The organism is Pseudomonas sp. OG7 (genome assembly GCF_014192825.1).
GTDB classification, from domain to species: domain Bacteria; phylum Pseudomonadota; class Gammaproteobacteria; order Pseudomonadales; family Pseudomonadaceae; genus Aquipseudomonas; species Aquipseudomonas monteilii.
In genome coordinates, this window is sequence record NZ_JACHYK010000009.1 from 171,902 (window position 1) to 229,215 (window position 57,314).

48 protein-coding genes and 2 pseudogenes (2 of these 50 running past the window's edge) are annotated in these 57,314 nt (G+C 62.2%); 33 read left to right on the plus strand and 17 right to left on the minus strand.

Going from position 1 to position 57,314, the window contains the following annotated elements; genetic code table 11:
* Together FHW75_RS21765 and FHW75_RS21770 are read left to right on the plus strand one after the other, a co-directional pair.
* Positions 1–40, plus strand: partial view of a hypothetical protein gene (locus FHW75_RS21765; protein WP_183674548.1) — the end only. It extends 947 nt beyond the left edge of the window; only the last 40 of its 987 coding nucleotides appear in the window; its start codon lies off the left edge, out of view; the stop codon is at positions 38–40.
* Positions 41–57: 17 nt separating this feature from the next.
* Complete coding sequence (locus tag FHW75_RS21770; protein WP_183674550.1) at positions 58–621, plus strand: hypothetical protein; 564 nt, start codon at positions 58–60, stop codon at positions 619–621.
* Between the two features lie 71 nt (positions 622–692).
* Here FHW75_RS21770 and FHW75_RS21775 read toward each other — a convergent pair whose 3' ends face one another.
* The 4 genes from FHW75_RS21775 to choX all read right to left on the minus strand — a co-directional run bounded on the left by FHW75_RS21775 (position 693) and on the right by choX (position 4,108).
* Positions 693–1,163: a thioesterase family protein gene (locus FHW75_RS21775; protein ID WP_019096858.1), complete on the minus strand. Its 471-nt coding sequence runs from the start codon at positions 1,161–1,163 to the stop codon at positions 693–695.
* Positions 1,164–1,173: 10 nt separating this feature from the next.
* The gene (locus FHW75_RS21780; RefSeq protein WP_019096857.1) at positions 1,174–2,139 is read right to left on the minus strand and encodes an L-carnitine dehydrogenase; all 966 of its coding nucleotides are present in this window, start codon (positions 2,137–2,139) and stop codon (positions 1,174–1,176) included.
* Positions 2,140–2,157: 18 nt separating this feature from the next.
* Positions 2,158–3,042, minus strand: a complete 885-nt coding sequence (locus FHW75_RS21785; RefSeq protein ID WP_019096856.1) for a 3-keto-5-aminohexanoate cleavage protein — start codon at positions 3,040–3,042, stop codon at positions 2,158–2,160.
* Positions 3,043–3,163: 121 nt separating this feature from the next.
* Complete coding sequence (choX, locus tag FHW75_RS21790; protein WP_019096855.1) at positions 3,164–4,108, minus strand: choline ABC transporter substrate-binding protein; 945 nt, start codon at positions 4,106–4,108, stop codon at positions 3,164–3,166.
* Positions 4,109–4,255: 147 nt separating this feature from the next.
* On the opposite strand from choX, the gene FHW75_RS21795 reads away from it, so the two are divergent.
* On the plus strand, positions 4,256–5,200 hold the full coding sequence (locus FHW75_RS21795) for a GlxA family transcriptional regulator (RefSeq protein ID WP_019096854.1): 945 nt from the start codon (positions 4,256–4,258) through the stop codon (positions 5,198–5,200).
* Between the two features lie 55 nt (positions 5,201–5,255).
* Here FHW75_RS21795 and FHW75_RS21800 read toward each other — a convergent pair whose 3' ends face one another.
* Entirely contained in the window at positions 5,256–5,657 is a 402-nt protein-coding gene (locus FHW75_RS21800) for a lysozyme inhibitor LprI family protein (protein ID WP_019096853.1), read from the minus strand.
* Positions 5,658–5,942: 285 nt separating this feature from the next.
* Between FHW75_RS21800 and FHW75_RS21805 the strand changes: the two genes are divergently transcribed.
* The 6 genes from FHW75_RS21805 (at position 5,943) to FHW75_RS21830 (ending at position 13,748) form a co-directional block, all read left to right on the plus strand.
* On the plus strand, positions 5,943–6,920 hold the full coding sequence (locus tag FHW75_RS21805; RefSeq protein WP_003257506.1) for a dipeptidase: 978 nt from the start codon (positions 5,943–5,945) through the stop codon (positions 6,918–6,920).
* 75 nt (positions 6,921–6,995) lie between these two features.
* Positions 6,996–7,526 (plus strand): DUF5943 domain-containing protein, encoded by a 531-nt coding sequence (locus tag FHW75_RS21810; RefSeq protein WP_003255698.1) that lies wholly within the window; start codon positions 6,996–6,998, stop codon positions 7,524–7,526.
* A gap of 15 nt (positions 7,527–7,541) precedes the next feature.
* Positions 7,542–9,602 carry a dimethylglycine demethylation protein DgcA gene (dgcA, locus tag FHW75_RS21815; RefSeq protein ID WP_019096852.1) on the plus strand — a complete coding sequence of 687 codons (2,061 nt, stop codon included), beginning with the start codon at positions 7,542–7,544 and terminating at the stop codon, positions 9,600–9,602.
* Between the two features lie 180 nt (positions 9,603–9,782).
* Positions 9,783–11,735 (plus strand): dimethylglycine demethylation protein DgcB, encoded by a 1,953-nt coding sequence (gene dgcB, locus FHW75_RS21820; RefSeq protein ID WP_183674553.1) that lies wholly within the window; start codon positions 9,783–9,785, stop codon positions 11,733–11,735.
* Positions 11,735–12,967: an electron transfer flavoprotein subunit alpha/FixB family protein gene (locus FHW75_RS21825; protein ID WP_019096850.1), complete on the plus strand. Its 1,233-nt coding sequence runs from the start codon at positions 11,735–11,737 to the stop codon at positions 12,965–12,967. The genes dgcB and FHW75_RS21825 overlap by 1 nt, the downstream gene beginning before the upstream one ends.
* Before the next feature lie 10 nt (positions 12,968–12,977).
* The gene (locus FHW75_RS21830) at positions 12,978–13,748 is read left to right on the plus strand and encodes an electron transfer flavoprotein subunit beta (RefSeq protein WP_019096849.1); all 771 of its coding nucleotides are present in this window, start codon (positions 12,978–12,980) and stop codon (positions 13,746–13,748) included.
* 111 nt (positions 13,749–13,859) lie between these two features.
* On the opposite strand, the gene FHW75_RS21835 is transcribed toward FHW75_RS21830, so the two are convergent.
* On the minus strand, positions 13,860–14,069 hold the full coding sequence (locus tag FHW75_RS21835; protein WP_019096467.1) for a cold shock domain-containing protein: 210 nt from the start codon (positions 14,067–14,069) through the stop codon (positions 13,860–13,862).
* A 611-nt stretch (positions 14,070–14,680) separates the two neighbouring features.
* Here FHW75_RS21835 and FHW75_RS21840 point away from each other — a divergent pair.
* The gene (locus FHW75_RS21840) at positions 14,681–15,553 is read left to right on the plus strand and encodes an RHS repeat-associated core domain-containing protein (RefSeq protein ID WP_159265810.1); all 873 of its coding nucleotides are present in this window, start codon (positions 14,681–14,683) and stop codon (positions 15,551–15,553) included.
* Between the two features lie 20 nt (positions 15,554–15,573).
* Here FHW75_RS21840 and gbcA read toward each other — a convergent pair whose 3' ends face one another.
* Positions 15,574–16,866, minus strand: coding sequence for a glycine-betaine demethylase subunit GbcA (gene gbcA / locus FHW75_RS21845; RefSeq protein ID WP_019096468.1), 1,293 nt, complete (start codon positions 16,864–16,866; stop codon positions 15,574–15,576).
* 295 nt (positions 16,867–17,161) lie between these two features.
* Between gbcA and gbcB the strand changes: the two genes are divergently transcribed.
* Together gbcB and FHW75_RS27260 are read left to right on the plus strand one after the other, a co-directional pair.
* A complete protein-coding gene (gene gbcB / locus FHW75_RS21850) occupies positions 17,162–18,262 on the plus strand; it encodes a glycine-betaine demethylase subunit GbcB (RefSeq protein WP_019096469.1) in 1,101 nt (366 codons plus the stop codon).
* Positions 18,263–18,383: 121 nt separating this feature from the next.
* Positions 18,384–19,022 (plus strand): RHS repeat-associated core domain-containing protein, encoded by a 639-nt coding sequence (locus FHW75_RS27260; RefSeq protein WP_019096470.1) that lies wholly within the window; start codon positions 18,384–18,386, stop codon positions 19,020–19,022.
* Between the two features lie 19 nt (positions 19,023–19,041).
* On the opposite strand, the gene FHW75_RS27265 is transcribed toward FHW75_RS27260, so the two are convergent.
* Both FHW75_RS27265 and FHW75_RS27270 read right to left on the minus strand, forming a co-directional pair.
* The gene (locus FHW75_RS27265; RefSeq protein ID WP_409347974.1) at positions 19,042–19,914 is read right to left on the minus strand and encodes a methyl-accepting chemotaxis protein; all 873 of its coding nucleotides are present in this window, start codon (positions 19,912–19,914) and stop codon (positions 19,042–19,044) included.
* Positions 19,897–20,721: pseudogene (locus tag FHW75_RS27270) on the minus strand (MCP four helix bundle domain-containing protein); the annotation flags it as partial. The gene FHW75_RS27265 and the pseudogene FHW75_RS27270, both read right to left, overlap by 18 nt.
* A gap of 223 nt (positions 20,722–20,944) precedes the next feature.
* On the opposite strand from FHW75_RS27270, the gene FHW75_RS21865 reads away from it, so the two are divergent.
* From FHW75_RS21865 to FHW75_RS27280, 4 genes and pseudogenes are all read left to right on the plus strand, one after another.
* Positions 20,945–21,172: a hypothetical protein gene (locus FHW75_RS21865; RefSeq protein ID WP_016714521.1), complete on the plus strand. Its 228-nt coding sequence runs from the start codon at positions 20,945–20,947 to the stop codon at positions 21,170–21,172.
* A complete protein-coding gene (locus FHW75_RS21870) occupies positions 21,169–21,471 on the plus strand; it encodes a cell division protein ZapA (protein ID WP_016714522.1) in 303 nt (100 codons plus the stop codon). Before FHW75_RS21865 ends, FHW75_RS21870 begins: the two co-directional genes overlap by 4 nt.
* Positions 21,472–21,655: 184 nt before the next feature.
* Positions 21,656–22,684: pseudogene (gene mcpH / locus FHW75_RS27275) on the plus strand (methyl-accepting chemotaxis protein McpH); the annotation flags it as partial.
* Positions 22,685–22,819: 135 nt separating this feature from the next.
* The gene (locus FHW75_RS27280; protein ID WP_371257978.1) at positions 22,820–23,548 is read left to right on the plus strand and encodes a methyl-accepting chemotaxis protein; all 729 of its coding nucleotides are present in this window, start codon (positions 22,820–22,822) and stop codon (positions 23,546–23,548) included.
* Positions 23,549–23,655: 107 nt separating this feature from the next.
* On the opposite strand, the gene FHW75_RS21880 is transcribed toward FHW75_RS27280, so the two are convergent.
* Positions 23,656–24,696, minus strand: coding sequence for a low specificity L-threonine aldolase (locus tag FHW75_RS21880; protein WP_016714524.1), 1,041 nt, complete (start codon positions 24,694–24,696; stop codon positions 23,656–23,658).
* 330 nt (positions 24,697–25,026) lie between these two features.
* Between FHW75_RS21880 and FHW75_RS21885 the strand changes: the two genes are divergently transcribed.
* The 7 genes from FHW75_RS21885 to fdhA all read left to right on the plus strand — a co-directional run bounded on the left by FHW75_RS21885 (position 25,027) and on the right by fdhA (position 33,932).
* Positions 25,027–26,280, plus strand: a complete 1,254-nt coding sequence (locus FHW75_RS21885; RefSeq protein ID WP_003255681.1) for a serine hydroxymethyltransferase — start codon at positions 25,027–25,029, stop codon at positions 26,278–26,280.
* A 15-nt stretch (positions 26,281–26,295) separates the two neighbouring features.
* Positions 26,296–27,546 carry a sarcosine oxidase subunit beta family protein gene (locus tag FHW75_RS21890; RefSeq protein ID WP_003255680.1) on the plus strand — a complete coding sequence of 417 codons (1,251 nt, stop codon included), beginning with the start codon at positions 26,296–26,298 and terminating at the stop codon, positions 27,544–27,546.
* Between the two features lie 14 nt (positions 27,547–27,560).
* A complete protein-coding gene (locus tag FHW75_RS21895) occupies positions 27,561–27,896 on the plus strand; it encodes a sarcosine oxidase subunit delta (protein ID WP_012270119.1) in 336 nt (111 codons plus the stop codon).
* On the plus strand, positions 27,893–30,907 hold the full coding sequence (locus FHW75_RS21900) for a sarcosine oxidase subunit alpha (RefSeq protein WP_019096473.1): 3,015 nt from the start codon (positions 27,893–27,895) through the stop codon (positions 30,905–30,907). Before FHW75_RS21895 ends, FHW75_RS21900 begins: the two co-directional genes overlap by 4 nt.
* A 77-nt stretch (positions 30,908–30,984) precedes the next feature.
* Positions 30,985–31,617: a sarcosine oxidase subunit gamma gene (locus tag FHW75_RS21905; protein WP_016484539.1), complete on the plus strand. Its 633-nt coding sequence runs from the start codon at positions 30,985–30,987 to the stop codon at positions 31,615–31,617.
* Between the two features lie 12 nt (positions 31,618–31,629).
* Positions 31,630–32,487, plus strand: a complete 858-nt coding sequence (purU, locus tag FHW75_RS21910; RefSeq protein WP_019096474.1) for a formyltetrahydrofolate deformylase — start codon at positions 31,630–31,632, stop codon at positions 32,485–32,487.
* Positions 32,488–32,732: 245 nt separating this feature from the next.
* Positions 32,733–33,932 carry a formaldehyde dehydrogenase, glutathione-independent gene (gene fdhA / locus FHW75_RS21915; RefSeq protein WP_012270123.1) on the plus strand — a complete coding sequence of 400 codons (1,200 nt, stop codon included), beginning with the start codon at positions 32,733–32,735 and terminating at the stop codon, positions 33,930–33,932.
* 62 nt (positions 33,933–33,994) lie between these two features.
* Here fdhA and FHW75_RS27285 read toward each other — a convergent pair whose 3' ends face one another.
* Positions 33,995–34,894 carry an RHS repeat-associated core domain-containing protein gene (locus FHW75_RS27285; RefSeq protein ID WP_183674556.1) on the minus strand — a complete coding sequence of 300 codons (900 nt, stop codon included), beginning with the start codon at positions 34,892–34,894 and terminating at the stop codon, positions 33,995–33,997.
* A 198-nt stretch (positions 34,895–35,092) separates the two neighbouring features.
* On the opposite strand from FHW75_RS27285, the gene FHW75_RS21925 reads away from it, so the two are divergent.
* On the plus strand, positions 35,093–35,668 hold the full coding sequence (locus FHW75_RS21925; protein WP_027610131.1) for a DUF2780 domain-containing protein: 576 nt from the start codon (positions 35,093–35,095) through the stop codon (positions 35,666–35,668).
* Positions 35,669–35,732: 64 nt separating this feature from the next.
* Here the strand turns inward: FHW75_RS21925 and FHW75_RS21930 are convergent, their stop codons facing one another.
* Complete coding sequence (locus FHW75_RS21930; RefSeq protein WP_183674559.1) at positions 35,733–36,620, minus strand: acyltransferase; 888 nt, start codon at positions 36,618–36,620, stop codon at positions 35,733–35,735.
* A 182-nt stretch (positions 36,621–36,802) separates the two neighbouring features.
* Here FHW75_RS21930 and FHW75_RS21935 point away from each other — a divergent pair, with 182 nt between their 5' ends.
* From FHW75_RS21935 to creD, 4 genes are all read left to right on the plus strand, one after another.
* On the plus strand, positions 36,803–37,303 hold the full coding sequence (locus FHW75_RS21935) for an ATP-dependent zinc protease (RefSeq protein WP_019096441.1): 501 nt from the start codon (positions 36,803–36,805) through the stop codon (positions 37,301–37,303).
* A gap of 154 nt (positions 37,304–37,457) precedes the next feature.
* Entirely contained in the window at positions 37,458–38,138 is a 681-nt protein-coding gene (creB, locus tag FHW75_RS21940) for a two-component system response regulator CreB (protein ID WP_019096440.1), read from the plus strand.
* A complete protein-coding gene (creC, locus tag FHW75_RS21945) occupies positions 38,138–39,571 on the plus strand; it encodes a two-component system sensor histidine kinase CreC (protein WP_019096439.1) in 1,434 nt (477 codons plus the stop codon). Before creB ends, creC begins: the two co-directional genes overlap by 1 nt.
* Positions 39,572–39,769: 198 nt before the next feature.
* On the plus strand, positions 39,770–41,098 hold the full coding sequence (gene creD / locus FHW75_RS21950) for a cell envelope integrity protein CreD (RefSeq protein WP_025754057.1): 1,329 nt from the start codon (positions 39,770–39,772) through the stop codon (positions 41,096–41,098).
* A gap of 167 nt (positions 41,099–41,265) precedes the next feature.
* Here creD and FHW75_RS21955 read toward each other — a convergent pair whose 3' ends face one another.
* The 5 genes from FHW75_RS21955 to aceE form a co-directional block, all read right to left on the minus strand.
* Entirely contained in the window at positions 41,266–41,889 is a 624-nt protein-coding gene (locus FHW75_RS21955) for a glutathione S-transferase (protein WP_027610129.1), read from the minus strand.
* A 3-nt stretch (positions 41,890–41,892) separates the two neighbouring features.
* Entirely contained in the window at positions 41,893–42,561 is a 669-nt protein-coding gene (msrA, locus tag FHW75_RS21960) for a peptide-methionine (S)-S-oxide reductase MsrA (protein WP_016714536.1), read from the minus strand.
* Between the two features lie 106 nt (positions 42,562–42,667).
* Positions 42,668–45,358 (minus strand): bifunctional diguanylate cyclase/phosphodiesterase, encoded by a 2,691-nt coding sequence (locus FHW75_RS21965; RefSeq protein ID WP_025754055.1) that lies wholly within the window; start codon positions 45,356–45,358, stop codon positions 42,668–42,670.
* 316 nt (positions 45,359–45,674) lie between these two features.
* A complete protein-coding gene (gene aceF, locus FHW75_RS21970; RefSeq protein WP_027610127.1) occupies positions 45,675–47,315 on the minus strand; it encodes a dihydrolipoyllysine-residue acetyltransferase in 1,641 nt (546 codons plus the stop codon).
* A gap of 13 nt (positions 47,316–47,328) precedes the next feature.
* On the minus strand, positions 47,329–49,974 hold the full coding sequence (gene aceE / locus FHW75_RS21975; protein ID WP_019096920.1) for a pyruvate dehydrogenase (acetyl-transferring), homodimeric type: 2,646 nt from the start codon (positions 49,972–49,974) through the stop codon (positions 47,329–47,331).
* Positions 49,975–50,358: 384 nt separating this feature from the next.
* Between aceE and glnE the strand changes: the two genes are divergently transcribed.
* The 5 genes from glnE to rfaP all read left to right on the plus strand — a co-directional run.
* Positions 50,359–53,292, plus strand: coding sequence for a bifunctional [glutamate--ammonia ligase]-adenylyl-L-tyrosine phosphorylase/[glutamate--ammonia-ligase] adenylyltransferase (gene glnE, locus FHW75_RS21980; protein ID WP_025754053.1), 2,934 nt, complete (start codon positions 50,359–50,361; stop codon positions 53,290–53,292).
* Positions 53,293–53,433: 141 nt separating this feature from the next.
* Positions 53,434–54,483, plus strand: coding sequence for a lipopolysaccharide heptosyltransferase II (waaF, locus tag FHW75_RS21985; RefSeq protein WP_016714541.1), 1,050 nt, complete (start codon positions 53,434–53,436; stop codon positions 54,481–54,483).
* Positions 54,484–55,542: a lipopolysaccharide heptosyltransferase I gene (gene waaC / locus FHW75_RS21990; protein ID WP_016714542.1), complete on the plus strand. Its 1,059-nt coding sequence runs from the start codon at positions 54,484–54,486 to the stop codon at positions 55,540–55,542.
* The gene (locus FHW75_RS21995) at positions 55,542–56,666 is read left to right on the plus strand and encodes a glycosyltransferase family 4 protein (RefSeq protein WP_183674563.1); all 1,125 of its coding nucleotides are present in this window, start codon (positions 55,542–55,544) and stop codon (positions 56,664–56,666) included. Before waaC ends, FHW75_RS21995 begins: the two co-directional genes overlap by 1 nt.
* A protein-coding gene (gene rfaP, locus FHW75_RS22000) for a lipopolysaccharide core heptose(I) kinase RfaP (protein WP_016714544.1) crosses the window boundary here: on the plus strand, positions 56,663–57,314 show its 5' portion. Its footprint extends 155 nt past the window's final position; 652 of the gene's 807 nt are visible here — the first part of the coding sequence; it begins with the start codon at positions 56,663–56,665; its stop codon lies beyond the right edge, outside the window. Before FHW75_RS21995 ends, rfaP begins: the two co-directional genes overlap by 4 nt.

Genomic DNA, 57,314 nt, shown 5'->3' on the forward strand with positions numbered 1-57,314 from the left:
TTCAATTATCAGTTGCCCCAACGCTTTGGGCATGAGTTAGGACACAATTTAGGGGCTATGCACCATCATAGCGAACCAGCAAATGTCCCTGATTACGCGTACGGTTACAAAGATGAAGTGGGTAAATTTCATACCCAAATGACAACTCCCTTTGGTGCTGTGCACTACTTCTCCAATCCTCGACTTAGCTACCAGGGGCGCCCTCTAGGGGACGTCGATTTCAGTGATGTCGCTCGTCGCTTCAACGAACGCAGAGAAACAGTAGCGGCGTTCTATCCTGACCCACAACCAAAACTGATTTTGACACTTCGCGGTCAGAATCGCAGTTGTACCATTGACTTGTCTCTTGGAGCCAATGTGCAATTGTCTTGGTATCTACAATGTAAAGATCCCCAGCCTTTCAACCCGGAATCCGCAGTCGTCTCAGGTTTATACGGCGCAAACACTCAGCGCAAGCTGTGTTTCGCGAATACGCTGTACACGACTAACAGTTGTTATTCCGGATTTCACAACGGAAGTGAATTTACTATCAAGAATATCCATCAGGGCACCGGTCGCCCTAATACTCTGGAGTTCAGCCGTCGTCTAATGGGGGCGGTGACGAGGATCACTTACGATTGAATAGAGGCATGATCTTGTCGACGAGCCAAGTGGTACGGCCTGATAGTGATTCACCACTTGGCCCGGGCTGATCAGCCGGGTAGCCCAATGACCCGTCCTGTATGCTCGGGTTTCTTCCAATCCTGACTCTGTGCAAGCAGTGCTTGCAGTGCTTGCACAGTAGGTTCCCCGAGCGGAGCAGACTTCGGCCCCGTCAGGTCCACATGCAGGAGCATCTGCTCGCTCGCCGCCAACGCGTCATCGAACCCCGCCCTATGCAGGCTGTGATACAGGTGCACGCGCTTGCCATCAAAGCCGATGATCTGCGTCTGCACCCACACCTCAGTGCCGAGCTTCACCTCGTGCAGGTAGTTGATGTGCGCTTCGAGGGTGAACAGTGAATGCCCGCTCTGCCCACGGCTGTCGGCATCCAGGCCGATGCGCTCCATTAGCGCATCCGTGGCATAACTGAAAATCAGCAGGTAATAGGCATCGCGCAGATGCCCGTTGTAGTCCACCCAGTCCTCCTGGACTGGGGTGCGGTAGGTGATCAGTGCGGGCATTGCAGTCTCCTCAATCGCCAAAGGCCATGCCGTGGTTGGCTTTGCTGGTCTTCACCGCTTCCAGTACGGCCAGCAGGGTGTCATCACGATAGCGCTCCAGCGCGGCGATGCTGCGTTCGCCCAGTTGCGCCGAGGTGCCGTTCACCACATCGTCGATCAGTTTGTCGGTCAGCTCCGGTGCCGGCAGGTAGGTCCAGGGCAGTTTCAGGGCTGGGCCGAATTGCGACATGAAGTGGCGCATGCCGGCGTCGCCACCGGCCAGGGTGTAGGTGAGGAAGGTGCCCATGAACGACCAGCGCAGGCCGGCGCCAAAGCGGATGGCATCGTCGATCTCGCCGGTGGTCGCCACACCGTCGTTGACCAGGTGCAGGGCCTCGCGCCACAGCGCTTCGAGCAGGCGGTCGGCGATGAAGCCGGGGACTTCCTTGCGCACATGTAGCGGGCGCATGCCGAGTGCTGTGTAGATGGTTTTTGCGGCTTCGACCGCTTCAGGCGAAGTCCGGTTGCCACCGACGATCTCGACCAGCGGCAACAGGTACACCGGGTTGAACGGGTGGCCTACCACGCAGCGTTCGGGGTGGGTGGCAGACTCGTAGAACTCGCTGGGCAGCAGGCCTGAAGTACTGGAGCCAATGATGGCCTCAGGTTTTGCAGCAGCGCTGATCTTCGCGTGCAGGTCGAGCTTGAGGTCCAGCCGCTCTGGCGCGCTTTCCTGGATGAAATCGGCGTCGCGTACGCATTCTTCGATAGTGGCGACGAACTTCAGGCGGTCTTGCGACGCCCCTGCCGCCAGGCCCTGCTTCTCAAGCGCTGGCCAGGCATTTGCAATACGCTTGCGCAGTGCCTGCTCGGCGCCAGGCGCCGGGTCCCAGGCGACCACGTCCAGGCCGTGGGCGAGGGCGCGGGCGACCCAGCCGCTGCCGATCACGCCGCTACCCAGGGCGGCGAATGTCTTGATCTCGGTAATGAAGGTCATGTTGGTCTCCTGAAAGGATCAGCGGCGCTTGAGGTTCATTTTTTCCCGGCCCTCGGCCGGGGTCAGTACGCGGGCGCCGAGGCGCGAGATGATCTCCACCGCGCGCTCGACCAGTTGGCCATTGCTGGCCAGCACACCACGGTCCAGGTACAGGTTGTCTTCCAGGCCCACGCGTACGTTGCCGCCGAGCAGCACGGCTTGCGCCGCCATTGGCATCTGCATGCGGCCGATGCCGAAACCGGCCCAGGTAACGTTGGCGGGCAGGTTGTCGACCATGGCTTTCATGGTGGTAGTGTCGGCCGGCGCGCCCCACGGGATGCCGAGGCACAGCTGGAACAGGGGGTCTTCAAGCAGGCCTTCTTTCATCATCTGCTTGGCGAACCACAGGTGGCCGGTGTCGAAGATTTCCAGTTCGGCTTTCACGCCCAGTTCGGTGATGCGTTTTGCGCCAGCGCGCAGTTGCGCCGGGGTGGAAACGTAGATCGAGTTGCCGTCGCCGAAGTTGAGCGTGCCGCAGTCGAGGGTGCAGATTTCCGGCAGCAGGGCTTCGACGTGGGCCAGGCGTTCCAGTGGGCCGATCAGGTCGGTGCCTTGGCCGAACTCCAGCGGCGTTTCACCGGGGCCGATTTCCAGGTCGCCACCCATGCCGGCGGTAAGGTTGACGATGATGTCTACGTCGGCTTCGCGGATGCGTTCCATGACTTCGCGGTACAGCGCCACGTCGCGGCTGAAACGGCCGGTTTGCGGGTCGCGGACGTGGCAGTGGACGACGGTGGCACCGGCTTTGGCAGCCTCTACGGCGGCTTCGGCGATCTGTTTGGGGGTGACCGGGACCAGGTGGCTTTTCGAGGCGGTGTCGCCGGCGCCGGTGAGGGCGCAGGTGATGATGACGTCGTGGTTCATGGTGTGTTCCTTGTGTGGGCTTCAGGGCCTGATCGCGAGCAAGCTCGCTCCTACAGGGGGCCTGTTGGCCCCTGGCGTGTGCGAAACCTGTAGGAGCGAGCGTGCTCGCGATAGGGCCGGATCAGTTGGCGGTAAGCTTGAGGTTGTCTGCAGCCGGCTTGCCATCGAAGGTGGTCACACCTTCCAGCCAGCGAGCCTTGTCCTCGGGGTGGTCTTTCAGCCACTGGCGGGCCGACTCCAGCGCGTCCTTGTGGTCGAGCAGCGGCTGCATCATGCGGCTCTCGTCCTCGGCGCTGAAGTTCAGGTTGGCCAGCAAGCGGTGGGCGTTGGGGCAGCGTTCGGCGTAGTCCGGCGCGGTCACCGTCCATACCGTCGCGCGGCCTTCGTCCGGGCCGAGCGCACCCTGGCTATCACCCAGGTAGGCCATGTCGATGTTCACGTTCATCGGGTGCGGCGCCCAGCCGAAGAACACCACCGCCTCCTTGCGCCGCACGGCGCGGTCGACAGCGGCGAGCATGCCGGCCTCGCTGGACTCGACCAGCTGGAACTTGCCCAGGTCGAACTGGTTCTTGGTGATCATTGCCTTGATCTGGGTGTTGGCGCCGGAGCCCGGTTCGATGCCATAGATCTTGCCGCCCAGCTCTTTCTCGAACTTATGGATGTCGGCGAAGGTCTTCAAACCCTTGTCGTAGAGGTATTTCGGCACGGCCAGGGTGGCGCGGGCGTCTTCCAGGCTTGGCTTGTCCAGTACCTTGACCTGGTTGGCGTCGATGAACGGGGTGATGGTCTGGGTCATGATTGGGTTCCAGTAACCCAGGAACATGTCCAGGCGTTTGTCGCGGATGCCGGCGAAGATGATCTGCTGCGAGGCGCTGGTCTGTTTGGTCTGGTAACCCAGGCCGTCGAGCAGCACCTGGGCCATGGCGCTGGTGGCAATGACGTCGGTCCAGTTGACCACGCCCAGGCGGACGTTCTTGCAGGCCGCAGGTTCGGCGGCGTAAAGGGGGGAGGTGGCGATGCTGCTCAGGGCAAGGGTCAACAGGCTGCGGCGGATCAAGCTGTGCATGGTGGCTCTCCATCGGCAGTGCATATTGTTATGGGGTTTCGACCTCTCTGGGCCGTGTGAACACGCTACGCTGCTGAAGGGGTGAAAAATCGCACCCTGGCGACCAACATTTGCACGGAGGCGACCACCTTTGCCGTGGAGCATGCAATGCTGCAAAACTTTCATTTCCTGCTGTTACCCGGCTTTTCGGCCATGGGATTCATCAGTGCTCTGGAACCCCTGCGGGTGGCCAACCGCTTCAAGGGGCCGTTGTATCGCTGGCAGGTGTTGAGCCTGGATGGCGGCGCGGTTCAGGCGAGCAATGGCATGTCGGTGAATGCCGATGCAGCGTTGGCAGCGGGCGAGCCTGCCGGCATCATGCTGATCGTGGCAGGCTTCGACCCCCTGACTTGCTATGGGCCGACACTACAGCAGGCGCTACGCCGCCTGGACCATGACGGGGTAACCCTGGGCGGTATTGATACCGGCGCCGTGGTGCTGGCTGAAGCCGGGCTGCTCGACGGTCACCGCGCCACCGTGCACTGGGAGGCGTTGGAGGCTTTCAAGGAAAACTATCCAAGCTTGCAGGCGACCCAGGAGTTGTTCGAGATCGACCGTCGGCGCATTACGTGTGCTGGCGGTACGGCCTCGATCGACCTGATGCTCGATCTGATTGCCCAGGCCCACGGCAGTGAGCTGGCAGTGCAGGTGTCGGAGCAGTTCGTGCTCGGGCGTATCCGTCAGCGACAGGACCACCAGCGCATGCAGATCGCCAGCCGCTATGGCATCAGCAACAAGAAGCTGGTGAAAGTGATTGGTGAAATGGAGCGCAACACCGAACAGCCGCTCAATACCCAGGTGCTGGCTGAGGCGGTGCAGGTGACCCGGCGGCAGCTGGAGCGGTTGTTTCGCGTGCACCTGGACGACACGCCAAGCGGGTTCTATCTGCGACTGCGGCTGGACAAGGCGCGGCAGTTGTTGCGCCAGACCGACATGAGTGTGCTGGAGGTGGGGGTGGCGTGCGGGTTCGAGTCTGCTTCGTACTTTACGCGCTGCTATCGGGCGCGGTACCAGCGTTGCCCGCGGGAGGACAGGTTGGCCAGGGCGGTGTGAATTTTGCCTGCACCGGCCTCTTCTCGGGTAAACCCGCGAAGAGGCCGGTGCAGGCTTACTGCTGACCAATGCTCTGCAAATACTCCGACCGGTCATCACTGCGCTGCGCCACGCAGGTGTCCCAAGCCGCCTGAAACGCCTTGCTCCCGGGCTTCTCGGCATAGGTCTCAACCTTGCAATCCGCATCGCGCAGCTGTGTCCACAGCTTCTCGGCCGCATCCATACGCCCGACCAGCGCGGTAGCCTGGTCGCCCTCATCGGCATATTGGTCGCGAATACGCTGGATCAAGTCATCGTAAGCGGACTTCAGCTCACGCTCGGCAGTCTGCTTGTTGAACGCAGCGCACGCGTAGGTCTGCTGGTCGGTCTCGACGTTGTCGCACGGGGTGCTTTCTTCCTCGCCGGCCTGGGCGCCCGATACGACAGCCAGCAGTACCAGCCATGCCAATGATTTCATCCGTTTTCTCCTCAACAGGCTGACGAATCGCAGGGATTCTCGCTCAGCCGAAGGCAAGGCGGTAGCTCTCTGACGAAATGTTCATAAAACGGCCAGAAACGTCGTTATCGAGACTGTCTCTCATCGCCACGCCGCATGCCAGAGGGCGTGTTGTCGCGCATTGACGCTTTCGGCAAACCCCCTGTCGTTTTTGCATCGGGGCGTCATTGGGCACAGGCATATGCTGGCCCCAAAGCGCCGGCAGAAGGTTTGGCGCAGCCCAACTCAATAAAAGGGGACAGCCTGATGAGCCCAGCCGAACTTCACGCCGACAGCATCGTCATCGACGGCCTGATCATTGCCAAGTGGAACCGCGAGCTGTTCGAAGACATGCGCAAAGGCGGGCTGACTGCGGCCAACTGCACGGTGTCGGTCTGGGAAGGCTTCAAGGCAACCGTCGACAACATCGCTGCCAGCCAGAAGCTGATCCGCGACAACAGCGACCTGGTGATGCCGGTGCGCACCACCGCCGACATCCGCAAGGCCAAGGAACTGGGCAAGACCGGCATCCTCTTCGGCTTCCAGAACGCCCATGCCTTCGAAGACCAGATCGCCTACGTGGATGTGTTCAAGCAGCTGGGCGTGGGCATCGTGCAGATGTGCTACAACACCCAGAACCTGGTGGGCACCGGTTGCTACGAGCGTGACGGCGGCCTGTCGGGCTTCGGCCGCGAGATCGTGGCGGAAATGAACCGCGTCGGCATCATGTGCGACCTGTCCCACGTGGGTTCCAAAACCTCTGAAGAAGTCATCCTCGAATCGAAAAAGCCCGTGTGCTACTCCCACTGCCTGCCCTCGGGCCTGAAGGAGCACCCGCGCAACAAGTCGGACGAAGAGCTGAAGTTCATCGCCGACCACGGCGGCTTCGTTGGCGTGACCATGTTCGCGCCGTTCCTGGCCAAGGGCATCGACTCCACCATCGACGACTATGCCGAAGCCATCGAGTACACCATGAACATCGTGGGTGAAGACGCCATCGGTATCGGTACCGACTTCACCCAAGGCCACGGCCAGGACTTCTTCGAGTACCTGACCCACGACAAGGGCTACGCCCGTCGCCTGACCAACTTCGGCAAGATCATCAACCCGCTCGGCATCCGCACTGTCGGCGAGTTCCCCAACCTCACCGAAACCCTGCTCAAACGCGGCCACTCCGAGCGCGTGGTACGCAAGATCATGGGCGAGAACTGGGTCAACGTCCTCAAGGACGTCTGGGGCGAGTAAGCCGCTCTCCAAGCCTGATAGCCCCTGCCAGCAACGCCGGGGCACCCACAAAAAATTTTATGGAGTTGAGTTTCCATGGCCAAGATCGCCCCGCAATTGCCAATCGAAGTCGACAGCGAGACCGGTGTCTGGACCAGCGACGCCTTGCCGATGCTGTACGTGCCGCGCCATTTCTTCGTCAACAACCACATGGGTATCGAAGAAGTGCTGGGCGCCGATGCCTATGCCGAAATCCTCTACAAGGCCGGCTACAAGTCCGCCTGGCACTGGTGTGAAAAAGAAGCTGAATGCCATGGCCTGGAAGGCGTGGCGGTGTTCGAGCACTACATGAAGCGCCTGAGCCAGCGTGGCTGGGGCCTGTTCGAAATCCAGGACATCGACCTGGATAAAGGCACCTGCAGTGTCAAGCTCAAGCACTCTGCGTTCGTGTACGTCTATGGCAAGTGCGGTCGCAAGGTCGACTACATGTTCACCGGCTGGTTCGCCGGCGCCATGGACCAGATTCTCGCTGCCCGCGGCAGCAAGATCCGCACCGTGGCCGAACAGGTCTACGGCGGGTCGGAAGAAGGCCACGAAGATGGCCTGTTCGTTACAAAGCCGTTGTAAGCCGGAGATAGCGTCATGGCATTCGAAGCAATGTTCCAGCCGATCCAGATCGGCAAACTGACCATCCGCAACCGCGTGCTCAGCACCGCGCACGCCGAGGTCTACGCCACTGACGGCGGCATGACGACCGACCGCTACGTGAAGTACTACGAAGAAAAGGCCAAGGGCGGCATCGGCCTGGCGATCTGCGGTGGTTCGTCCGTCGTGGCCATCGACAGCCCGCAGGAATGGTGGGCGTCGGTCAACCTGTCGACCGACCGCATCATCCCGCACTTCCAGAACCTGGCCGACGCCATGCACAAGCATGGCGCCAAGATCATGATCCAGATTACCCACATGGGCCGTCGCTCGCGTTGGGACGGCTTCAACTGGCCGACCCTGATGTCGCCGTCGGGTATCCGTGAACCCGTGCACCGCGCCACCTGCAAAACCATCGAGGTGGAAGAGATCTGGCGGGTGATCGGCAACTACGCGCAAGCGGCACGTCGCGCCAAAGAGGGCGGCCTGGACGGCGTGGAACTGTCGGCGGTGCACCAGCACATGATCGACCAGTTCTGGAGCCCACGGGTCAACAAGCGTACCGACGAATGGGGCGGCACCTTCGAAGGCCGCATGAAGTTCGGCCTGGAAGTGCTCAAAGCCGTGCGTGCCGAGGTCGGTGACGACTTCTGCGTGGGCATGCGTATCTGCGGTGACGAGTTCCACCCCGATGGCCTCAGCCACGAAGACATGAAGCAGATCGCCGCGTACTACGACGCCACCGGCATGCTCGACTTCATCGGCGTGGTCGGCTCGGGTTGCGACACCCACAACACCTTGGCCAACGTTATCCCCAACATGAGCTACCCGCCGGAGCCGTTCCTGCACCTGGCGGCCGGCATCAAGGAAGTGGTCAAGGTCCCGGTGCTGCACGCGCAGAATATCAAGGACCCGAACCAGGCAACGCGCATCCTTGAAGGCGGTTATGTGGACATGGTCGGCATGACCCGTGCGCACATGGCCGACCCGCACCTGATCGCCAAGATCAAGATGGGCCAGATTGACCAGATCAAGCAGTGCGTCGGTGCCAACTACTGCATCGACCGCCAGTACCAGGGACTGGATGTACTGTGCATCCAGAACGCCGCGACCTCCCGTGAATACATGGGCGTGCCGCACATCATCGAGAAAACCACCGGCGTGAAGCGCAAGGTGGTGGTGGTTGGCGCTGGCCCTGCCGGTATGGAAGCTGCCCGCGTAGCGGCCGAACGTGGCCACGACGTGACCCTGTTCGAGAAGAAAGACCAGATTGGCGGGCAGATCACCATCGCCGCCAAGGCACCGCAGCGTGATCAGATTGCCGGTATCACCCGCTGGTACCAGTTGGAGCTGGCGCGTTTGAAAGTCGACCTGCGCCTGGGCACCGCCGCTGACGTTGCCACCATCCAGGATCTGCGCCCGGACGTGATCGTGCTGGCAGTGGGCGGCCATTCGTTCCTGGAGCAGAACGAGCACTGGGGCGCCGCAGAAGGGCTGGTGGTCAGCAGCTGGGACGTGCTCGACGGCAAGGTTGCGCCGGGCAAGAACGTGCTGGTGTACGACACCATCTGCGAGTTCACCGGCATGTCGGTGGCCGACTTCATTGCGGACAAGGGCAGCCAGGTGGAAATCGTCACCGACGACATCAAGCCGGGCGTTGCCATGGGCGGTACTACGTTCCCGACCTACTACCGCAGCATGTACCCCAAAGAAGTGATCATGACCGGCGACATGATGCTGGAAAAGGTCTACCGCGAAGGCGACAAGCTGGTGGCGGTGCTGGAGAACGAATACACCGGCGCCAAGGAAGAGCGCGTGGTCGACCAGGTGGTGGTGGAGAACGGCGTGCGCCCTGACGAGCAGCTGTATTACGCCCTGAAGGAAGGTTCGCGCAACAAAGGCCAGATCGACGTGGAGGCGCTGTTCGCCATCAAGCCACAGCCGATTCTCAGCCAGCCGGGCGAAGGCTACCTGCTGTATCGCATCGGCGACTGCGTGGCCCAGCGCAACGTGCATGCGGCGATCTACGACGCCTTGCGCCTGTGCAAGGACTTCTGATCGCTCCGCCTCTCTAGAGGCGGGATTGGCCCCCCTGTAGGAGCGAGCGTAGCTCGCGATGGCGTCAGCCTTGGCACCGGGTTGTCTGATCGGGCGCTATCGCGAGCTTCGCTCGCTCCTACAGGGGTCCGCGTTGGCCTTCAGGGCGGCGCAAGAATCCAGCTGTTGTGGGAGCCTCCCATGTTGAACACCCTTCTACCCATCCTGCTGTTCGCTGCCCTTGGCCTGGCGGTGCTCGGCGCCCTGCGCCGGGTGCGCATGTGGCGGCGAGGCCGGCCGTCCAAGGTCAACCTGATCGGCGGCCTGCTGGCCATGCCGCGCCGCTACCTGGTGGACTTGCACCACGTGGTCGAGCGCGACAAGTACATGTCCAAGACCCACGTGGCCACTGCGGGCGGCTTCGTGTTGTCGGCCGTGCTGGCGATCCTGGTGCATGGCTTTGGCCTGCAAAGCAAAATCCTCGGCTACGCGTTGCTGGTGGCCACCGTGATCATGTTCAGCGGCGCCATCTTTGTCTTCAAGCGCCGCCTCAACCCGCCTTCGCGCCTGTCCAAAGGGCCGTGGATGCGCCTGCCGAAGAGCCTGATGGCGTTCGCCGTAAGCTTCTTCATCGCCACCTTGCCGGTCGCTGGCATCCTGCCCGCCAACACCGGTGGCTGGGTGATGGTCTGCATCCTAGGCCTGGGCGTGCTGTGGGGCGTGTCGGAGCTGTTCTTCGGCATGACCTGGGGCGGCCCGATGAAACACGCCTTCGCCGGTGCCCTGCACCTGGCCTGGCACCGCCGCGCCGAACGCTTCGGCGGCGGCCGCTCCACTGGCCTCAAACCGCTGGACCTGGAAGACCCGAATGCGCCGCTGGGCGTGGAAAAACCGGCGGACTTCACCTGGAACCAGCTGCTGGGCTTCGATGCCTGCGTGCAGTGCGGTAAATGTGAAGCCATGTGCCCGGCCTTTGCCGCTGGCCAGCCGCTGAACCCGAAAAAGCTCATCCAGGACATGGTCATCGGTCTGGCCGGTGGCACCGACGCCCAGTTCGCCGGCAGCCCGTACCCAGGCAAGCCGATTGGCGAACACGGCGGCCACCCGCACCAGCCGATCGTCAATGGCCTGGTCGATGCCGAAACGCTGTGGTCGTGCACCACTTGCCGTGCCTGCGTCGAGGAATGCCCGATGATGATCGAGCACGTCGATGCCATCGTCGACATGCGCCGCCACCTCACCCTGGAAAAGGGCGCTACCCCGAACAAGGGCGCCGAGGTGCTGGACAACCTGATCGCCACCGACAACCCTGGCGGCTTCGCCCCTGGCGGGCGCATGAACTGGGCTGCTGACCTCAACCTGAAGCTGTTGTCCGAGGTGAAAACCACCGAAGTGCTGTTCTGGGTCGGCGATGGTGCCTTCGACATGCGCAACCAACGCACCCTGCGTTCGTTTGTCAAAGTGCTCAAGGCTTCGGGCGTGGACTTTGCCGTGCTCGGCCTGGAAGAACGCGACAGCGGCGACGTCGCCCGCCGTCTGGGCGATGAGGCGACCTTCCAGCAACTGGCCAAACGCAACATCCAGACCCTGGCCAAGTACAAGTTCCAGCGCATCGTCACCTGCGACCCGCACAGCTTCCATGTGCTGAAGAACGAATACGGCGCCTTGGGCGGCGAATACCAGGTGCAGCACCACAGCACCTACATCGCCGAACTGATCGCGGCCAACAAGCTCAACCTTGGCCAGCACAAGGGCGGCAGTGTCACTTACCACGACCCGTGCTACCTGGGCCGTTACAACGGCGAGTACGAAGCCCCGCGTGAAGTGCTCAAGGCGTTGGGTATCGAAGTGCGCGAGATGCAACGTTCTGGCTTCCGTTCCCGTTGCTGCGGCGGTGGTGGCGGTGCGCCGATCACCGACATCCCGGGCAAGCAGCGTATCCCCGACATGCGCATGGACGACATTCGCGAAACCGAGGCCGAGCTGGTGGCCGTGGGTTGCCCGCAATGTACCGCCATGCTCGAAGGTGTTGTCGAACCGCGCCCACAGATCAAGGACCTGGCCGAGCTGGTGGCCGACGTGCTGATCGAAGAGGAATCGCCCGCCGCCCCAAAGCCGCAAGCGGCTAAACGTGAACCTGCGGAGGTGCACTGATGAGCGACATTATCCGCCGCGACCCACGCGCCGAGTGGATCGCCCGTAACCGCCTGCACCCCCTGCATGCGGCCATGCAGACGCAACAGACCAGCTGGATGGGGCCCAACGGCCTCATCCGCAAGAACCCCCATGCGATTGCCGCAGGCTTCATCGGCCCGGCCGGCATCAAGCGCATCGACCGCAGCGGTGCTCAGCAGGGCACCGGTGTGGGCGGGCGGCGCACGGCGGCGACCGAGGTCAAGTTGCCGCTGCATCAAGTGCCAGCGCCGGCGTTCTACATTGCCGTGGTGCCGGACATGGTCGGTGGCCGCCTGAGCAGCCACGACCGCGACCTGCTTGGCCTGGCCCACAGCCTGGCTGGCAGCGATGGTGCGGTGTTGGCGGTGGTGTTCAACGAACACAAGGAAAGCAACTTTTCCACAGCCGGCGTCGACCGCCTGCTGGTCATCGAAGGTGAAGCATTCGAGGGTTATGCACCGGAGCAACTGGTGCAGGGCCTGCGGGCTGTGGATAACCAGTTCACCCCACGCCACTGGCTGCTGCCCGACAGCCGCACCGGTGGTGGCGAACTGGGCCGGCGCCTGGGTGCCGCGTTGGGCGAGCGTCCGGCGACGCGGGTGTGGCAGGTCAAGGATGGCCAGTGCATCGGCCGTGCCGGTGCCGGCCAGCAAGACCTGCAGCGCGCCGTACCGCGCCTGATCCTGGCGGCGGCAGAGTGTGCCGAACCGGTCAGCGAAACCCGCCACGAAGCGTTGCCGGTGGAGTTGTCCACAAGCGTGGCGCGCAGCCTGTCGCGTATCGAAGACCTCGGCTCGGTGGCCGTGGACCCGGCCACCATTGCCATGGCTGAGGCCGAGTTCATCGTCTCGGGCGGCAACGGGGTCAAGGACTGGGATTTGTACCACAAGGCTACCGCAGCCTTGGGCGCCACCGAAGGCGCCTCGCGGGTGGCGGTGGACGATGGCTTCATGCCGCGCAACCGCCAGGTGGGTGCTACCGGTACCTGGGTGACCGCACGGGTCTACGTGGCTGTGGGTATCTCGGGCGCGATCCAGCACCTGCAGGGCATTGGCGCCTGCGACAAGGTGGTGGCGATCAACATGGACCCGGGCTGCGACATGATCAAACGGGCCGACCTGTCGGTGATTGGCGACAGCTCGGCGATTCTCAAGGCACTGATCGAGGCTGTGGACAACTTCCGCAGCGGCGGCCAGCGCGACGCGGCATAAGGGCACGAGCATGAGTACGAAAGTGATCAGCCTGGTTTCCATCGGTGCCCACCCAAGCTCCGGACGCGCCCGCCGCGCCGAGCAGGATGCCCGCGCCGTGGAACTGGGTTTGCAGCTGGCTGGGGATAACTTGCAGGTGGTGCATGCCGGCGACCCACAGGAAGAAGCGCTGCGCGCCTACCTGGGCATGGGCCTGGACCATCTGGATGTTCTGGAGCAGCCGGCCGGTGCCGATGTGCTGGGCGTGCTGGGCGATTACCTGCGCGATGCCGGGGCGCAGCTGGTGCTGACCGGTAGCCAGGCCGAAACGGGTGAAGGGTCGGGCATGTTGCCCTTCCTGCTGGCCGAAAAACTTGGCTGGCCGTTGATCGTGGGGTTGGCTGAGGTGGAGTCGATCGAGAACGGCACCGCCCAGGTACTGCAAGCTCTACCGCGTGGTCAGCGGCGTCGGTTGAAAGTGCGTTTGCCGTTGCTGGCGACTGTGGATAACGCTGCGCCCAAGCCGCGCCAGAGCGCCTTCGGGCCGGCGCGCCGGGGTGTATTGGCGGCGCGTAACGTGGCCATCGTCGAGGACGACCTGCTGGCCGAAGCCGAGCTGCAACCGGCCCGGCCACGGCCCAAGCGCTTGAAGGTCATCAAGGCCAAAAGCGGTGCTGACCGGATGAAGGCGGCAACGGCCAAGGCCAGTGGTGGCGGTGGCAAGGTGTTGAAGGATGTTTCGCCACAGGAGGGCGCTGAGGCCATTCTCAAGCTGTTGGTAGAAGAAGGCGTGTTGCGCTGAAGCCTGAGCTGGCCCCATCGCCGGCAAGCCGGCTCTCACAGGATTACTACTGCCTTCGGGCCCTGTGCAATACCTGTGGGAACTGGCTTGCCGGCGATTGGGCCTGACAGGCTAATGATGTGCCTTGGCCACATTGAACGCCCAACAGCCTAGCGCCTCGCTCACTGGCTCGAATAACACCCGTTCCCCCTTCGACAACACCACATTCACTGCGGCGCAGCGCAAAACCAGGTAATCCCTACGCCGCCCTTCGGCGCTGATAACTCCGATCCCCCGCTTTTCATCGAACCACTTCACAGTGCCTTCCTGGCGGCTGTGCATAAGTCACTCCTGAGTAATGCCAAAGTAGTGGCCATTACCCAATCACATCGCTGGATTTGGCGAAACTGGCAGAAATATCAGGTACACGTTTGTTTTGCCCACGGAATCTGTTCGCCAAGGTGTGGATAAAGTGTTGGCGCATGGCTGTGGGCCTTACACAGCGGGGCTTACAGAGTTTTGATCAGAAAGTGATCAGCGCTGGCTCGGCTCATCAGCTACAGATTGACGTAGCGCTGTCTGGTTTTGCCCACAATCGCTGTTAGCGGGTCTGTGGATAATCTGTTCGGCACTACCTGAAAGCCGCGCAGGTTATGGCTTGTGAGGAATTGATTAAAAAACGATCAAATTGGTCAGGATGCTTTCTGATCCATGATTATCAAGGCCTTGAATCGCTTATCCACAGAGTAAACGCGGCATGGCTGCGCTTTGCTCACAAACTCTGTTGGTGTCTCTGTGGGTAAGGTGTACGGAATCCGCTGCAGACCACGCTCCATAAGGCCTGTCTGGGTTTGATCAAATAATGATCAATACACGCCTAGTATTTTTACCAGTACTCACACTCCAAAGCTATCGCTAAGGTATCCACAAGATTCGGCACCTGTGGGTAAACCATGTCGACGTTATTGCTAAGCACCGATCTGCAACAATCAGTCATGAGGGGGCAACCCACCGAGCCGCGCGCTTATTCACCCTATGGAAACGTCAAAACGCCTCCAATACCAGGGCTTGCTTTTTGCGGCCAATATCGTGATTCATTGGCTGGTAATTACCCGTTGGGAAATGGCCATCGCTCCTACCGACCAGCGCTGATGCGATTCACGAGCCCTGATAGTCTCAGCCCATTTTATCGTGGGGGCATTAATGCGTATGCGTACTGTCACAATGATCCTGTCAACTTCACAGATCCCAGCGGGCGATTCATACAATACGCCGCGCCTGTAAGAAGCATTCTGAGCGGGGTATTGAATTTGGGCATCACAGCCTATAAGTACCTCAAGGACATGCGCATCACCAGAAGGTATTTTTCTTATGATCCAGAGTTTGCAGCAAGTCGCAATGGTGACCTCGCGACGGGAACGATAGAGAGCGAGCTACCACGGTTGGATTGGAGGCAAAAGATGCTGATGGGGGTAGGGGGCAGCACCGCGTTAGCCAGTATTGGTACGGGGGTGGCACGCCTTGCGGGGGCAAATAACGATGCGTTGGTGATGGCAGATTTTTCGTTTGGAGTAGCGGCAACCATCTCTTCAGCTGTAGAAGTAGGACAACTTGCCGTAGAGCAGCTCGGCTCGCGTTATCCAATTAAATCCGCTCAAGGCAACATTCAATTTCCAGCTTCAGGCAGAAGCTCGCTGCGTGAGCCGGAATGGCCTTTTAGTACAGGGGTGACCCCTCCGCCCTCGACAGCCCCTAGGCACCGAAGTTTGTCGCAGATGGATGTTATCAATGAGCGTCAAACGGCCGTCAGAGAGACGGCCGTGTAGCCGGTATGCAGGTCTTGCGTTTACTGCGCCTGTACTTCCTTCAGATACGCCGCCGGCTCCGCCCCCAGGTTGTTCAGCATTCGCCCGCTGTACCAGTCAATAAAGTTCACCACGCCAAACTCGTAAGTCTTCGAGTAAGGCCCAGGCTGGTACGCCGTGGAGTTGATGCCACGCTGGTTTTCTTCCGCCAGGCGGCGGTCCTGGTCGTTGGTGGCGTCCCACACCTTGCGCATGCGCTCTGGGTCGTAGTCCACACCTTCCACAGCGTCCTTGTGCACCAGCCACTTGGTAGTGACCATGGTCTCTTGAGCGCTGATCGGCCACACGGTGAACACGATCATGTGGTCGCCCATGCAGTGGTTCCACGAGTGCGGCAGGTGCAGGATGCGCATCGAGCCCAGGTCTGGGTTCTTGATGCGGCCCATCAGCTTCTGGCAGGCCTGCTTGCCGTCCATGGTCATCGATACGGTGCCCTTGAGCAGCGGCATGCGCACGATGCGGTTACGCAGGCCGTGGCTCTTGTGCAGGTACGGAATTTTCTCGGCTTCCCAGGCGGCGGCCGAGGCGGCCACGTGGTCCTTGAATTCCTGGCTGGCGCGCGGGTCGTTGGTGTCGTCCCACTCCAGCAGGGTTTGCAGCAGCTCCGGGTGCGAACCGCTGCAGTGGTAGCACTCGCGGTTGTTTTCCAGCACCAGCTTCCAGTTGGCTTTTTCCATCAAGGTGGTTTGCACCGCCACCTTGGTGTTCTCCATGTCGTACGGTTCCATGTAGTGTTCCAGGGTGGCCAGGAACTCGTCGATGGCGGGCGGGTTTTCCGACAGGCTGATGAAGATGTAGCCGCCGGCCACCTTCACGTTCACCGGCTTCAGGCCGTACTGCTTCATGTCGAAGTCGGCGCCCATTTCGGTGCCGGCGAACAGCAGGCGGCCGTCCAGTTCGTAGGTCCACTGGTGGTAGTGGCACACCAGCTTGGCCACCTTGCCTTTGTCGCTGACGCACAGGCGCGAGCCGCGGTGGCGGCAGACGTTGTGGAAGGCGTGCACCTTACCTTCGGCGCCACGCACCACCAGGATCGGGTTGTTGCCGATCTGCAGGGTGATGTAGTTGCCTTTCGCCGGAATTTCGCAAGTCATGCCGGCGATCAGCCATTCTTTCTGGAAGATCTCCTGCATGTCGATCTGGAACAGACGCTCGTCGGTGTAGAAAGGCTGGGGCAGCGAGTAGGTGCGCTCGCGGGTCTGCAGCATCTCGGCGGTAGCCTTGCGTGCAGGTTCCAGTGGATCGCCCAGGCTCAGGGTTGCGGTGACGTCCATCGTGTATTCCTCGGGGCCGTGTGCGGCCGGCAAAAGGTGGCTAATCGTTGTTGTGGTGCCGCAAGGCTGCTTATCAAGAAACAGCGTGTTTATTTGCCGTGGAGTGTGCGTCCGAAGCCGCAGCGAACCGTATCCATGGGCGACATGGCCGATTTGAATTACGACGCCCCAACCCTTGTGGCGCGGGGCTGGTCGCGATAAGCACGCCGATGTCGCTGGCAGGAATGTACGTAGCCGCAAGCTTGCGCATTATCCAAGCCATAAAAAGCCCAATAGTCGGCTGCTGGAGATGAACATGTCCGATACCTTCCTCAATCCGGTCACCACCCAGACCTGGGCCAACGGCCGCCACATCGTGCGCTGCGTCAAGGTCATCCAGGAGACCTGGGACGTGCGCACTTTCTGCTTCATGGCCGATCAGCCGATCATGTTCTTCTTCAAACCCGGGCAGTTCGTCACCCTGGAGCTGGAGATCGAAGGCAAGCCGGTGATGCGCTCCTACACCATTTCCAGTTCGCCATCGGTGCCGTACAGCTTCTCGATCACCGTCAAGCGTGTACCGGGCGGCCTGGTGTCCAACTTCCTGCACGACACCATGCACGAAGGTGCCGAGCTGCCGGTGCACGGGCCGGTGGGGTTGTTCAACGCCATCGACTTCCCGGCAGCCAAGGTGTTGTACCTGTCGGGTGGCGTGGGCATTACCCCGGTCATGTCGATGGCGCGCTGGTTCTACGACACCAACGCCAACGTCGACATGGTGTTCGTACACAGCGCCCGCTCGCCGAAGGACATCATCTACCACCGCGAGCTGGAACAGATGGCTTCACGCATCCCCAACTTCAGCCTGCACATCATTTGCGAGAAGCATGGCCTGGGCGAGCCATGGGCCGGGTATCGCGGCTATCTCAACCAGCGCCTGATGGAGCTGATTGCCCCGGACTACATGGACCGCGTGGTGTTCTGCTGCGGCCCGACGCCCTACATGACGGCGGTCAAGCGCATGCTCGAAGCGGTCGGCTTCGACATGAAGAACTACCACGAGGAGTCGTTCGGCGCGACCCCGGCCGAGGCCAAGGCCGATGCAGTGGAGCACGCCGAGCAGGCGGCCGATGCACCGGAGCTGGATGTTTCCGACCTCAACCTGGTGGAGTTCATCGGTAGCGAGAAGAGCATCCGCATTGCTCCGGGCGAAACCGTGCATGCGGCGGCGGCCAAGGTTGGCTTGATGATCCCGAAAGCCTGCGGCATGGGCATTTGCGGCACCTGCAAGGTGCTCAAGCTGGGCGGTGAGGTGGAGATGGAGCACAACGGCGGCATTACCGAAGAGGACGAAGCCGAGGGCTATATCCTGTCGTGCTGCAGTGTGCCGAAGGGGGATGTGCGGATCGATTACTGATTAAGAGATGCTGGGGCTGCGAAGCGGCCCTCGGTGCTATTGGAGAGCTAGCAGATATGTCAGTTCCAGAGTATCTGAATGTGGAGTAACTTCACTTCAGACCACTTTGAGGATCTGAATGATGCAGCGCGCTTCGACTGCCGTGAGTATATTGAGCTCAGTGCCGTACGATCCTTACGGCCTACAGCCTGGCAGGGCTGAATCATTGCTCGTATTCAATGGAGAGTTCCAAGATCGGTTCACTGGCAATTACTTGCTCGGCAACGGCAGAAGAGTATACCGCCCAGCTTTAAGGCGATTCTTATCTGCAGACCATCTGAGCCCATTCTCCAAGGGTGGCATCAGTGCTTATGCCTATTGCCTGGACGATCCGGTTAACAGGCATGACCCAAGTGGGGCGATGAGTGTCCTTGCGTTGTTTAAAAACGCTATATGGTTAGCTTCGCGGATCAAAGCTGCCTGGTCTGGCCCTAGCAGGCTAAAAGTAGTGTCTGAAACAGCGAAGTGGACGGCCCTCGTTGGAAGTAAGCTGGTTTCTTACGGCGTACCTGGTAGTAATGAGTTGGTCGTTGCCGCAGGCCTTGTGAAGGTTGGGGTGAAAGGATTTTCGACTGCCAAATCCCTGAACAAGAAGCTTAAGGATGGCTATGGCCCCTTCGTGATGGATCTGGCAGAGGCCGAGTTCTCGCCTTTCGTTGGCCCTATCGCCAGCAGGTCTTCAAGCCCCATCAAAAGCGCTGAACAGATCAGGGCCGCATAGCGGCCCCAGGTTCTTCAGATCAGGTACGGAAGCGTGCCACCAACCCATTCAGGTCCACGGCAAGGCGCGACAGTTCAGCACTCGCCGCACTGGTCTGATGCGCCCCGGTAGCACTCTGCACCGACAGGTCATTGATGTTCACCAGGTTGCGGTCCACTTCCCGCGCCACCTGCGCCTGCTCTTCCGCCGCGCTGGCAATCACCAGGTTCCGCTCGTTGATCTGTGCCACTGCCCCAGCAATGGTATCCAGCGCCATGCCCGCGCCCCGGGCGATATTCAGTGTCGACTCGGCACGCTCGGTGCTGGTGCGCATCGACTCCACAGCCTCTTCCGTGCCGCCCTGAATGCTGCCGATCATCCGCTCGATCTCGCTGGTCGACTGCTGGGTACGGTGTGCCAGCGCACGCACTTCATCGGCCACCACGGCAAAACCACGGCCCGCTTCGCCGGCACGCGCCGCCTCGATGGCAGCATTGAGCGCCAGCAGGTTGGTCTGGTCGGCCAGGCCGCGGATCACGTCGAGTACCTTGCCGATGTCGCGCGACTGTTCGGCCAGGTGAGTGATCAATTTGGCAGTGGCCTGCACATCACCGCTCATGCGCTCGATGGCGCCCACGGTCTCCATTACCAAGTCACGACCGTCGCCGGTCGAGCGGCTGGCTTCACTGGACGCTTCCGAGGTACTCACGGCGTTGCGCGCCACTTCTTCCACAGCGCTGGTCATTTCGGTTACGGCAGTGGCGGCCTGTTCTATCTCGTTGTTCTGCTGTTGCAGGCCACGGGCGCTTTCGTCTGTGACGGCGTTCAACTCTTCGGCCGCCGAGGCCAGCTGGGTCGCAGAGCCAGCGATCAGCTGCAGGGTATCGCGCAGCTTGTCCTGCATGCGGGCCATGGCGCGCAGCAAACGGGCGGCTTCGTCGGTGCCTTCGGCGCGGATGACGTGGGTCAGGTCACCGTCGGCGACTTGCTCGGCGCACTTGAGCGCCTCTTCGATCGGTTTGACGATGCTGCGGGTCAGCAGGAAGGCGCAGGCGAAAGTCAGCACGGTGGCGGCAACCAGCAGGCCGATCACCAGGGCGAAAGCCGCAGCGTACTGGCTGGCGGCTTTTTCGTTGGTGGCGCGGGTCTGGTCGGTGTTGATGCGCACGAGGGTGTCCATGACCTTGTTGATCTGCTCGGAATTGGCCAGCAGGTCACGGTTCAGCAGGTCGCGCAGTTCGTCCAGGCGGTCGGCCTGGCTCAGGGTGCGCATGCGCGACTCCAGCTGGCGGTACTGGTTGAGCAACTGGCCATACTGGTCGAACGCGGCCTGTTCGTCGGCAGCGGTGATCATGGGCAGGTAGGCCTGGCGTGCGCGGTCGATCTGGCTGTTGCGCTGGTCCAGCAGGTTGAGGGTATCGCGCTGGGTTTCTGGCTCACGGTTGAGCAGCAGGCGGTAGGAGAGGGTGCGCATACGCAGGTTCAGCGCGGTGAGTTCGTCGAGGATCTTGATGCTGGGCACGCTGACCTGCTCGATAGCCACGCCGGCTTGGCGGATGTTGCCCATCTGTATCAGCGAGAAGACACCAAGGCCAAGCATCAGCAGGCCGATCAGCGCGAAGCCCAGCAGCGCGCGCGGGGCGATATTCATGTTGCGTAGAGACATGGAGAGGAGGGTCCAGGCAAGGGGAAATAAGGTGCGTAAAGTGCGACAAAACATGACTTGCCGGGCTATCGGTCGTGACTGGCCAGTCTTGAGTGCGACCGGTGAAAATTGTGAGGTGGCTAACCTTTTCCTGACCGGCGGTTGACGCAGGTCGGAACAAGGGGGCCGTTACCCTGTCAATCTGCGGGTTCGACACCTTATGAATCTGATATTTAATGGCGATGGGCGGCACTTTTCTTTATCGTGTGCGCCCCTCGCAACAACCTGAGATAGACCCATGCTGGAAGCTTCCCTGAATCAAATCGAGCAACTGGTCAGCGACCTGATGCAGAAAAACGCTCAACTCACCGAGCAGAACGCTACCCTCGGCACGCAATTGGCGCAGGCCAAGGAAGAGAACGAAACCCTGCAACTGTCGCTGATGGAGCAGGAAGAGAAAAACGGCAGCACCGCTGCCCGCCTGCAGGCCCTGGTTGATCGCGCCAGCGCTGGCGTCGGCGCATGAGATTGCACGAGCAGCCGGTCAATGTCGTGTCGATTCTCGGCATCGACTATTCGATCAAGGCGCCCGAAGGCCAGGAAGAAACCCTGGCCCAGGCGGTGCGGATGCTCAACACCGCCCTGAACGAGACCAAGCGTCAGTACCCGACCCTGATCGGCGACAAGTTGCTGGTGCTGGCTGCCCTTAACCTGTGCTCAAAGCAGGTTGAACTGCAGAAAGAACACCAGCAAACCCTGGCACGTACCCAGGCGCAGATCGACGCCACGGTGGACGCCATCGTGCGGACCATTGCCGAGCAATAACGGCCTGATACCGAGATCCCTGTGGGAGCGGGCGCGCCCGCTCCCACAGGATTCGTGTTGTTGTTCTAGATCACTGGATTAACTGGATACGCAAGTGTATACACTTCTCGCAAAACAATAATGTGCGGGGAGTAGGGGCATGCGTATCTGGCGTAAAAGCATCCAGTGGCAATTGATCACCAGCATGGGCGCCGCCCTGCTGGCCAGCATCCTGGTGGTGGTCATCATTTTCACCGTGGCGCTCAACCGCCTCACCGATCGCTACCTGGTCGACACTGCGCTGCCGGCCAGCATCGAAGCCATCCGCAACGACATCGAGCGCATGCTCGGCCAGCCGCTGGTAGCTGCAGCAGACATTGCCGGCAACACCCTGCTGCGCGACTGGCTGGCTGCTGGCGAAGACCCCGTCCAGGCCCCGCAATTCATCGAATACCTGGCCGCCGCCAAGCAGCGCAACAAAGCCTTCACCACGCTGTTTGCCTCGACCGAAACCGGCCATTACTACAACGAGAATGGCCTGGACCGCACCCTTGACCGCAGCAACCCCAAGGACAAATGGTTCTACGGTTACATCGACAGCGGCGCCGAGCGGTTCATCAACATCGACATCGACGGTGCGACCGGCGAGCTGGCGCTGTTCATCGACTACCGCGTAGAAAAGCAAGGCCAATTGGTGGGCGTGGCCGGCATGGGCCTGCGCATGACCGAACTCTCGAAGCTGATTCACGACTTCAGCTTCGGCGAACACGGCAAAGTATTTCTGGTGCGTAACGATGGCTTGATCCAGGTGCATCCGGACGCTGCCTTCAGTGGCAAGCGCCAGCTTGCCGAGCAGCTTGGCACGGACGCAGCCAAGGGCGTCATGACGGGAAGCGAAGGCCTGCGCAGCAGCCGTTTCAGCCGCGACGGCGAACGCTACCTGGCGCTTGGCTTGCCCCTGCGCGACCTCAACTGGACCCTGGTGGCCGAAGTGCCAGAGTCGGAAATCTACGCGCAAATGCACCAGGCTGTCTGGCTGACCAGTCTCATCGGTGGTGCCGTAGCGTTGGTGTCGCTACTGCTGGTGGTGCTGCTGGCGCGTGGTCTGGTGCGACCAATCCGTCGCGTCACTGCGGCATTGGTGCAGATCGGCAGCGGTGCGGGTGATCTCAGCCACCGCCTGGATGATGCACGCCAGGACGAACTGGGTGACCTGGCCCGTGGCTTCAACCGCTTCCTCGACAGCCAGCGCAGCCTGATCGGCGAGGTGTTGCAGACTTCCGAACGGCTGCATCGGGCGGTTGAGCAGGTGACTCAGGTGGTGGACAACACCGCCGAGCGTTCCGGACGGCAGCAGGAAATGACCGAGATGGTCGCCACCGCTGTACACGAGATGGGTCTGACCGTGCAGGACATAGCCCGCAATGCCGGTGAGGCGGCGCAGGCCTCGCAGTCGGCACGGGACGAGGCCTTGCAGGCGCGTGAGGTGGTGCAACGCTCGATTCGTGGTATCGAGGGGATGTCGGGCGACATCGGCAAGGCCGCTGATGCCGTCAGCCAGTTGGCTGATGAAGTCGCCTCGATCGATGAAGTGCTCGCAGTAATCCGTAGCATCTCTGAACAAACCAATTTGCTGGCGTTGAACGCTGCCATCGAGGCCGCACGGGCAGGGGAGATGGGGCGCGGGTTTGCCGTGGTGGCCGATGAGGTGCGTACGTTGGCCAGACGTACACAGCTGTCCACCGACGAAGTGCAGCAGATGATCCAGCGCCTGAAGCAGGGCGCGGGTTCGGCGGTGAGCTCGATGCAGGCGGGGCAGCAGGCGACTGGCAGTGGTGTGGCATCGAGCCAGCGCACCGGGGCGTCGCTGGGTGCAATTACCGACCAGGTGGAGCACATTAGCGACATGAACCATCAAGTGGCAACGGCGACGGAAGAGCAGTCGGCGGTGACTGAAGAGATCAACCGGACAGTGCAGGGGATTTCCGACCTGGCGCGGGAGACGGCGGCGGAGGTGCAAGGGTGTCGCGAGGAGTGCCAGGCGCTGCGTGGCTTGGCCGATGACCTGGCGCGACAGATGGGTGGGTTCAGGCTCTAGATCGGTGTTGGCTTTTTCGCGGGGCAAGCCCGCACCCACAAGTACAGCGCCAATCTCAGCGACGGCGCTGTACTTGTGGGTGCGGGCTTGCCCCGCGATGCGGCCTGTCAGTCAGTGATGATGCTACGGATATCCGCCGCCAGCTCCCGCACCCGCTCTTCCTCGGTATCCCACGAGCACATGAACCGTGCACCGCCGCTGCCAATAAAGGTATAGAACCGCCACCCCTTGCCGCGCAGCGCTTCAATCGCGTGCTCCGGCATCTGCAGAAACACCCCGTTGGCCTCCACCGGGAACATCAGCTCCACACCCGGCAGGTCACTTACCAGCGAGGCCAGCAACTGCGCGCAGTGGTTGGCGTGGTTGCCATGGCGCAACCAGGCGCCATCTTCCAATAGGCCCACCCACGGTGCCGACAGGAAGCGCATCTTCGACGCCAGTTGCCCGGCCTGCTTGCAGCGGTAGTCGAAGTCTTCGGCCAGCTGGCGGTTGAAGAACAGGATCGCCTCACCCACGGCCATGCCGTTCTTGGTGCCGCCAAAGCACAGCACATCTACACCGGCCTTCCAGGTCAGCTCGGCCGGGCTGCAGCCGAGAAACGCGCAGGCATTGGTAAAGCGCGCGCCATCCATGTGCAGGTTCAGCCCCAGTTCCTTACAGGTTGCGCTGATCGCTTTGAGCTCATCTGGGCGATAAACGGTGCCTACTTCGGTGGCCTGTGTGATGGTGACCACACGTGGTTTTGGGTAGTGGATGTCTTGGCGCTTGAGCGCCACTTCACGGATGGATTCCGGCGTCAGCTTGCCGTTGACGCTGGCCGCCGTCAGCAGCTTGGAACCGTTGGAGAAGAACTCCGGGGCACCGCATTCGTCGGTTTCGACGTGCGCGGTCTCGGAGCAGATGACGCTGTGGTAGCTCTGGCACAGCGAGGCCAGGGCCAGGGAGTTGGCGGCGGTGCCGTTGAAGGCGAAGAACACCTCGCAGTCGGTTTCGAACAGGTTGCGGAAGTATTCCGAGGCGCGCTCGGTCCACTGGTCGTCGCCGTAAGCGCGGTCGTGGCCGTGGTTGGCCTTTTCCATTGCTGCCCAGGCTTCTGGGCAGATGCCGGAATAGTTGTCGCTGGCGAATTGTTGGCTCTTATCTGTCATGACACGGTCCTGTGAACGACGCAGAACAGCACTCTAAACCATCGATTCAGCGGTTGCCTATACAACCCCGACATAAGCTGATTTCAGGGTTGTCTGGACCGGCCTCTTCGCGGGACAAGCCCGCTCCCACAATGGCCCGTGTACACAGGGCCATTGTGGGAGCGGGCTTGTCCCGCGAAGAGGCCGGCACGACTAACACAAAAGCCAATGTCGTAAACGCGCCATTGCAAGGCGTGCGCAGGCATCTGACCCGCCCCGACCAGTCATAACATCGCCACAAAGGGCCACAGTGCCCCACGACAAAAAACGATCGCTGCCGGGAGATACACGATGTTCAGCAAGCAAGACCAGATCCAAGGTTACGACGACGCACTGCTGGCGGCGATGAATGCCGAAGAACAGCGCCAGGAAGATCACATCGAGCTGATCGCCTCGGAGAACTACACCAGCAAGCGCGTCATGCAGGCCCAAGGCAGCGGCCTCACCAACAAGTACGCCGAAGGCTACCCGGGCAAGCGCTACTACGGTGGCTGCGAGCACGTGGACAAGGTAGAAGCCCTGGCCATCGAGCGCGCCAAGCAGCTGTTCGGCGCCGACTACGCCAACGTCCAGCCGCACTCCGGTTCGTCGGCCAACGGCGCTGTCTACCTGGCCCTGCTGCAGGCCGGTGACACCATCCTCGGCATGAGCCTGGCCCACGGCGGCCACCTGACCCACGGCGCTAAAGTGTCGTCCTCGGGCAAGCTGTACAACGCTGTTCAGTACGGCATCGACACCAACACCGGCCTGATCGACTACGACGAAGTCGAGCGCCTGGCCGTCGAGCACAAGCCGAAAATGATCGTTGCCGGCTTCTCGGCCTACTCCAAAACCCTCGACTTCCCACGCTTCCGCGCCATCGCCGACAAGGTCGGTGCGCTGCTGTTCGTCGACATGGCCCACGTTGCCGGTCTGGTTGCTGCTGGCCTGTACCCGAACCCGATTCCGTTCGCAGACGTGGTGACTACTACCACCCACAAGACCCTGCGCGGCCCACGTGGCGGCCTGATCCTGGCCAAGTCGAACGAAGAGATCGAGAAAAAGCTGAACGCCGCTGTATTCCCAGGCGCCCAGGGCGGCCCGCTGATGCACGTGATCGCCGCCAAGGCCGTGTGCTTCAAGGAAGCACTGGAGCCAGGCTTCAAGGCCTACCAGCAACAAGTGATCGAAAACGCCCAGGCCATGGCCCAGGTGTTCATCGACCGTGGCTACGACGTGGTATCCGGTGGCACCGACAACCACCTGTTCCTGGTCAGCCTGATTCGCCAGGGCCTGACGGGTAAAGATGCTGACGCCGCCCTCGGCCGCGCGCACATTACCGTCAACAAGAACGCCGTGCCGAACGACCCGCAGTCGCCGTTCGTCACCTCGGGCCTGCGCATCGGTACCCCGGCCGTCACCACCCGTGGCTTCAAGGTTGCCCAGTGCGTGGCCCTGGCCGGCTGGATCTGCGACATCCTCGACAACCTCGGTGACGCCGACGTCGAAGCCGATGTGGCGAAGAACGTCGCTGCCCTGTGCGCCGACTTCCCTGTTTACCGCTGAGTGGAGTAAACGACCATGCAACGCTACTCGGGCTTCGGCCTTTTCAAACACTCCCTCAGCCACCACGAAAACTGGCAGCGCATGTGGCGCACGCCCACCCCTAAAAAGGTGTACGACGTGGTTATCGTCGGCGGTGGCGGCCATGGCCTGGCCACGGCTTATTACCTGGCCAAAGAGCACGGCATCACCAACGTCGCCGTTATCGAGAAGGGCTACCTGGGCGGCGGCAACACCGCCCGTAACACCACCATCGTGCGTTCCAACTACCTGTGGGACGAGTCGGCGCACCTGTACGAGCACGCCATGAAGCTGTGGGAAGGCCTGTCTCAGGACCTGAACTACAACGTCATGTTCTCCCAGCGCGGCGTGTACAACCTGTGCCACACCTTGCAGGACATGCGTGACTCCGAGCGCCGCGTCAGCGCCAACCGCCTGAACGGCGTGGATGGCGAGCTGCTGAACACCGCCCAGGTTGCCGCAGAAATCCCGTACCTGGACTGCTCCAAGAACACCCGCTACCCGATCCTGGGTGCCACCGTGCAGCGCCGTGGTGGCGTGGCCCGTCACGACGCCGTGGCCTGGGGCTTCGCCCGTGCTGCCGACGCCCTGGGCGTTGACCTGATCCAGCAAACCGAAGTGATCGGCTTCCGCAAGGAAAACGGCGCGGTCATCGGTGTGGAAACCAACAAAGGCTTCATTGGCGCCAAGCGCGTTGGTGTGGTCACCGCCGGTAACTCCGGGCACATGGCCAAGCTGGCCGGCTTCCGCCTGCCGCTGGAATCGCACCCGCTGCAAGCGCTGGTGTCCGAGCCGATCAAGCCGATCATCGACAGCGTGATCATGTCCAACGCCGTACACGGCTACATCAGCCAGTCCGACAAGGGCGACCTGGTGATCGGTGCCGGTATCGATGGCTGGGTCGGCTACGGCCAGCGCGGTTCGTACCCGGTGATCGAGCACACCCTGCAGGCCATCGTCGAAATGTTCCCCAACCTGTCGCGCGTTCGCATGAACCGCCAGTGGGGTGGCATCGTCGATACCTCGCCAGACGCCTGCCCGATCATCACCAAGACCCCGGTCAAGAACATGTTCTTCAACTGCGGTTGGGGTACTGGCGGCTTCAAGGCGACCCCGGGTTCGGGCAACGTCTTCGCCGCGAGCCTGGCCAAGGGCGAAATGCACCCACTGGCCGCGCCGTTCTCCATGGACCGTTTCTACAACGGCGCACTGATCGACGAACACGGCGCCGCCGCCGTCGCCCACTAACCGGAGACACCGTCATGTTGCATATTTTCTGTCCCCACTGCGGCGAGCTGCGCTCCGAAGAAGAGTTCCACGCCTCTGGCCAGGCGCACATCGCCCGCCCGCTGGACCCTAACGCCTGCTCCGACGAGGAGTGGGGTACCTACATGTTCTACCGTGACAACCCACGCGGGATTCACCATGAACTGTGGGACCACGTTGCCGGCTGCCGCCAGTACTTCAATGTCACCCGCGACACCGTGACCTACGAGATTCTGGAAACCTACAAGATTGGCGAGAAGCCGCAAGTGACCGCCAACGGTAAAGCTGCAAACGCACCGTCGACCGTCAAAGGCCAAGGGGAAAAAGTATGAGCCAGACCTATCGCCTCGCCAGCGGCGGCCGTATCGACCGCAGCAAGGTCCTGAACTTCAGTTTCAACGGCAAGACCTACCAGGGTTATGCCGGTGACAGCCTGGCCGCCGCGTTGCTGGCCAACGGCGTCGACATCGTTGGCCGCAGCTTCAAGTACTCGCGTCCACGCGGCATCATCGCTGCAGGTACCGAAGAGCCGAACGCCATCCTGCAGATCGGCTCCAGCGAAGCCACCCAGATCCCGAACGTGCGTGCCACCCAGCAGGCGCTGTACGCAGGCCTTGTCGCCACCAGCACCAACGGCTGGCCGAACGTCAACAACGACGTCATGGGCATCCTTGGCAAGGTGGGCGGCAGCATGATGCCGCCGGGCTTCTACTACAAAACCTTCATGTACCCGAAATCGTTCTGGATGACGTACGAGAAGTACATCCGCAAAGCCGCAGGCCTGGGCCGTGCGCCGCTGCAGAACGACCCGGACAGCTACGACTACATGAACCAGCACTGCGACGTGCTGATCGTCGGTGCCGGCCCTGCTGGCCTGGCCGCTGCCCTGGCCGCTGCGCGCAGCGGTGCCCGCGTGATCCTGGCTGACGAGCAGGAAGAGTTCGGCGGCAGCCTGCTCGACACCCGCGAAACCCTCGACGGCAAGCCTGCCACCGACTGGGTCAACGCCGTGGTCAAAGAGCTGGAAGGCCTGCCGGAAGTTACCCTGCTGCCACGCGCCACGGTCAACGGCTACCACGACCATAACTTCCTGACCATCCACGAGCGCCTCACCGACCACCTCGGCGACCGCGCCCCGATCGGCCAGGTTCGCCACCGTGTGCACCGTGTACGCGCCAAACGCGTGGTACTGGCTGCCGGCGCCCACGAGCGCCCGCTGGTGTACGGCAACAACGACGTGCCGGGTAACATGCTGGCCGGTGCCGTTTCTACCTACGTTCGCCGCTACGGCGTGGCCCCAGGCCGCAAGCTGGTGCTGTCGACCAACAACGATCACGCCTACCGCGCCGCGCTGGACTGGCACGACGCTGGCCTGCAAGTGGTCGCCATCGCCGACGCCCGCCACAACCCACGTGGCTCGCTGGTTGAAGAAGCGCGTGCCAAGGGCATTCGTATCCTTACCTCCAGCGCCGTGGTCGAGGCCAAAGGCAGCAAGCACGTCACCGGCGCCCGTGTGGCCGCCATCGATGTGCAGGCGCACAAAGTCACCAGCCCAGGCGAAACCCTCGAGTGCGACCTGATCGCGTCCTCGGGCGGCTACAGCCCGATCGTACACCTGGCCTCGCACCTGGGCGGTCGCCCGGTATGGCGTGACGACATCCTCGGCTTCGTGCCGGGCGATGCGCCGCAAAAACGCGAATGCGTGGGTGGTATCAATGGTGTCTACGCCCTTGGCGACGTGATTGCCGATGGCTTCGAAGGCGGCGTGCGCGCAGCCACCGAAGCAGGCTTCAAGGCAACCGTCGGCACCCTGCCGAAAACCGTTGCACGCAAGGAAGAGGCCACCGTGGCGCTGTTCCTGGTGCCGCACGACAAGGGCACCAAGGGGCCGAAGCAGTTCGTCGACCAGCAGAACGACGTGACCGCTGCCGGTATCGAACTGGCCACCCGTGAAGGCTTCGAGTCGGTCGAGCACGTCAAACGCTACACCGCGTTGGGCTTCGGTACCGACCAGGGCAAACTGGGCAACATCAACGGCCTGGCCATCGCCGCCCGTTCGATCGGCATCACCATCCCGGAAATGGGCACCACCATGTTCCGCCCCAACTACACGCCGGTTACCTTCGGCGCCGTAGCGGGCCGTCACTGTGGTCACCTGTTCGAGCCGGTGCGCTTCACCGCCCTGCATGCCTGGCACGTGAAGAACGGCGCCGAGTTCGAAGACGTCGGCCAGTGGAAGCGCCCGTGGTACTTCCCGAAAGCCGGTGAAGACATCCATGCCGCCGTGGCCCGTGAATGCAAGGCCGTGCGCGACAGCGTGGGCCTGCTGGACGCCTCCACCCTGGGCAAGATCGATATCCAGGGCCCGGATGCGCGCGAGTTCCTCAACCGCATCTACACCAACGCCTGGACCAAGCTCGACGTGGGCAAGGCCCGCTACGGCCTGATGTGCAAGGAAGACGGCATGGTCTTCGACGACGGCGTAACTGCCTGCGTTGGCGATAACCACTTCATCATGACCACCACCACCGGCGGCGCCGCCCGCGTGCTGCAGTGGATGGAGCTGTACCACCAGACCGAATGGCCAGAGCTGAAGGTGTACTTCACTTCGGTCACCGACCACTGGGCCACCATGACCCTGTCCGGCCCCAACAGCCGCAAGCTGCTGAGCGAGCTGACCGACATCGACATGGACAAGGAAGCCTTCCCGTTCATGACCTGGAAGGAAGGCAACGTGGGCGGCGTGCCAGCCCGTGTGTTCCGTATCTCGTTCACCGGTGAGCTGTCGTACGAAGTGAACGTGCAGGCCAACTACGCCATGGGCGTGCTGGAACAGATCATCGAGGCCGGCAAGAAGTACAACCTGACCCCGTACGGCACCGAGACCATGCACGTACTGCGTGCCGAGAAGGGCTTCATCATCGTGGGCCAGGACACCGACGGCTCGATGACCCCGGACGACCTGAACATGAGTTGGTGCGTGGGCCGCAACAAGCCGTTCTCGTGGATCGGCCTGCGTGGCATGAACCGTGAAGACTGCGTGCGCGAGAACCGCAAGCAACTGGTAGGCCTGAAGCCGGTCGACCCGACCAAATGGCTGCCGGAAGGCGCCCAGCTGGTATTCGACCCGAAACAGCCGATCCCGATGGACATGGTTGGCCACGTGACCTCCAGCTACGCGTCCAACTCCCTGGGCTACTCGTTCGCCATGGGCGTGGTCAAAGGCGGCCTCAAGCGCATGGGCGAGCGCGTGTACTCGCCGCAGGCGGATGGCAGCGTGATCGAGGCGGAGATCGTGTCTTCGGTGTTCTTCGATCCGAAGGGTGAGCGGCAGAACGTCTAAAGGCCCCCGGATAGCGGCGCAGCCCAAAACCCGGTGCTGCGCTGCCCTGACGAACAAGAATTCAAGGCAGGTAAGAAATGAGCGCTATCAACGTCTTCCAGCAAAACCCCGGCGCCGAGGCCAAGGCCCAGTCGCCACTGCACCACGCCGACCTGGCCAGCCTGGTTGGCAAAGGCCGCAAGAACGCAGGCGTGACCCTGCGTGAACGCAAGTTCCTTGGCCACCTCACCCTTCGCGGCGATGGCCACAACCCGGAATTCGCCGCAGGCGTGCACAAGGCCCTGGGCCTGGAGCTGCCGGTGGCCCTGACCGTGGTCGCCAACAACGACATGTCGCTGCAATGGGTCGGCCCGGATGAATGGTTGCTGATCGTACCCGGTGGCCAGGAACTGGCTGTCGAGCAAAAGCTGCGTGCAGCCCTTGAAGGCCAGCACATCCAGGTGGTCAACGTGAGCGGCGGGCAAAGCCTGCTGGAACTGCGCGGCCCGAATGTGCGTGAAGTGCTGATGAAGTCCACCAGCTATGATGTTCACCCGAACAACTTCCCGGTGGGCAAGGCAGTGGGTACCGTGTTCGCCAAGTCGCAACTGGTGATCCGCCGCACTGCAGAAGACACCTGGGAACTGGTGATTCGCCGCAGTTTCGCCGACTACTGGTGGCTGTGGCTGCAGGACGCTTCGGCCGAGTACGGCCTGAGCATCGAAGCTTAAGGAGCGCAGAACATGAGTCGGGCACCGGATACCTGGATTCTCACCGCCGACTGCCCGAGCATGCTCGGCACCGTCGACGTGGTGACGCGTTATCTCTTCGAGCAGCGCTGCTACGTGACGGAGCACCACTCCTTCGATGACCGGCAGTCGGGGCGCTTCTTCATTCGTGTGGAGTTCCGCCAGCCGGATGATTTCGACGAGGCGGGCTTCCGGGCCGGCCTTGCCGAGCGCAGCGAAGCGTTCGGCATGACGTTTGAGCTGACCGCACCGAATCACCGCCCCAAGGTGGTGATCATGGTGTCCAAGGCCGACCACTGCCTGAACGATCTGCTGTACCGCCAGCGCATCGGCCAGTTGGGTATGGACGTGGTTGCGGTGGTGTCCAACCATCCCGACCTCGAACCGCTGGCCCAGTGGCACAAGATTCCTTACTACCACTTCGCGCTCGATCCTAAGGATAAGCCTGGGCAGGAGCGCAAGGTGCTGCAGGTGATCGAGGAGACCGGCGCCGAGCTGGTTATCCTCGCTCGCTACATGCAGGTGCTATCGCCTGAGTTGTGCAGGCGCCTGGATGGCTGGGCCATCAACATTCACCACTCGTTGTTGCCAGGGTTCAAAGGCGCCAAGCCTTATCACCAGGCGTACAACAAGGGCGTGAAGATGGTCGGCGCGACTGCGCATTACATCAACAACGACCTGGACGAAGGGCCGATCATTGCTCAGGGCGTGGAAGTGGTGGACCACAGCCATTACCCGGAAGACCTGATTGCCAAAGGGCGCGACATCGAGTGCCTGACCCTGGCGCGGGCTGTGGGTTATCACATCGAGCGTCGGGTGTTCCTCAACGCCAACCGGACGGTCGTTTTGTAACAGCCTTCACTGGCCTCTTCGCGGGCTTGCCCGCGAAGAGGCCAGAACAGGTCAACACCCCTGTTTCATCCTCCATACCCTCCAGCGACACCCCTGCCGCTAAAAGGCATCTCTCTGTCGCTCCCAGTCAGTGCATCCCGGCCCATCAGGCCCACAATTCCCCTCATTCCAGAAACACATGCCGCCCATGGATGGCGGCGCGTTCAACCACCGCTGCATAAATACAAATCAAGCGAGGTAAGAGCATGTCTGGCAATCGTGGAGTGGTATATCTCGGCGCCGGCAAGGTCGAAGTGCAGAAGATCGACTACCCGAAAATGCAGGACCCGCGCGGCAAGAAGATCGAACACGGCGTCATCCTCAAGGTGGTCTCCACCAACATCTGCGGCTCCGACCAGCACATGGTCCGCGGCCGCACCACTGCCCAGGTCGGCCTGGTCCTGGGCCACGAAATCACTGGTGAAATCGTCGAGAAGGGCAGCGACGTCGAGCGCATGCAGATCGGCGACCTGGTGTCGGTACCGTTCAACGTCGCCTGCGGCCGCTGCCGCTCCTGCAAAGAGATGCACACCGGCGTGTGCCTCACCGTCAACCCGGCCCGCGCCGGCGGTGCCTACGGCTACGTCGACATGGGCGACTGGACCGGTGGCCAGGCGGAATACGTGCTGGTGCCATACGCCGACTTCAACCTGCTGAAACTGCCCGAGCGCGATAAGGCCATGGAAAAGATCCGTGACCTGACCTGCCTGTCCGACATCCTGCCAACCGGTTACCACGGCGCCGTCACTGCCGGCGTAGGCCCAGGCAGCACCGTTTACGTCGCGGGCGCTGGCCCGGTCGGTCTGGCTGCCGCTGCCTCGGCCCGCCTGCTGGGCGCCGCCTGCGTCATCGTCGGCGACCTCAACCCGGCCCGCCTGGCGCACGCCAAGTCCCAGGGCTTTGAAGTGGTCGACCTGTCCAAGGACACCCCGCTGCACGAGCAGATCGTCGACATCCTCGGTGAGCCGGAAGTGGACTGCGCCGTCGACGCCGTCGGTTTCGAAGCCCGCGGCCATGGCCACGAGGGCGCCAAGCACGAAGCCCCGGCCACCGTGCTGAACTCGCTGATGCAGGTTACCCGCGTTGCCGGCAGCATTGGTATTCCGGGCCTGTACGTGACCGAAGACCCGGGCGCGGTGGATGCCGCTGCCAAGATCGGCGCGCTGAGCATTCGCTTTGGCTTGGGCTGGGCGAAGTCGCACAGCTTCCACACCGGCCAGACCCCGACCATGAAGTACAACCGCCAGCTGATGCAGGCGATCATGTGGGATCGTATCAACATTGCTGAAGTGGTGGGTGTGCAGGTGATCAACCTGGATCAGGCGCCGGAAGGGTATGGCGAGTTTGATGCGGGTGTGCCGAAGAAGTTTGTGATCGACCCGCACAAGATGTGGGGTGCGGCGTAACAAATTTCGCTTAATAAGAGCCCCTCAATTTGAGGGGCTTTTTACACCCTATACTCGCTGATTCACTCATTTCGTCGGCGAATACGCCGTTGAATATTCTGTTGTAGACTTAGTATTTGGCCGTCCTGAGCATACATGTATAGCCTGCCTGGGTGATGATCTCTCATTATTCCCCTCATTATATTGCTCTTGATTCTTCCATTTTTTTGAGCTGAAAGACTTGCGGCAATCGATATCTCCCTGGTTATTTCAGAGAGGCCTTGAAACGGCTCTTTGCCAGGCACTGTTCGTGTATGGTCAGCCCAAATTCCGATATCATCAGCGTTACGGCCGGTTGGTATCCGATCAGGATTGTTGACCGAGAAGCGGCTACTGGAACCATGGCTAGAGGGTGGTGCTCTTCGCGGTAGAGTAGGCGCACCTTGTGCGGATACTGATTCATACGAGTTAAGGTCGGCATAGTTAGAGGAAAAACTACCGCTAGAGCTGTGCGAGTTAAGGCTGGCATAGTTAGAGGAGGAACTACCGTCAGAGCTTCGCGAGTTGATGCCGGAATATTCTGGTTGAGACGGGTACCGTTCTTGGATGGTGGGTGCTCTGTGAGGTACAGGGATTCGATCTCGACTTCTGGTTCGCCCGAATAAGTTGCCGATGCCTTTAAATAAACTCATCCAACTTTGACCTGATGGGTCCAGACGATTGATTGGGTCGCCACCACAGTAGGCATATGCATTGATACCGCCTTTGTCAAACGGGCTCATTACATCAGCCGATTGAAATCGTTGCAGGACGGGGTTGAAGCAACGATGACCGTTGCCAAGAGCATAGAGGCCTGTCAGAGCATCTCGGAACTGACCGTTAAATGCCAACAGCCTTTGCTTTGGAGGTGAATTAACTACGTACCCGTAAGGTGTGTACGCAGAAAAATGAAGGGCGCGCTCAGAATCAGGGGTTTTCTTCATCACCTTGGCCTGCTTGATGTGAATTATTGTTAGCAGTATTTCGATATCCAGCGCATGGCGCTACTGATAGAAATGACAGGTTGGCACCGCTGACCTGGGCCACTTTGATAGCCTCGACAACCAGCCCGGAACCAACCGTGAAACCCTAAGTCCAATGCCTCGTTTCCCCGGCCATCCCGGCCCATGAGGTCCCTTCCGATGAAAGCATTCACCCTGGCAACCCTGATGACCCTGGCCGCAAGCCCGGTGTTTGCCTTCAACCTCAGCGACGCGGCCAACGCCGTGTCTGCCATGCAGAACCAGCAACAGCAAGGTCAGGTGCAGGCGCCCGAGGCGCAGGCCAATTTGCTCAACACCTTGGGCAGCCAATTGAATATCACCCCCGAACAGGCCATTGGCGGGGCAGGGGCGATGTTGGGGCTGGCGCGCAATAACCTGAGCAGCGATGACTATGGGCAATTGACCAAGGCGGTGCCGGGGCTGGACCTGCTTGCGGGGGCCAATGCACTGGGTGGCTTGAGTGGCCTGGGTGAGTTGCTGGGCAAGAACAGCGGGAGCCAGTCGGCCTTGAACAATGCGCTGGGCAGCAATGTGGAAAACCGCAGCGACCTGGACACTGCGTTCAAGGCGCTGGGGATGGATACCGGGATGATCGGGCAGTTCGCGCCGTTGATTCTGCAGTACCTGGGGCAGCAGGGGATTGCCGGGTCGTTGTTGCAGAACCTGGGTAGCCTGTGGACGACGCCGGCACCGTTGGTTCAGCCTTCTGTCTAAAGACCGGGCCCTGCGGGAGCAACTGTCTTCTTGTGGAAGCTGAGCAGCCCAGACGATAAGAATCTCAGATCATTTCCTGGCGCAGTTGCTCAATCCGCTGGTCCTTCTCCTCCCAAAGCTGATTCACCCAGGCCTGCACAGTCTGGCGAAACTCAGGATCATTCTCGTAATCCCCCGCCCACAACGCCGGGTCGAGCTCACGCACCTGAATATCGATAATCACCCGGCTAATGCTGCCATTGAGCAAATCCCAGAACCCCGGTGCCTTGTTGCCGGGGTACACGATGGTCACATCCAGCAAGGCATCCAGCTGCTCACCCAACGCCGCCAACACAAACGCCACGCCACCCGCCTTGGGTTTGAGCAGGTAGCGATACAGCGACTGCTGTTCCAGGCGCTTGGCCTCGGTAAACCGGGTGCCTTCCAGGTAGTTCACCACGGTCACCGGCTGGCGTTTGAACAGCTCGCAGGCGGCCTTGGTGATTTCCAGGTCCTTGCCCTTGAGCTCGGGGTGCTTCTCCAGAAAGGCCTTGCTGTAGCGCTTCATGAACGGGTAATCCAGCCCCCACCATGCCAGGCCCAGCAGCGGTACCCAGATCAGCTCTTTCTTCAGGAAGAACTTGAAGAACGGTGTACGGCGGTTGAGGCTTTCGATCAGCGCGGGGATGTCGACCCAGGTCTGGTGGTTGCTCACGGCCAGGTACGAGGTGTCTTTGCGCAGGTTCTCGACGCCGCGAATGTCCCATTGGGTAGGAATGCACAAGGCGAAGATGGCCTTGTCGATTTCCGACCAGGTTTCGGCTACCCACATCACCGCCCACGAGGCATAGTCGCGGCCACGGCCCGGCAACACCAGTTTGAGCAGGGCGAAGACCAGCAGCGGGCAGATCAACACCACGGTATTGAGCAGCAACAGGGTGGTAGTGAGAATGCCGGTCAGCAGGCGACGCATAAAGAGACTCTTGTTGTGGGAGATAAACGGTTGGCAATGATAAGCAGCGCCGTAGCCTACGCCAAATGTCCAATGCCCGACGGCAGGGACAAATGTTTCACAACATGTTGGTTAACCTTGTGACAGCGAACCTATCCTGCCCGTGCAGTCTAAGCACTGAACCCTCTCAAGGAAGCCTGCCTGTGAAACCTCTGCTTGCCCTGTTGTCGTTGTTGGCACTGCCGGTAATGGCCGCTGAGCCTACGATCTATGGCCGTTACGAGAACATCACCCTGCCCGAGCTGGGCGAAACCCTGAAAGCCAAGATGGACACCGGTGCCTTCACCGCGTCGTTATCGGCCAAGGACATCGAACTGTTCACCCGTGATGGCGAGGAATGGGTACGCTTCCGCCTGGCCACCAAGGACTCGGATGGCAAGGTGTACGAGCACAAGGTATCGCGCATCAGCAAGATCAAGGGCCGCGCCGATGAAGAGGAAGAAGGCGATGCGCCGGAAATCTCCAAGCGCCCGGTGGTGGACCTGGAACTGTGCCTGGGTGACGTGAAGCGCACCGTGGAGGTGAACCTGGTGGACCGCAGCAGCTTCAATTACCCGCTGCTGGTGGGTTCCAAGGCGCTCCGCGAGTTCAAGGCTGCCGTGAACCCCGCCAAGAAGTTTACTGCTGGCAAGCCTGACTGCTGATTCGATCCGCCTGTTCTAGCCCTTTCGCGGGCACGCCCGCTCCCACAGGACTAGCGCTGCTCTGAAGGGCAGCACAGTACCTGTGGGAGCGGGCTTGCCCGCGAAGAGGCCAGTAAGCTAAAAGTGCAGTCTGCCCTCAACAAGGCCGGACGCCATGCCCCATATCCTCATCGTCGAAGACGAAGCCGCCATCGCCGACACCCTGGTCTACGCCCTTCAGGCCGATGGCCACAGTACTGAATGGGTGACCCTGGGCAGCGCCGCCCTCGACCAGCAACGCCAGCGCCCGGCCGACCTGATCATCCTCGACATCGGCCTGCCCGACATCAGTGGCTTCGAAACCTGCCGCCAGTTGCGCCGTTTCACCGAGGTGCCGGTGATGTTCCTCAGTGCCCGCGACGGTGAAATCGACCGGGTGGTAGGCCTGGAAATCGGTGCCGACGACTACGTGGTCAAACCCTTCAGCCCGCGCGAAGTGGCCGCACGGGTGCGCGCGATCCTCAAGCGCATGGCGCCCCGGGCAGAGCCTGCCACCGATACCGTGCTGTTCCAGCTCGACACCCTGCGCATGCAGATCACGTACCGTGGCCAGCCACTCACCCTGACCCGCCATGAGTTCCGTCTGCTGCAATCCCTGCTGGAACAACCGCAGCGGGTGTTCAGCCGCGAACAGTTGCTCGACGCCTTGGGCGTGGCCTCCGATGTGGGCTACGAGCGAACCATCGACAGCCATATCAAGAGCCTGCGCGCGAAGCTGCGCCAGGTAGCGGGCGACGCCGAGCCGATCCAGACCCACCGCGGCCTCGGCTACAGCTACAGCCCGGACCATGCCTGATGCGCCTGGGCATCCGGATTTTCCTGGTGTACTTCCTGTTCGTCGGGTTGGCGGGCTACTTTTTGCTTAATACCGTGCGCGAACAGATTCGCCCGGTGGTGCGCCAGTCGTCTGAAGAAACACTGGTAGACACCGCCAACCTGCTGGCCGAGATCCTGCGTGATGATGTCAAGGCCGGTACCCTGAACCAAAGCCATCTGCCCGAAGTGCTCAAGGCCTATGGCACGCGTAGCCCCGGCGCGCAAATCTGGGGCCTGGCCAAAACCCAGGTCAGCCACCGCATCTATGTCACCGATGCCAAGGGTATCGTGCTACTGGATTCCACCGGCGAGGCCCTGGGCAAGGACTATTCGCAGTGGAATGACGTGCTGAAGACCCTGCGTGGCGAGTACGGTGCCCGCTCCACCCGCAGCGATCCCAACGATGAAAGCACCTCGGTGATGCACGTGGCTGCACCGATCATGGATGAGAGCAAGATCATCGGCGTGGTCACCGTGGCCAAGCCCAACAGCTCGCTGCAACCGTACATCGACCGCTCCGAACAGCGTTTGCTTACCCTGGGCCTCGGGCTGATCGGGCTTGGCCTGCTGATCGGTGCAGCGTTGTCGTGGTGGTTGTCGCGCTCGTTGCGTCGGCTGGCTCGTTATGCGCAGGCTGTGAGCGAAGGCGAGCGTGCTGCGTTACCCCATTACAAGGGCGGCGAGCTGGCGCATTTGGCTCAGGCTGTGGAACGCATGCGCACGCAGCTGGAGGGCAAGGCCTATGTCGAGCGTTACGTGCATACCCTGACCCACGAGCTGAAAAGCCCGCTGGCGGCCATTCGCGGGGCGTCCGAGCTGTTGCAGGACGATATGCCGACCGACCAGCGCGCGCGGTTTGCCGGCAATATCGAGCGTGAGAGCGAACGCTTGCAGCAGATGGTCGAGCGTCTGCTCAACCTGGCCCGGGTCGAGCAGATGCAGGCGCTGGAAGACGAGCAGCAGGTGGCACTGGCGGCGCTGGTGGACGAGTTGTTGTTGGCCCATGCGGCGCGCATCGACGGGGCCAGTCTGCATGTGCGTCAGCGGGTGCCTGCCGGCTTGCGCTTGCTGTGTGATCCGTTCCTGATGCGCCAGGCGCTGGCCAACCTGCTCGACAACGCGTTGGACTTCACCCCGGAGGGAGGCGCGCTGTTGTTCGACCTGGAACGCGATGGCGAGCGGGTGGCGTTGAGCCTGTTCAACCAGGGGCAGGCGATACCGGCGTATGCCATCGGGCGGGTCAGCGAGCGGTTCTACTCGCTGCCGCGGCCAGGAAGTGGGCGCAAGAGCACCGGGCTGGGGCTGAACTTTGTGGCTGAAGTGATGCAGCTGCATGGTGGGGCGTTGGCGGTGGATAACGTCGATGGTGGCGTGCGGGTGAGGTTGTGGCTGCCGGTGCGGCGTATCAGCTGAGATAGCCGGGGCTGCTTTGCAGCCCATCGCCGGCAAGCCAGCTCCCACAGGTACAGCGCCAGGCTTGAAAGCTGTGGAGGCCTGTGGGAGCTGGCTTGCCGGCGATGAGGCCCTTGAAAGTACACACGATCTCCACACAACCTCCCTGAAGCCTCCACGCAAGACGCAGACACTGCGCCCACTGCCACAGGAGGCCCCATGACCAAGACCCTCGGTTACAAACTCGGCATGATCGCCGTGCTCATAGTGCTGTTGCTCATCCCGTTGCTGCTGATCAACGGCCTGATCGATGAGCGCCAGGCCCTGCGCGACGACGTACTGCGCGACATCGCGCAAAGTGCCAGCTTCGACCAGCAGCTCAGCGGCCCGCTGCTGGTGGTGCCGTATCGCAAGTACCAGCGCCGCTGGATCGAAAAGGATGGCGAGCGTACTCAGGAAACCAGCACTGTTGCCGGCCACCTGTACTTCCTGCCGGAAACCTTCGACGCCAACCTGGATGTGGACACCGAACTGCGTGCCCGAGGTATCTACCAGGCCCGCCTGTTCCACGCCAAAGGCCGCATCAGCGGCCGTTTCAAGCTCCCGGAGCGCTGGGGCATCGACAAGGACTTCGACGACTACCGCTTCGACAAGCCGTTCCTGGTGGTGGGCATCAGCGATATCCGCGGCATCGAGAACGGCCTGGAACTGAGCATGGATGAGCAAAAGGTGCCGTTCGAGGCCGGTACCCGGCTCGACTGGATGCGCGGCGGCGTGCATGCCAGCCTCCCAGCGCTGGACGGCCTGCAGGCGCGGGAATTCAGCTACGGCTTCGATCTGGCGCTGCAAGGCACTGGCCAGTTGCACATCGTGCCGGTGGGCCGCACCAGCAGCGTGGACATGCGCGCCAACTGGCCGCACCCAAGCTTCGTCGGCAGCTACCTGCCCAACCGCCGCGACATCGATGCCCAGGGCTTCAGCGCCCATTGGCAGACTTCGTTCTTTGCCACCAACCTTGAAGACGCCCTGCGCCAATGCGCCATTGCCGGGCAGTGCGCCGACTTCAGTGAACGCAGCTTCGGCGTGAGCTTTGTCGACCCGGTGGACCAGTACCTGAAAAGCGAACGGGCGATTAAATACGCGCTGTTGTTCATTGCGCTGACCTTTGCCGGCTTCTTCCTGTTCGAAGTGCTGAAAAACCTGAGCGTACACCCGGTGCAGTACATCCTGGTGGGCGTGGCGCTGGCGTTCTTCTACCTATTGTTGCTGTCGTTGTCAGAACACATCGGGTTTGGCCTGGCGTATGGGTTGTCGGCTTCGGCGTGCGTGCTGCTGATCGGCTTCTACCTGAGCCATGTGTTGCGCAGCCTGGGGCGAGGGGTTGGGTTCGCGGCAGGGTTGGCAGCCTTGTATGCGCTGCTCTACGGGCTGCTGAGCGCCGAGGATTATGCGCTGCTGATGGGCTCGCTGCTGTGCTTTGGCTTGCTGGGGGTGTTCATGGTGCTGACCCGGCGGCTGGACTGGGCGCGGGTGGGGAGGGCGGCATGAGGGAGGACAGAGAGATTGGGCGGTGGCTGGCCCAGCGGATCGGTCAGCTGTTTCCTGTTGTACCTAGGTGAGGCATTCGCGGGCGTGCCCGCTCCCACAGGTACGGCGCACATCTTGAAATTGGCGCCATACCCTGTGGGAGCGGGCGTGCCCGCGAAGAGGCCCTGTCAGGCCACTGGAGAGGTAGCCACCATCGACGGTCGCTTGGCCACCTCGGCATACCACGCCGCCAACCCAGGCTGGCGCTCACGCCAGCCAAACTCCGGCTGACGCAAATCCAGATACCCCAGCGCACAGGCCACGCCAATTGCCGCCAGATCGAACCCGGACATCAGCTCGGGCAAATGCTCCTGCTCCAGGTTGGCCAGGCTACGGCGGATCTTGTCGCCCTGCGCCTGCAACCAACCGTCCCAGCGCTTGTCCTCGGGCCGCAGGAAGCTTTCATAACGCGACGACACCGCCGCATCCATGATCGCATCGGCCTGCGACACCAGCGTCATGCGCCGCCAGCGCGCCGAGCCCTCTCGCGGCAACAGCGGCAGGCCGACGTGTTGCAGGTCGAGGTACTCGCAGATCACCCGGCTGTCGTGCAGCACGGTGCCGTCTTCCAGGCGCAGGGCCGGGATCTTGCCGATCGGGTTGTCCTGGTTGAGCTGTGGGTCGCCGCTCACCGGGCTGATGTTCACCGGCTGCAGGGTGACGCGGTCAAGCTGGCCGGTCTCGTGCAGCACCACCATGACCTTGCGCACGAAGGGCGACAGCGGCGAATGGAACAGGGTCATCGTGGCCATGGTTCAGTTGCCCTGCAAGCTGGGCGGCAGGCATACACCGGTGCCGCCGATGCCGCAGTAGCCGTCCGGATTCTTGGCCAGGTACTGCTGGTGATAGGCCTCGGCGAAGTACACGGTCGGCGCCTGGTCGATCTCGGTGGTGATTTCACCAAAGCCTGCCTTGTTCAGTTCGACCTGGAAGGCGTCACGGCTGGCCTTGGCCTGTTCCAGCTGTTCCGGGCTGGTGCAGTAGATGGCCGAGCGGTACTGGGTGCCGACGTCATTGCCCTGGCGCATACCCTGGGTGGGGTTGTGCAACTCCCAGAACATCGCCAGCAGTTCGCGGTAGCTGACTTTGTCCTTGTCGAACACCACCAGCACCACCTCGGTGTGGCCGGTAAGGCCCGAGCAGACTTCTTCGTAGGTAGGGTTTGGGGTGAAACCGCCGGCGTAGCCGACCACAGTGCTGACCACGCCCTCGCGCTGCCAGAAGCGGCGCTCGGCGCCCCAGAAGCAACCCAGGCCGAAGATGGCGAAGTCGATGGCGCCTTCGAAGAACGGGCCGAGCAGCGGGGTGCCTTCGAACACGTAGTGGAACTCGGGCAGGGTCATTGGCGTTTCGCGGCCAGGCAGCGCCTGTTCCGCAGTTGGCATGACGTTTTTGTTCACCAGGATTTCCGAACGCAGGACCATGGCCGTTCCTCTGTGTTTTTTCAGTTGGATAGGTGTTGAAGCATTCGCGGGCATGCCCGCGAAGAGGCCCGAATGACTTCTATAGTGCCCGAGGTTTACGCCGCTGTCAGGCCACCGGGCCACGCGGGTAGCGCTTCAGCCGCTCAGCCAGCTCCCGTCCCGGAATCGGCCGGTCGAACAGGTAACCCTGGCCCACGTCGCAACGGTGGCGGCGCAGAAACGCCAGCTGCTCCGGCGTCTCGATTCCTTCAGCCACTACCTTCAGCTTGAGGTTGTGCGCCATGGCCACCACCGCCGAGGTAATTTCCATGTCGTCCTGGTTGTCGGGGATCTCATTGATGAAGCTGCGGTCGATCTTGAGAATGTCGATCGGAAACTTCTTCAGGTAGCTGAGCGAGGAGTAACCGGTGCCGAAATCGTCCATGGCCAGGGTCAGCCCCAGGGCCTTCAGCTCGTCCAGCTGGCGGTGGGTGTCTTCGGTGGCTTCCAGCAGTAGGCCTTCGGTCAGCTCCAGCTCCAGCAGGTGCGGGGGCAGGGCTTCTTCCTTGAGGATGGTGCTGATAGAGGCTACCAGGTCGGGGTCGGAAAACTGCTTGGGCGACAGGTTGATCGCTACGTGCAGGTTACCCAAGCCGGCCTCGCGCAGTTGCTGGCTCATGCTGCATGACTGGCGGATCACCCATTTGCCAATGGGAATGATCAGGCCGGTTTCTTCTGCCACGCTGATGAACTGGTCCGGGCGGATCATGCCGCGCTCGGGGTGGTTCCAGCGCAACAGCGCTTCCAGCCCCAACAGGCGGCCGCTGCGCAGGCAGATCTTGGGCTGGTAGAACACTTCCAGCTCGTTCTGGGTAAGGGCACGGCGCAGGTTGTTCTCGACGAACAGTTTGTAGCTGGCTTCGGCATTGAGCACTTCGGTAAACACCTGCACCTGATGCTTGCCGTTGGCCTTGGCCTTGTGCAACGCCAGGCCGGCGTTTTTCATCAGGCTGGCCGGGTCAGCGCCGTGCAGCGGCGCGTAGGCCAGGCCCACCGAGGCCGTGACGTTGATCAACTGGTTGTCGACGAACATCGGCTTGTCGAGGGTGCGCAGCAATTGCTGGGCAACGCCTTGGCCATCTTCCAGGCTGGTGTCGTCAAGCAATACCGCGAACTCGTTACTGGCAAAGCGCGCCAGGATACCGCCGGTGTGCAAGCTGTTGCGCAGGCGGCGGGCCAGGCTGATCAGCAGCTTGTCACCGGTCTGGTGGCCAAGGCTGTCGTTGATGCGCTTGAAGTTGTCGATGTCCACCAGCAGCAGGCACATCGCGCTTTCGCCATCGCGGGCAAAGCACTCGTCCAGGCTGCGGATGAACGCCGGGCGGTTGCCCAGGTTGGTCAGGTTGTCGGTGTAGGCCAGTCGCTCGATGCGCTGCTGGGCCAGCTTGGTCTGGGTGACGTCTTCGTAGATGCCGATGTAGTGGGTCAGCTCACGGTTATCGCCGTACACCTTGGAAATCGACAACTGGCCCCAGTAGGGCTCCAGGTTCTTGCGCCGGCTCTTGAACTCGCCCTGCCAGCTGTTGCCCATGGCCAGGCTCGACGGCGAGTCGAACAGCAATTCGCTGAGGTTCTCCAATGCCGGCAGCTCACCCAGGTGACGGCCTTGCACTTCATCGGTGCTGTATTGGGTGATTGCAGTGAAACTCGGGTTGACGTACTCCACCCGGCCATCGCGGTTCACCAGCAAAAAGGCGCTGGCGCTTTGCTCGACGGCACGCTGGAACAGGTGCAATGCGCTGGCCGCAGTGCGCCGGTTGTGGTTGGTGATGACTTGGGCGAACTGGTCGGCCAGCTCACCTGCAAAGGCAATCTCGTCCGACTGCCAGGCCCGTGGCTGGCCGGTCTGCTCCAGGCACAGCACGCCGACTACCTGGCCATCGACACGGATACTGGCGTCGAGCATGGCCTTGTTTTCCGGGCGCAAGCTTTGCGCCAGGGCGCGGGTGCGTGGGTCGTGGCCGGCGTTGTGGGCGTCGATGGCGCGGCTGGCGTGCAGCGCGTCAAGGTAGTCGGGGAAGTGGCTGGCATCGATGGCTTCGGGCTGGCGATGCTCTTGTGCGACGCGGTACCAGGCGGTGATCGGTTCCAGACGCTGGTCGTCCAGGTGCCAGATGCTGGCGCTGTCGACCTTGTAGATTTCGCAGGCGCTGCGGGTAATCAGCTGGGCAGCTTCCAGCAGCGAGTTACCGGCACTGTAGCGCTGGCGGGCCAAGCGCAGGATCAGGTCCTGCTGGCCGCGCACGCGCTCCAGGTGTTCCAGCTGCTCTTGCTGGGCGCGCTGGTTCAGTTGCAGGGCCAGCTGCAGGCGGTTGTTGCGTGATTCCAGGTCGTTGGCGTCGGCTTCGCCGGTATCGTCCTGCAGGTCATCGAGCACGCTCAGGTAGCCGCGCAACAGCTGGCGGTTATGCTGCTTGTAGGCTTCACCCACCTCCAGCAGGCGCAGCGAGGCGCTGGGCGTGTGCAGGGTGTAGCGCACGCGGTAGTAGCCGCGCTGGGCCAGTTGCAGTTGGACCTCATCGTGCAGCCGGTAGCGTGCTTCCGGTTCCATCAGGCTGGCGTAGGGTGCATCTACCAAGGCACACAGGTCGCCGGCGTGCAGGCCGAACTGGCGCTCGCAGGCCGGGTCCAGGTAGAGCATGGCCCAGGTGGCTTCGTTGAGCCGTTCGAAACGCAGCATGCCGAGCCGCGAGGGCACGGGTAACGGCGTGACGACCTCGGCCGCCACACGGCTGGCGGCATCGGGTTGGCTTTTCATCGAAGACTCGCTTGAAGAGGGAACGCGGCCTTGCGGCGGCGGCAGATTCGGCAAGGTTGCATCATGTCCCGAGGGCTGGCAAGCGGCCATGCGTGATGCTGTGTACGGGTTATCGGCTGTTGGGCCGGAAATGTTAGTTCGCCTTGAGAATTTTGGCGCCTGGGAAACCGAGCGCCGCCCGCGCGGCGCTCGATCTCCCCGGCGCCACAACCCTATCGGCGGACAAAAAAAAGCCCCGCCAATCGACGGGGTTGAGGTACGAGCGTGGCAGCTCGAAAAGGGTACTGCCCCTCGCAAGGAGGGGCAGCGGGCTGCCTTACAGCAGCATGGTGCGGATATCGCCCAGCACGTCGCCCAGGCGCTTGGTGAAGCGCGCGGCGGCTGCGCCGTTGATCACACGGTGATCGTAGGACAGCGACAGTGGCAGCATCAGCTTCGGCTGGAAGGCCTTGCCATCCCACACTGGCTGCATGGTCGCCTTGGAGACGCCCAGGATAGCCACTTCCGGCGCGTTGACGATCGGCGTGAAGCCGGTGCCGCCAATGTGGCCGAGGCTGGAGATGGTGAAGCAGGCGCCTTGCATCTCGTCGGCCGACAGCTTCTTGGTGCGGGCTTTTTCGGCCAGCGCAGCCGCTTCGGCAGCCAGTTGCAGCAGGCTCTTCTGGTCGACGTTCTTGATCACAGGGACCAGCAGGCCGTCTGGAGTGTCCACGGCGAAGCCGATGTGCACGTACTTCTTGCGGATGATGGCCTTGCCGCTTGGCGCCAGCGAGCTGTTGAAGTCTGGCAGTTCCTTGAGCAGGAAAGCACAGGCCTTGAGCAGCAGTGGCAGCACGGTCAGCTTCACGCCGGCCTTCTCGGCCACGGCCTTCTGCGCAACGCGGAAGGCTTCCAGCTCGGTGATGTCGGCAGAGTCGAACTGGGTCACGTGCGGCACGTTCAGCCAGCTGCGGTGCAGGTTGGCAGCACCGACCTGCATCAGGCGGGTCAGGGCCACTTCTTCCACTTCACCGAACTTGCTGAAGTCCACGGCAGGGATCGGCGGGATGCCGGCGCCGCCGGTTGCACCGGCAGCGGCCGGAGCTTCCTTGGCCTTCTGCATCATCGCTTTGACGTAAACCTGCACGTCTTCTTTCAGAATGCGGCCGTGCGGACCGGTGGCGGCAACAGCGCCCAGGTCGACACCGAATTCACGGGCCAGCTGACGAACGGCGGGGCCTGCGTGAACCTTGGCGTTGCTGCCAGCGGCCGGTGCGGTAGCAGCCGGTGCTGGGGCAGCAGCCGGGGCGGCAGCGGCGGGTGCGGCTGCCGGAGCAGCCTCAGCCTTGGCTGGCGCCGGGGCAGCAGCAGGGGCCGGAGCGGCAGCCGGGGCTGCGCCAGCGACCTTCAGCTTGAAGATCAGGTCGCCAGTGCCGACTTCGTCTTCCAGCTTGCACAGCACTTCTTCGACCACGCCAGCAGCTGGCGACGGGATTTCCATGGAGGCCTTGTCGGACTCCAGGGTAATCAGCGACTGGTCGGCTTCGACAGTGTCGCCGACCTTGACCAGCACTTCGATGATCTTGGCCTTGCCCGACGAGCCGATGTCCGGCACGTGGATGTCCTGCACGCTGGCGGCAGCCGGGGCTGCGGCTGGCGCAGGGGCGGCTTCGGCAGCAGGCGCCGGGGCAGCAGCCGGGGCCGGAGCAGCAGCGGCCGGAGCCTCAGGGGCCGCAGCAGCGGCGCCCTCGGCTTCCAGAACCAGCAGCTCGTCGCCTTCTTTCAGGCGGTCGCCCAGCTTTACTTTCAGTTCTTTGATGACACCGGCCTTGGGGGCCGGGATTTCCATGGAGGCCTTGTCGGACTCCAGGGTCAGCAGGCTCTGGTCAGCCTCGATACGGTCACCGACCTTGACGAACAGCTCGATGATTTCACCTTCACCGCTGCCGATGTCAGGTACGCGAATGAGTTCGCTCACTTAAAAATACTCCTCAGCAGTCCAGTGGGTTGCGCTTGTCCGGGTCGATACCGAACTTGACGATAGCGTCTGCAACAACCTTGGGTTCGATCTCGCCACGGTCAGCCAGGGCTTCCAGGGCAGCCAGCACCACGAAGTGGCGGTCGACTTCGAAGAAGTGACGCAGCTTCTTGCGGCTGTCGCTGCGACCGTAACCGTCGGTACCCAGGACCTTGAACTCTTTGCTCGGAACCCACTGGCGAATCTGCTCGGCGAACAGTTTCATGTAGTCGGTAGAGGCGATGACCGGGCCTTTGCGGCCGTTCAGGCACTGCTCGACATAGGTCTGCTGTGGCTTCTGGCCAGGCTTCAGGCGGTTGGCGCGTTCTACGGCCAGGCCGTCGCGGCGCAGTTCGTTGAAGCTGGTGACGCTCCACACGTCGGCACCGACGTTGAACTCTTCACGCAGGATTTTCGCCGCTTCGCGGACTTCGCGCAGGATGGTGCCGGAGCCCATCAGCTGTACGTGGTGCGCGGCTTCGCGGGTGTCTTCTTCCAGCAGGTACATGCCCTTGATGATGCCTTCCTCGACACCGGCCGGCATGGCTGGCTGCTGGTAGGATTCGTTCATCACGGTGATGTAGTAGAAGATGTCCTGTTGCTCTTCGGTCATCTTCTTCATGCCGTCCTGGATGATCACCGCCAGCTCGTAGCCGTAGGTTGGATCGTAGGTGCGGCAGTTCGGGATGGTGCCCGCCATCATGTGGCTGTGACCGTCTTCGTGCTGCAGGCCTTCACCGTTCAGGGTGGTACGGCCGGCGGTACCGCCGATCAGGAAGCCACGGGTGCGGCTGTCGCCAGCGGCCCAGGCCAGGTCGCCAATGCGCTGGAAGCCGAACATCGAGTAGAAGATGTAGAACGGCAGCATCGGCTGGTTGTGGCAGCTGTACGAGGTACCGGCAGCGATGAACGACGACATGGCGCCGGCTTCGTTGATGCCTTCTTCGAGGATCTGGCCCTTCTTGTCCTCGCGGTAGAACATCACCTGGTCTTTATCGACTGGCTCGTAGAGCTGGCCGACCGACGAGTAGATGCCCAGCTGGCGGAACATGCCTTCCATACCGAAGGTACGGGCTTCGTCCGGGATGATCGGGACGATGCGCTGACCGATTTCCTTGTCCTTGACCAGCTGCGCCAGAATGCGCACGAAGGCCATGGTGGTGGAGATTTCGCGGTCGCCCGAGCCGTCCAGGATCGCTTTCAGCGTTTCCAGTGGCGGGGTCGGTACGCTGAAGCTCTTGGCGCGGCGCTGTGGCACGAAACCGCCCAGGGCAGCACGGCGCTCGGCCAGGTACTTGGCTTCGGCAGAACCTTCTTCCGGCTTGAAGAACGGCAGGTTCTCCAGGTCGGCATCCTTGACCGGGATGTCGAAGCGGTCACGGAAGTGACGCAGGCTGTCGACGTCGACCTTCTTGGTGTTGTGCGCGGTGTTCTTGGCTTCGCCGGCACCGGTACCGTAACCCTTGATGGTCTTGGCCAGGATGACGGTCGGCTGGTCTTTGTGGTTGACCGCCTGGTGGTACGCCGCGTAGACCTTGTACGGGTCGTGGCCGCCACGGTTGAGCTTCCAGATCTCGTCGTCGGACAGGTCTTCGACCATGGCCTTGAGCTCTGGGGTGTTGAAGAAGTTCTCACGAACGTACGCGCCGTCTTTGGCTTTGTAGTTCTGGTACTCGCCGTCGATGACTTCGTCCATGCGGCGCTGCAGGGCACCGTTGGTGTCCTTGGCGAACAATGGGTCCCAGAAACGGCCCCAGACAACCTTGTTGACGTTCCAGCCACCGCCACGGAACACGCCTTCGAGTTCCTGGATGATCTTGCCGTTGCCGCGAACCGGGCCGTCGAGGCGCTGCAGGTTGCAGTTGATGACGAAAATCAGGTTGTCCAGCTTCTCGCGGCCGGCCAGGGCGATTGCGCCCAGGGATTCCGGCTCGTCGCACTCGCCGTCGCCCATGAAGCACCAGACTTTCTGCTTGCCGGCCGGGATGTAGCCGCGCGCTTCCAGGTACTTCATGAAGCGTGCCTGGTAGATGGCCTGGATCGGGCCCAGACCCATCGATACGGTCGGGAACTGCCAGAAGTCAGGCATCAGCCATGGGTGCGGGTACGAAGACAGGCCGTTGCCGTCCACTTCCTGACGGAAGTTGTTCATCTGGTCTTCGGTGATGCGGCCTTCCATGAAGGCGCGGGCGTAGATGCCTGGGGAGGCGTGGCCCTGGAAGAAGATCAGGTCGCCGCCGTGTTCTTCGGTCGGGGCCTGGAAGAAGTAGTTGAAGCCGATGTCGTACAGGGTGGCACTGGAGGCGAAGCTGGAGATGTGTCCGCCCAGGTCCGAGTCTTTCAGGTTGGTGCGCATGACCATGGCCAAGGCGTTCCAACGCACCATCGAGCGAATGCGGCGTTCCATGAACAGGTCGCCAGGCATGCGTGCTTCGTGGGTGACAGGGATGGTGTTGCGGTATGGCGTGGTGATCGCATACGGCAGCTGGGAGCCACTACGGGTGGCCAGCTCGCCCATACGGGTCATCAGGTAATGAGCGCGGTCTTCGCCTTCTTTGTCGAGGACCGACTCCAGGGCATCCAGCCATTCCTGGGTTTCGATTGGATCGAGGTCTTGCATGGCTTGCTCCAGGGCGGAAAGGCAACCAGAATCGATTGCCTGAAGTTGCGACTGGCCTTATGGGCAGACGTCGTGAATTCTTGGATTACCGGGGGTGTCTTCCGGCGCGTTGTAGTTTTACTACATTTGCTTTCGCATTTCATGCTTTTACACGACGCGAGTAGTAGTAAAACTACATTTGTGCGACGTTTGGTCGCACCTTGGCTTGTGAGGAAAAACGTTCATGTTGGTTGGCATTGTGTCGCGAACGGGTGGTTCTTGATGTTTGTTGCCAAGTTTTCGTTTTTTTCAGCTATTTCCAACTTTTGTACGACAGTCCAACCGTGGTCCGGCTTCCCCTTGGCCGCTTTTTCCCCTCTATTTCACGCCGATCAAGGATAGACCATGCGCCTGCCTTTGCCGTCCGATCTGCCCGCCATCCTTCAGCCACTGGTCGCTCGCAACCAGCAATTCCTCAGCGATGCGCTAGCGGCTCACCCTGAGCTCGACCTGAATGCCTGGAGCCCGCTGCACCGGCAGCAATTCGACCAGGTGGCCGCAGCCAGCGATTTTGTCCTGGGCCTGGCCCAGCGCGAGCCGGCCATGCTGTTCGGCCTGCTGACCAGTGGCGAACTGGAGCGTCGTTATGCGCCGGGTGAGCTGCGCGGGCACATCGCGGCGGTCGCCCAGGCGGCGCAAAGCGATGATGAGCTGGCGCGCAACCTGCGCCGCGAGCGCAACCGCCAGCAGTTGCGCATCATTTGGCGCGACATCACCCGTCAGGCGGAACTGAGTGAAACCTGCCGCGACCTGTCGGACCTGGCCGATGCCGCCATCGACGAAGCCTACCAATGGCTGTACCCGCGCCATTGCCAGCAGTTCGGCACGCCCATCGGCAACCGCAGCGGCCAGCCGCAGCACATGGTGGTGCTGGGCATGGGCAAGCTGGGGGCGGTGGAGCTGAACCTGTCGTCGGACATCGACCTGATCTTCGGCTTCCCCGAAGGCGGCGAAACCGAAGGGGTGAAGCGTTCGCTGGAAAACCAGGAGTTCTTCACCCGCCTGGGCCAACGGCTGATCAAGGCGTTGGACCCGGTTACCGTCGATGGTTTCGTGTTCCGCGTCGACATGCGCCTGCGCCCCTATGGTTCGGCCGGCGCACTGGTGCTCAGCTTCAATGCCCTGGAGCAGTACTACCAGGACCAGGGTCGCGACTGGGAGCGCTACGCGATGATCAAGGCGCGGGTGGTGGCGGGTGACCAGGCTGCCGGCGCACAACTGCAGGAGATGCTGCGCCCGTTCGTGTACCGCCGTTACCTGGACTTTTCCGCGATCGAAGCGCTGCGCACCATGAAGCAGTTGATTCAGCAGGAAGTGCGGCGCAAGGGCATGGCCGACAACATCAAGCTGGGTGCCGGTGGTATCCGCGAGGTTGAGTTCATCGCCCAGGCTTTCCAGCTGATCCACGGCGGGCGCGACCTGAGCTTGCAGCAACGGCCGTTGCTCAAGGTGCTGGCCACCCTCGAAGGCCAGGGTTACCTGCCGCCGGCGGTGGTCGCCGAGCTGCGCGAAGGTTATGAGTTCTTGCGTTATACCGAGCATGCCATCCAGGCCATCGCCGACCGCCAGACGCAAATGTTGCCAGAGGGCGAGACCGACCAGGCGCGGGTGGCCTACATGCTCGGTTTTGCCGACTGGCAGAGCTTCCACGACCAGTTGACCTATTGGCGTGGCCGTATCGACTGGCACTTCCGTCAGGTGATCGCCGACCCGGATGATGAAGACGGTGAAGGCGAACTGGTGGTGGGTGGCGAATGGTCGCCGCTGTGGGAACAGGCGCAGGATGAAGAAGCCGCTGGCCGGCAGCTGGAAGAGGCTGGCTTCAAAGAGCCTGTCGAAGCCTTGCGGCGTTTGGCGGGGCTGCGCTCAAGCCCGCAGTTGCGGTCGATGCAGCGCATTGGCCGTGAGCGGCTGGATGCCTTTATTCCGCGCCTGCTGGCCCAGGCGGTCGAGCACGATAATCCCGACTTGGTGCTGGAGCGTGTGCTGCCACTGGTCGAAGCCGTGGCGCGGCGTTCGGCTTACCTGGTGCTGCTGACCGAAAACCCGGGTGCCCTGCGCCGTCTGCTGACCTTGTGCGCCGCCAGCCCGTGGATTGCCGAGCAGATTGCGCTGTACCCGTTGCTGCTCGACGAACTGCTTAACGAAGGCCGCCTGTTCAGCCCGCCCCTGGCTCCCGAGCTGGCCAGCGAGTTGCGCGAACGCCTGACGCGCATCCCCGAGGATGACCTGGAGCAGCAGATGGAGGCGCTGCGCCACTTCAAGCTGGCCCACAGCCTGCGTGTGGCCGCGTCGGAAATCAGTGGCAACCTGCCGTTGATGAAAGTCAGCGACTACCTGACCTGGCTGGCCGAAGCCATCCTCGACCAGGTACTGGCCCTGGCCTGGCGCCAGACCGTGGCCCGCCATGGCCAGCCCAAGCGCAGCGACGGCAGCCTCTGCGATCCGGGATTCATCATCATTGGTTATGGCAAGGTCGGCGGCCTGGAGCTGGGGCACGGCTCTGATCTGGACCTGGTGTTCATCCACGACGGCGACCCGCAAGAGGAAACCGACGGTGCCAAGCCCATCGACAGTGCGCAGTTCTTCACCCGGCTGGGCCAGCGCATCATCCACCTGCTGACCACCCAGACCAACTCGGGCCAGCTGTATGACGTGGACATGCGCCTGCGTCCGTCCGGCGCCTCCGGCCTGCTGGTGAGTTCGCTGGGCGCCTTCGAGCGCTACCAGCAGAACGAAGCCTGGACCTGGGAGCATCAGGCCTTGGTGCGGGCCCGCGTGCTGGTGGGCTGCAAGCAGGTTGGCGCGGCGTTCGAAGGCGTGCGTGCCAAGGTGCTGGGCCAGGCCCGCGACTTGGAAAAACTGCGCACCGAAGTGAGTGAAATGCGCGCCAAGATGCGTGACAACCTGGGGACCAAGGCCACGGCTGCGGGTACTGCGGCTAACGCGTTCGAGGCCGGTGTGCCCTTCGATATCAAGCAGGATGCCGGCGGTATCGTCGATATCGAATTTATGGTGCAATACGCGGCTTTGGCCTGGTCCCATGACCACCCGGCCATACTCCGATGGACCGATAACATCCGCATTCTGGAAGAACTGGAGCAGGCGAGTTTGATGCCGGCCAGTGACGCGGTGCTGTTGCGTGAAGTGTACAAGGCGTTCCGCTCAGCCTCGCACCGCCAGGCCCTGCAGAAGCAGGCCGGGGTGATCGACGCGGCGCAGTTTGCCGATGAACGCCGTCAAGTGCGGCGGATCTGGGGGGAACTGGGTTTGACCTGACGGCCCACCGTCCCCACAGGGGCTGTGATCAGCCATGGACTTGCCTGAGTGGTACACTGTCCGCCACATAGCCTGAATATAAAGAGGGGAGGCCAGGCTGTACCGCAGTCTGTAGCCTCCCCGAGCGTTTCTGGACTAAGCATGAGAATACTGATCATTGGCCCCAGCTGGGTCGGCGACATGGTGATGGCGCAGACCCTGTTCCAGTGCCTGAAACAGCAGCACCCCGACTGCGTGATCGACGTGTTGGCCCCCGAGTGGAGCCGGCCGATCCTGGAGCGCATGCCCGAGGTGCGCCAGGCCTTGAGCTTCCCGCTCGGTCACGGCGCGCTGGAGCTGGCCACGCGCCGGCGCATCGGCAAGTCCCTGGCCGGCCAGTACGACCAGGCCATCCTGCTGCCCAACTCGCTGAAGTCGGCACTGGTTCCGTTCTTCGCCGGTATCCCCAAACGCACCGGCTGGCGGGGCGAAATGCGCTTTGGCCTGCTGAACGATGTGCGCAAGCTGGACAAGGCCCGCTACCCGCTGATGATCGAGCGCTTCATGGCTTTGGCCTACGCGCCTGGTGCCGAGCTGCCGCAGCCGTACCCGCGCCCCAGCCTGCAGATCGAAGCGCAAAGCCGCGACGCCGCACTGGCCAAGTTCGGCCTGGAGCTGGACCGCCCGGTACTGGCGCTGTGCCCTGGTGCCGAGTTTGGTGAGGCCAAGCGCTGGCCGTCCGAGCATTACGCTGCCGTGGCCGACGCGATGATCCGTCAGGGCTGGCAGGTGTGGCTGTTCGGCTCGAAGAAAGACCACCCGGTCGGTGAGCAGATCCGTGACCGGTTGATCCCGGGTTTCCGTGAAGAGTCTTCCAACCTGGCCGGCGAAACCTCGCTGGCCGAGGCCATCGACCTGATGTCTTGCGCCCATGCCGTGGTGTCCAACGACTCCGGCCTGATGCACGTGGCCGCCGCGCTGAACCGCCCACTGGTGGCCGTATACGGCTCGACGTCGCCCGGATTCACCCCGCCGCTGGCCGACCAGGTGGAAGTGGTGCGCACCGGCATCGAGTGCAGCCCGTGTTTCGACCGTACCTGCCGCTTCGGTCACTACAACTGCCTGCGTCTGCTGGAGCCGGGCAAAGTCATTGCCGCCCTGCACAGCCTGAGCGGGCCGGACCTGATCGATACCGTGGCCGAGGTCGACTAAGTGCGGGTACTGATCATCAAGACCTCGTCGCTGGGTGATGTGATCCACACCTTGCCGGCGCTTACCGATGCCGCCCATGCCATCCCGGGCATCCGTTTCGACTGGGTGGTGGAAGAAGGCTTTGCCGAAATCCCCAGCTGGCACCCGGCGGTCGACCAGGTTATCCCGGTGGCCATCCGCCGCTGGCGCAAGAACCTCTGGCAAACCCTCAAGAGTGGCGAGTGGAAGGCGTTCAAGCAGCGTGTGCGCGAACGCCAATACGACCTGGTGATCGACGCCCAGGGCCTGGTGAAGTCGGCCTGGCTGACCCGCTACGTGAAGGCCCCCGTCGCCGGCCTGGACCGCTACTCGGCCCGCGAAGGCTGGGCCAGCCGCTTCTATGACCGGCGTCTGTCGGTTGCCACCGGCCAGCATGCGGTGGAGCGGGTACGCCAGTTGTTCGCCATGGCCTTGGCCTACGACTTGCCGGAAGGCATCGGCAACTACGGCCTGGACCTGGACCGCCTGCAGCTGCCGCCGGCTGCGCCCTATGTAGTGTTCCTGCATGGCACCACCTGGGCAACCAAGCATTGGCCTGAAGCTTATTGGCGCGAACTGGCCGAGCGCATGGGCCGGCGCAAGCTGGAAGTACGTCTGCCTTGGGGTAACCCGGCCGAGAAGGCGCGCGCCGAGCGCATCGCCCAGGGCTTGAACAACTGCCAGGTACTCCCCAAATTGAACCTTGCCGGCGTTGCCCGCGTGCTGGCAGCGGCTAAAGCCTGCGTGGCGGTCGATACTGGCCTTGGCCACCTGGCCGCAGCACTCGATGTACCCACCATTTCGCTGTTCGGCCCGACCAACCCGGGCCTGACTGGTGCCTACGGACGGACCCAGATTCACCAGGCCAGTGACTGGCCTTGCGCTCCCTGCCTGCAGAAGAAGTGCACCTACAAACCGAGCGCCGATGACCTGCGCCGATTCGATCTGAAACGCGAGTGGCCGCTGTGCTTCACTCGCCTGAATCCCGAGCATGTGGCGGGCCGCTTGAGCGCGTTGCTGCTGGCTGAGGATGTCCGTTGATGCAACTGGCTTTCGTGCTTTACAAATATTTCCCCTTCGGCGGGCTGCAGCGCGACTTCATGCGCATTGCCCTGGAATGCCAGAAGCGGGGCCACCAGATCCGTGTATACACGCTGATCTGGGAAGGTGACATTCCCCCGGGCTTTGAAGTGCTGGTGGCGCCGGTGAAGGCGATTTTCAACCACCGCCGTAACGAGAAGCTCAGCGCCTGGATGGCCGCCGACCTGGCCAAGCGCCCGGTCGACCGCCTGATCGGCTTCAACAAGATGCCGGGGTTGGACGTGTACTACGCCGCCGACGGTTGCTTCGAAGACAAGGCGCAGACCCTGCGTGGCGGCCTGTACCGCCGCTGGGGCCGTTACCGGCACTTTGCCGAGTACGAGCGTGCGGTATTCGCCAAGGACGCGCACACCGATGTGCTGATGATTTCCGAAGTGCAGCAGCCGCTGTTCATCAAGCACTACGGCACCCCGGTGGAACGCTTCCATCTGCTGCCGCCAGGCATTTCCCAAGACCGCCGTGCGCCGGCCAATGCCGCTGAAATTCGCGCCGAGTTCCGCAAGGAATTCAACCTGGGCGATGACGACCTGCTGCTGGTGCAGATTGGCTCGGGCTTCAAGACCAAGGGTGTGGACCGCAGCCTCAAGGCGCTGGCCGCACTGCCTTCGGCCCTGCGCAAACGCACTAGGCTGATGGTGATCGGCCAGGACGACCCCAAGGTGTTCCACCTGCAAAGCGCCACCCTGGGCCTGGGCGACCAGGTGCAGTTCCTCAAGGGCCGCAGCGACATCCCGCGCTTCCTGCTGGGTGCCGATTTGCTGATTCACCCGGCCTACAATGAGAACACCGGTACGGTGCTGCTCGAAGCGCTGGTGGCCGGCCTGCCGGTGCTGGTGTCCAAGGTGTGCGGTTACGCCCACTACATTGCCGAGGCCGACTGCGGCCTGGTGCTGGACGAGCCGTTCGAACAGGTCCAGCTCAATGGCTACCTGCAACGCATGCTCGAAGACTCGCAGGCCCGCGCCAGTTGGTCGCGCAACGGCCTGGCGTTCGCTGAAACCGCTGATCTGTACAGCATGCCGCAGCATGCTGCCGACGTGATCCTGGGGCAGAAAACCGCATGAAGCTGATAGTGGCCGAGCCCTTCAAACGCCTGTGGGCCGGGCGAGATGCCTTCGACGCCGTCGAGGCGCTGCAAGGCGAGGTCTATCGCGAACTGGAAGGGCGCCGCACGCTGCGTACCGAGGTGGAGGGCGAAGGGTTTTTCGTCAAGATCCACCGCGGCATCGGCTGGGGCGAGATCTTCAAGAACCTGTTCACCGCCAAGCTGCCGGTGCTCGGTGCCGGCCAGGAATGGCAGGCCATCCAGCGCCTGCACGAGGTGGGCGTGCCGACCATGACCGCCGTCGCCTATGGCGAGCGCGGCAGCAACCCGGCTACGCAGCACTCGTTCATCATCACCGAGGAACTGGCGCCGACTATCAGCCTGGAAGATTTCAGCATCGACTGGGTCAAGCAGCCGCCCGCGCCACGCCTGAAGCGCGCGCTGATCGCCGAAGTGGCGAAGATGACCGGTGGCATGCACCGCGCCGGGGTCAACCACCGCGACTGCTACATCTGCCACTTCCTGCTGCACACCGACCGCCCGGTGACGGCGGATGACTTCAAACTGTCGGTTATCGACCTGCACCGTGCCCAGACCCGAGCGAAAATCAGCCGCCGCTGGCGCGACAAGGACCTGGCCGCGCTGTACTTCTCGGCGCTGGACATCG

Bases quoted from the DNA above. Each gene is read 5' to 3' on its own strand.
- FHW75_RS21770 (WP_183674550.1), top strand. From the start codon at position 58: ATGCACCATCATAGCGAACCAGCAAATGTCCCTGATTACGCGTACGGT.
- FHW75_RS21775 (WP_019096858.1), bottom strand. From the start codon at position 1,163: ATGCCCGCACTGATCACCTACCGCACCCCAGTCCAGGAGGACTGGGTG.
- FHW75_RS21780 (WP_019096857.1), bottom strand. From the start codon at position 2,139: ATGACCTTCATTACCGAGATCAAGACATTCGCCGCCCTGGGTAGCGGC.
- FHW75_RS21785 (WP_019096856.1), bottom strand. From the start codon at position 3,042: ATGAACCACGACGTCATCATCACCTGCGCCCTCACCGGCGCCGGCGAC.
- choX (WP_019096855.1), bottom strand. From the start codon at position 4,108: ATGCACAGCTTGATCCGCCGCAGCCTGTTGACCCTTGCCCTGAGCAGC.
- FHW75_RS21795 (WP_019096854.1), top strand. From the start codon at position 4,256: ATGCTGCAAAACTTTCATTTCCTGCTGTTACCCGGCTTTTCGGCCATG.
- FHW75_RS21800 (WP_019096853.1), bottom strand. From the start codon at position 5,657: ATGAAATCATTGGCATGGCTGGTACTGCTGGCTGTCGTATCGGGCGCC.
- FHW75_RS21805 (WP_003257506.1), top strand. From the start codon at position 5,943: ATGAGCCCAGCCGAACTTCACGCCGACAGCATCGTCATCGACGGCCTG.
- FHW75_RS21810 (WP_003255698.1), top strand. From the start codon at position 6,996: ATGGCCAAGATCGCCCCGCAATTGCCAATCGAAGTCGACAGCGAGACC.
- dgcA (WP_019096852.1), top strand. From the start codon at position 7,542: ATGGCATTCGAAGCAATGTTCCAGCCGATCCAGATCGGCAAACTGACC.
- dgcB (WP_183674553.1), top strand. From the start codon at position 9,783: ATGTTGAACACCCTTCTACCCATCCTGCTGTTCGCTGCCCTTGGCCTG.
- FHW75_RS21825 (WP_019096850.1), top strand. From the start codon at position 11,735: ATGAGCGACATTATCCGCCGCGACCCACGCGCCGAGTGGATCGCCCGT.
- FHW75_RS21830 (WP_019096849.1), top strand. From the start codon at position 12,978: ATGAGTACGAAAGTGATCAGCCTGGTTTCCATCGGTGCCCACCCAAGC.
- FHW75_RS21835 (WP_019096467.1), bottom strand. From the start codon at position 14,069: ATGCACAGCCGCCAGGAAGGCACTGTGAAGTGGTTCGATGAAAAGCGG.
- FHW75_RS21840 (WP_159265810.1), top strand. From the start codon at position 14,681: ATGTCGACGTTATTGCTAAGCACCGATCTGCAACAATCAGTCATGAGG.
- gbcA (WP_019096468.1), bottom strand. From the start codon at position 16,866: ATGGACGTCACCGCAACCCTGAGCCTGGGCGATCCACTGGAACCTGCA.
- gbcB (WP_019096469.1), top strand. From the start codon at position 17,162: ATGTCCGATACCTTCCTCAATCCGGTCACCACCCAGACCTGGGCCAAC.
- FHW75_RS27260 (WP_019096470.1), top strand. From the start codon at position 18,384: ATGCAGCGCGCTTCGACTGCCGTGAGTATATTGAGCTCAGTGCCGTAC.
- FHW75_RS27265 (WP_409347974.1), bottom strand. From the start codon at position 19,914: ATGGCCCGCATGCAGGACAAGCTGCGCGATACCCTGCAGCTGATCGCT.
- FHW75_RS21865 (WP_016714521.1), top strand. From the start codon at position 20,945: ATGCTGGAAGCTTCCCTGAATCAAATCGAGCAACTGGTCAGCGACCTG.
- FHW75_RS21870 (WP_016714522.1), top strand. From the start codon at position 21,169: ATGAGATTGCACGAGCAGCCGGTCAATGTCGTGTCGATTCTCGGCATC.
- FHW75_RS27280 (WP_371257978.1), top strand. From the start codon at position 22,820: ATGGTCGCCACCGCTGTACACGAGATGGGTCTGACCGTGCAGGACATA.
- FHW75_RS21880 (WP_016714524.1), bottom strand. From the start codon at position 24,696: ATGACAGATAAGAGCCAACAATTCGCCAGCGACAACTATTCCGGCATC.
- FHW75_RS21885 (WP_003255681.1), top strand. From the start codon at position 25,027: ATGTTCAGCAAGCAAGACCAGATCCAAGGTTACGACGACGCACTGCTG.
- FHW75_RS21890 (WP_003255680.1), top strand. From the start codon at position 26,296: ATGCAACGCTACTCGGGCTTCGGCCTTTTCAAACACTCCCTCAGCCAC.
- FHW75_RS21895 (WP_012270119.1), top strand. From the start codon at position 27,561: ATGTTGCATATTTTCTGTCCCCACTGCGGCGAGCTGCGCTCCGAAGAA.
- FHW75_RS21900 (WP_019096473.1), top strand. From the start codon at position 27,893: ATGAGCCAGACCTATCGCCTCGCCAGCGGCGGCCGTATCGACCGCAGC.
- FHW75_RS21905 (WP_016484539.1), top strand. From the start codon at position 30,985: ATGAGCGCTATCAACGTCTTCCAGCAAAACCCCGGCGCCGAGGCCAAG.
- purU (WP_019096474.1), top strand. From the start codon at position 31,630: ATGAGTCGGGCACCGGATACCTGGATTCTCACCGCCGACTGCCCGAGC.
- fdhA (WP_012270123.1), top strand. From the start codon at position 32,733: ATGTCTGGCAATCGTGGAGTGGTATATCTCGGCGCCGGCAAGGTCGAA.
- FHW75_RS27285 (WP_183674556.1), bottom strand. From the start codon at position 34,894: ATGAAGAAAACCCCTGATTCTGAGCGCGCCCTTCATTTTTCTGCGTAC.
- FHW75_RS21925 (WP_027610131.1), top strand. From the start codon at position 35,093: ATGAAAGCATTCACCCTGGCAACCCTGATGACCCTGGCCGCAAGCCCG.
- FHW75_RS21930 (WP_183674559.1), bottom strand. From the start codon at position 36,620: ATGCGTCGCCTGCTGACCGGCATTCTCACTACCACCCTGTTGCTGCTC.
- creB (WP_019096440.1), top strand. From the start codon at position 37,458: ATGCCCCATATCCTCATCGTCGAAGACGAAGCCGCCATCGCCGACACC.
- creC (WP_019096439.1), top strand. From the start codon at position 38,138: ATGCGCCTGGGCATCCGGATTTTCCTGGTGTACTTCCTGTTCGTCGGG.
- creD (WP_025754057.1), top strand. From the start codon at position 39,770: ATGACCAAGACCCTCGGTTACAAACTCGGCATGATCGCCGTGCTCATA.
- FHW75_RS21955 (WP_027610129.1), bottom strand. From the start codon at position 41,889: ATGGCCACGATGACCCTGTTCCATTCGCCGCTGTCGCCCTTCGTGCGC.
- msrA (WP_016714536.1), bottom strand. From the start codon at position 42,561: ATGGTCCTGCGTTCGGAAATCCTGGTGAACAAAAACGTCATGCCAACT.
- FHW75_RS21965 (WP_025754055.1), bottom strand. From the start codon at position 45,358: ATGAAAAGCCAACCCGATGCCGCCAGCCGTGTGGCGGCCGAGGTCGTC.
- aceE (WP_019096920.1), bottom strand. From the start codon at position 49,974: ATGCAAGACCTCGATCCAATCGAAACCCAGGAATGGCTGGATGCCCTG.
- glnE (WP_025754053.1), top strand. From the start codon at position 50,359: ATGCGCCTGCCTTTGCCGTCCGATCTGCCCGCCATCCTTCAGCCACTG.
- waaF (WP_016714541.1), top strand. From the start codon at position 53,434: ATGAGAATACTGATCATTGGCCCCAGCTGGGTCGGCGACATGGTGATG.
- FHW75_RS21995 (WP_183674563.1), top strand. From the start codon at position 55,542: ATGCAACTGGCTTTCGTGCTTTACAAATATTTCCCCTTCGGCGGGCTG.